This is a genomic window from Halomonas sp. KX33721 (assembly GCF_001596805.1).
Taxonomy (GTDB): Bacteria; Pseudomonadota; Gammaproteobacteria; order Pseudomonadales; family Halomonadaceae; genus Vreelandella; species Vreelandella aquamarina.
The window spans coordinates 115,344-167,267 of the sequence record NZ_LVIA01000016.1; the positions used below are offsets into that span (position 1 = coordinate 115,344).

Annotated in this window: 47 protein-coding genes, 5 tRNA genes and 3 pseudogenes (1 of these 55 cut by a window edge); 20 read left to right on the plus strand and 35 right to left on the minus strand. The window is 56.5% G+C overall.

Annotated elements, in window-relative coordinates; translation table 11 throughout:
* From A3220_RS07165 to puuE, 19 genes and pseudogenes are all read right to left on the minus strand, one after another.
* A protein-coding gene (locus A3220_RS07165; protein ID WP_062374074.1) for a hybrid sensor histidine kinase/response regulator crosses the window boundary here: on the minus strand, positions 1-1,357 show its 5' portion. It extends 20 nt beyond the left edge of the window; 1,357 of the gene's 1,377 nt are visible here — the first part of the coding sequence; the start codon lies at positions 1,355-1,357; its stop codon lies beyond the left edge, outside the window.
* Positions 1,335-2,492 carry a nitric oxide-sensing protein NosP gene (nosP, locus tag A3220_RS07170; protein WP_084812754.1) on the minus strand — a complete coding sequence of 386 codons (1,158 nt, stop codon included), beginning with the start codon at positions 2,490-2,492 and terminating at the stop codon, positions 1,335-1,337. The genes A3220_RS07165 and nosP overlap by 23 nt, the downstream gene beginning before the upstream one ends.
* Complete coding sequence (locus A3220_RS07175) at positions 2,473-4,707, minus strand: ATP-binding protein (protein ID WP_044628673.1); 2,235 nt, start codon at positions 4,705-4,707, stop codon at positions 2,473-2,475. Before A3220_RS07175 ends, nosP begins: the two co-directional genes overlap by 20 nt.
* Positions 4,694-5,182: a molybdopterin-dependent oxidoreductase gene (locus A3220_RS07180; RefSeq protein WP_044628752.1), complete on the minus strand. Its 489-nt coding sequence runs from the start codon at positions 5,180-5,182 to the stop codon at positions 4,694-4,696. The genes A3220_RS07175 and A3220_RS07180 overlap by 14 nt, the downstream gene beginning before the upstream one ends.
* 196 nt (positions 5,183-5,378) lie before the next feature.
* The gene (locus A3220_RS07185; RefSeq protein WP_062374077.1) at positions 5,379-6,200 is read right to left on the minus strand and encodes a DUF2189 domain-containing protein; all 822 of its coding nucleotides are present in this window, start codon (positions 6,198-6,200) and stop codon (positions 5,379-5,381) included.
* Positions 6,201-6,487: 287 nt separating this feature from the next.
* Positions 6,488-6,916: a universal stress protein gene (locus tag A3220_RS07190; protein ID WP_044628675.1), complete on the minus strand. Its 429-nt coding sequence runs from the start codon at positions 6,914-6,916 to the stop codon at positions 6,488-6,490.
* Between the two features lie 10 nt (positions 6,917-6,926).
* The gene (locus A3220_RS07195; RefSeq protein WP_062374080.1) at positions 6,927-9,527 is read right to left on the minus strand and encodes a TRAP transporter permease; all 2,601 of its coding nucleotides are present in this window, start codon (positions 9,525-9,527) and stop codon (positions 6,927-6,929) included.
* A 134-nt stretch (positions 9,528-9,661) separates the two neighbouring features.
* Positions 9,662-10,642 (minus strand): TAXI family TRAP transporter solute-binding subunit, encoded by a 981-nt coding sequence (locus A3220_RS07200; protein ID WP_044628677.1) that lies wholly within the window; start codon positions 10,640-10,642, stop codon positions 9,662-9,664.
* A 430-nt stretch (positions 10,643-11,072) separates the two neighbouring features.
* Complete coding sequence (locus A3220_RS07205; RefSeq protein WP_062374083.1) at positions 11,073-12,374, minus strand: TRAP transporter large permease; 1,302 nt, start codon at positions 12,372-12,374, stop codon at positions 11,073-11,075.
* On the minus strand, positions 12,364-12,843 hold the full coding sequence (locus tag A3220_RS07210) for a TRAP transporter small permease (protein WP_044628679.1): 480 nt from the start codon (positions 12,841-12,843) through the stop codon (positions 12,364-12,366). Before A3220_RS07210 ends, A3220_RS07205 begins: the two co-directional genes overlap by 11 nt.
* Positions 12,844-12,903: 60 nt before the next feature.
* A complete protein-coding gene (locus A3220_RS07215; RefSeq protein ID WP_062374085.1) occupies positions 12,904-13,914 on the minus strand; it encodes a DctP family TRAP transporter solute-binding subunit in 1,011 nt (336 codons plus the stop codon).
* A gap of 258 nt (positions 13,915-14,172) precedes the next feature.
* Complete coding sequence (locus tag A3220_RS07220) at positions 14,173-14,694, minus strand: DUF192 domain-containing protein (RefSeq protein ID WP_062374088.1); 522 nt, start codon at positions 14,692-14,694, stop codon at positions 14,173-14,175.
* Positions 14,691-15,824 (minus strand): ABC transporter ATP-binding protein, encoded by a 1,134-nt coding sequence (locus A3220_RS07225; RefSeq protein ID WP_252860429.1) that lies wholly within the window; start codon positions 15,822-15,824, stop codon positions 14,691-14,693. The genes A3220_RS07220 and A3220_RS07225 overlap by 4 nt, the downstream gene beginning before the upstream one ends.
* Positions 15,817-16,485, minus strand: a complete 669-nt coding sequence (gene modB, locus A3220_RS07230) for a molybdate ABC transporter permease subunit (protein ID WP_054640951.1) — start codon at positions 16,483-16,485, stop codon at positions 15,817-15,819. The genes A3220_RS07225 and modB overlap by 8 nt, the downstream gene beginning before the upstream one ends.
* Positions 16,485-17,252 (minus strand): molybdate ABC transporter substrate-binding protein, encoded by a 768-nt coding sequence (gene modA / locus A3220_RS07235; protein WP_062374095.1) that lies wholly within the window; start codon positions 17,250-17,252, stop codon positions 16,485-16,487. The genes modB and modA overlap by 1 nt, the downstream gene beginning before the upstream one ends.
* Before the next feature lie 3 nt (positions 17,253-17,255).
* The gene (gene pyk, locus A3220_RS07240) at positions 17,256-18,740 is read right to left on the minus strand and encodes a pyruvate kinase (protein ID WP_062374098.1); all 1,485 of its coding nucleotides are present in this window, start codon (positions 18,738-18,740) and stop codon (positions 17,256-17,258) included.
* Between the two features lie 84 nt (positions 18,741-18,824).
* Complete coding sequence (locus A3220_RS07245; protein WP_062374101.1) at positions 18,825-19,316, minus strand: ureidoglycolate lyase; 492 nt, start codon at positions 19,314-19,316, stop codon at positions 18,825-18,827.
* 42 nt (positions 19,317-19,358) lie between these two features.
* On the minus strand, positions 19,359-20,183 hold the full coding sequence (locus A3220_RS07250) for a bifunctional allantoicase/(S)-ureidoglycine aminohydrolase (RefSeq protein WP_062374104.1): 825 nt from the start codon (positions 20,181-20,183) through the stop codon (positions 19,359-19,361).
* A gap of 14 nt (positions 20,184-20,197) precedes the next feature.
* A pseudogene (puuE, locus tag A3220_RS07255) lies at positions 20,198-21,123 on the minus strand (allantoinase PuuE).
* A 263-nt stretch (positions 21,124-21,386) separates the two neighbouring features.
* Here puuE and A3220_RS07260 point away from each other — a divergent pair.
* From A3220_RS07260 to A3220_RS07270, 3 genes are all read left to right on the plus strand, one after another.
* Positions 21,387-22,142, plus strand: a complete 756-nt coding sequence (locus A3220_RS07260; RefSeq protein ID WP_058577171.1) for an aspartate/glutamate racemase family protein — start codon at positions 21,387-21,389, stop codon at positions 22,140-22,142.
* 128 nt (positions 22,143-22,270) lie between these two features.
* The gene (locus A3220_RS07265; protein ID WP_062374107.1) at positions 22,271-23,641 is read left to right on the plus strand and encodes an NCS1 family transporter; all 1,371 of its coding nucleotides are present in this window, start codon (positions 22,271-22,273) and stop codon (positions 23,639-23,641) included.
* Between the two features lie 65 nt (positions 23,642-23,706).
* Entirely contained in the window at positions 23,707-25,179 is a 1,473-nt protein-coding gene (locus tag A3220_RS07270) for an NCS1 family nucleobase:cation symporter-1 (RefSeq protein WP_062374110.1), read from the plus strand.
* Positions 25,180-25,310: 131 nt separating this feature from the next.
* Here A3220_RS07270 and A3220_RS07275 read toward each other — a convergent pair whose 3' ends face one another.
* From A3220_RS07275 to uraH, 3 genes are read right to left on the minus strand one after another with little or no spacing between them, the layout of a single operon-like run.
* Positions 25,311-26,027, minus strand: a complete 717-nt coding sequence (locus tag A3220_RS07275) for a GntR family transcriptional regulator (protein ID WP_062360622.1) — start codon at positions 26,025-26,027, stop codon at positions 25,311-25,313.
* 24 nt (positions 26,028-26,051) lie between these two features.
* Complete coding sequence (locus A3220_RS07280) at positions 26,052-27,251, minus strand: urate hydroxylase PuuD (protein WP_058577167.1); 1,200 nt, start codon at positions 27,249-27,251, stop codon at positions 26,052-26,054.
* An 11-nt stretch (positions 27,252-27,262) separates the two neighbouring features.
* Positions 27,263-27,616 carry a hydroxyisourate hydrolase gene (uraH, locus tag A3220_RS07285; protein WP_044628693.1) on the minus strand — a complete coding sequence of 118 codons (354 nt, stop codon included), beginning with the start codon at positions 27,614-27,616 and terminating at the stop codon, positions 27,263-27,265.
* Positions 27,617-27,754: 138 nt separating this feature from the next.
* Here uraH and uraD point away from each other — a divergent pair, with 138 nt between their 5' ends.
* Entirely contained in the window at positions 27,755-28,300 is a 546-nt protein-coding gene (gene uraD / locus A3220_RS07290; RefSeq protein ID WP_044628694.1) for a 2-oxo-4-hydroxy-4-carboxy-5-ureidoimidazoline decarboxylase, read from the plus strand.
* A gap of 77 nt (positions 28,301-28,377) precedes the next feature.
* On the opposite strand, the pseudogene A3220_RS07295 reads toward uraD, so the two are convergent.
* The 3 genes and pseudogenes from A3220_RS07295 to A3220_RS07305 form a co-directional block, all read right to left on the minus strand.
* Positions 28,378-28,735: pseudogene (locus A3220_RS07295) on the minus strand (phasin family protein).
* A 177-nt stretch (positions 28,736-28,912) separates the two neighbouring features.
* Positions 28,913-29,602 (minus strand): glutathione binding-like protein, encoded by a 690-nt coding sequence (locus A3220_RS07300; RefSeq protein ID WP_062374113.1) that lies wholly within the window; start codon positions 29,600-29,602, stop codon positions 28,913-28,915.
* Positions 29,603-29,680: 78 nt separating this feature from the next.
* Entirely contained in the window at positions 29,681-30,373 is a 693-nt protein-coding gene (locus A3220_RS07305; protein ID WP_044628697.1) for a glutathione S-transferase family protein, read from the minus strand.
* Positions 30,374-30,735: 362 nt separating this feature from the next.
* Between A3220_RS07305 and A3220_RS07310 the strand changes: the two genes are divergently transcribed.
* The 5 genes from A3220_RS07310 to A3220_RS07330 all read left to right on the plus strand — a co-directional run bounded on the left by A3220_RS07310 (position 30,736) and on the right by A3220_RS07330 (position 36,974).
* Positions 30,736-32,427, plus strand: coding sequence for an L-lactate permease (locus tag A3220_RS07310; protein ID WP_062374117.1), 1,692 nt, complete (start codon positions 30,736-30,738; stop codon positions 32,425-32,427).
* 202 nt (positions 32,428-32,629) lie between these two features.
* Positions 32,630-34,129, plus strand: a complete 1,500-nt coding sequence (gene glcD, locus A3220_RS07315; RefSeq protein ID WP_062374119.1) for a glycolate oxidase subunit GlcD — start codon at positions 32,630-32,632, stop codon at positions 34,127-34,129.
* A 17-nt stretch (positions 34,130-34,146) separates the two neighbouring features.
* The gene (glcE, locus tag A3220_RS07320) at positions 34,147-35,244 is read left to right on the plus strand and encodes a glycolate oxidase subunit GlcE (RefSeq protein ID WP_062374123.1); all 1,098 of its coding nucleotides are present in this window, start codon (positions 34,147-34,149) and stop codon (positions 35,242-35,244) included.
* 14 nt (positions 35,245-35,258) lie between these two features.
* Entirely contained in the window at positions 35,259-36,491 is a 1,233-nt protein-coding gene (glcF, locus tag A3220_RS07325; protein ID WP_054640959.1) for a glycolate oxidase subunit GlcF, read from the plus strand.
* Between the two features lie 81 nt (positions 36,492-36,572).
* Positions 36,573-36,974 carry a heme-binding protein gene (locus A3220_RS07330; RefSeq protein ID WP_044628702.1) on the plus strand — a complete coding sequence of 134 codons (402 nt, stop codon included), beginning with the start codon at positions 36,573-36,575 and terminating at the stop codon, positions 36,972-36,974.
* A gap of 167 nt (positions 36,975-37,141) precedes the next feature.
* Here the strand turns inward: A3220_RS07330 and A3220_RS07335 are convergent.
* The 6 genes from A3220_RS07335 to A3220_RS07360 all read right to left on the minus strand — a co-directional run bounded on the left by A3220_RS07335 (position 37,142) and on the right by A3220_RS07360 (position 38,550).
* A tRNA-Asp gene (locus A3220_RS07335) sits at positions 37,142-37,218 on the minus strand.
* Between the two features lie 68 nt (positions 37,219-37,286).
* A tRNA-Val gene (locus tag A3220_RS07340) sits at positions 37,287-37,362 on the minus strand.
* Positions 37,363-37,413: 51 nt separating this feature from the next.
* A tRNA-Asp gene (locus A3220_RS07345) sits at positions 37,414-37,490 on the minus strand.
* A 35-nt stretch (positions 37,491-37,525) separates the two neighbouring features.
* Positions 37,526-37,602: transfer RNA gene (locus A3220_RS07350), tRNA-Asp, on the minus strand.
* 46 nt (positions 37,603-37,648) lie between these two features.
* Positions 37,649-37,724, minus strand: a tRNA-Val gene (locus A3220_RS07355).
* 106 nt (positions 37,725-37,830) lie between these two features.
* A complete protein-coding gene (locus tag A3220_RS07360) occupies positions 37,831-38,550 on the minus strand; it encodes an alpha/beta fold hydrolase (protein WP_062374126.1) in 720 nt (239 codons plus the stop codon).
* Between the two features lie 164 nt (positions 38,551-38,714).
* Between A3220_RS07360 and ccoN the strand changes: the two genes are divergently transcribed.
* From ccoN to fnr, 11 genes are all read left to right on the plus strand, one after another.
* A complete protein-coding gene (ccoN, locus tag A3220_RS07365) occupies positions 38,715-40,139 on the plus strand; it encodes a cytochrome-c oxidase, cbb3-type subunit I (protein WP_062374129.1) in 1,425 nt (474 codons plus the stop codon).
* Positions 40,140-40,158: 19 nt separating this feature from the next.
* Positions 40,159-40,767 carry a cytochrome-c oxidase, cbb3-type subunit II gene (ccoO, locus tag A3220_RS07370; RefSeq protein ID WP_062374132.1) on the plus strand — a complete coding sequence of 203 codons (609 nt, stop codon included), beginning with the start codon at positions 40,159-40,161 and terminating at the stop codon, positions 40,765-40,767.
* Between the two features lie 3 nt (positions 40,768-40,770).
* A complete protein-coding gene (locus A3220_RS07375) occupies positions 40,771-40,989 on the plus strand; it encodes a CcoQ/FixQ family Cbb3-type cytochrome c oxidase assembly chaperone (RefSeq protein WP_062374135.1) in 219 nt (72 codons plus the stop codon).
* Positions 40,986-41,915, plus strand: coding sequence for a cytochrome-c oxidase, cbb3-type subunit III (ccoP, locus tag A3220_RS07380; protein ID WP_062360594.1), 930 nt, complete (start codon positions 40,986-40,988; stop codon positions 41,913-41,915). Before A3220_RS07375 ends, ccoP begins: the two co-directional genes overlap by 4 nt.
* Positions 41,916-42,139: 224 nt before the next feature.
* Positions 42,140-43,576, plus strand: a complete 1,437-nt coding sequence (ccoG, locus tag A3220_RS07385; protein WP_062374138.1) for a cytochrome c oxidase accessory protein CcoG — start codon at positions 42,140-42,142, stop codon at positions 43,574-43,576.
* 7 nt (positions 43,577-43,583) lie between these two features.
* Entirely contained in the window at positions 43,584-44,108 is a 525-nt protein-coding gene (locus tag A3220_RS07390) for a FixH family protein (RefSeq protein WP_058577155.1), read from the plus strand.
* The gene (locus A3220_RS07395) at positions 44,105-46,555 is read left to right on the plus strand and encodes a heavy metal translocating P-type ATPase (RefSeq protein ID WP_062374141.1); all 2,451 of its coding nucleotides are present in this window, start codon (positions 44,105-44,107) and stop codon (positions 46,553-46,555) included. Before A3220_RS07390 ends, A3220_RS07395 begins: the two co-directional genes overlap by 4 nt.
* Positions 46,552-46,770 (plus strand): cbb3-type cytochrome oxidase assembly protein CcoS, encoded by a 219-nt coding sequence (ccoS, locus tag A3220_RS07400; RefSeq protein WP_044628710.1) that lies wholly within the window; start codon positions 46,552-46,554, stop codon positions 46,768-46,770. The genes A3220_RS07395 and ccoS overlap by 4 nt, the downstream gene beginning before the upstream one ends.
* The gene (locus A3220_RS07405) at positions 46,767-47,462 is read left to right on the plus strand and encodes a sulfite exporter TauE/SafE family protein (protein ID WP_044628711.1); all 696 of its coding nucleotides are present in this window, start codon (positions 46,767-46,769) and stop codon (positions 47,460-47,462) included. Before ccoS ends, A3220_RS07405 begins: the two co-directional genes overlap by 4 nt.
* Before the next feature lie 176 nt (positions 47,463-47,638).
* Entirely contained in the window at positions 47,639-49,066 is a 1,428-nt protein-coding gene (gene hemN / locus A3220_RS07410) for an oxygen-independent coproporphyrinogen III oxidase (RefSeq protein WP_062374143.1), read from the plus strand.
* A 57-nt stretch (positions 49,067-49,123) separates the two neighbouring features.
* Positions 49,124-49,876 carry a fumarate/nitrate reduction transcriptional regulator Fnr gene (fnr, locus tag A3220_RS07415; protein WP_054640963.1) on the plus strand — a complete coding sequence of 251 codons (753 nt, stop codon included), beginning with the start codon at positions 49,124-49,126 and terminating at the stop codon, positions 49,874-49,876.
* On the opposite strand, the pseudogene A3220_RS07420 reads toward fnr, so the two are convergent.
* The 4 genes and pseudogenes from A3220_RS07420 to A3220_RS18285 all read right to left on the minus strand — a co-directional run.
* Positions 49,863-50,231, minus strand: a pseudogene (locus A3220_RS07420) (tRNA 2-thiocytidine(32) synthetase TtcA); the annotation flags it as partial. The gene fnr and the pseudogene A3220_RS07420 overlap by 14 nt on opposite strands.
* 192 nt (positions 50,232-50,423) lie before the next feature.
* Positions 50,424-51,290 carry a tRNA 2-thiocytidine(32) synthetase TtcA gene (ttcA, locus tag A3220_RS07425; RefSeq protein WP_054640964.1) on the minus strand — a complete coding sequence of 289 codons (867 nt, stop codon included), beginning with the start codon at positions 51,288-51,290 and terminating at the stop codon, positions 50,424-50,426.
* A gap of 187 nt (positions 51,291-51,477) precedes the next feature.
* On the minus strand, positions 51,478-51,765 hold the full coding sequence (locus A3220_RS17840) for a zinc ribbon domain-containing protein (RefSeq protein ID WP_058577415.1): 288 nt from the start codon (positions 51,763-51,765) through the stop codon (positions 51,478-51,480).
* Positions 51,765-51,872, minus strand: coding sequence for a hypothetical protein (locus tag A3220_RS18285; protein WP_354702730.1), 108 nt, complete (start codon positions 51,870-51,872; stop codon positions 51,765-51,767). Before A3220_RS18285 ends, A3220_RS17840 begins: the two co-directional genes overlap by 1 nt.
* Positions 51,873-51,924 lie beyond the last annotated feature (52 nt).

Genomic DNA, 51,924 nt, shown 5'->3' on the forward strand with positions numbered 1-51,924 from the left:
TGCCTAGCAACATTTTTAAGCGCAGCGGTTTGAGTGGCTTTAACAGGCAGTGCATGCCCGCCTGCCGCGTGGCACGTTTCACCTCCGCTTCATGGTTAGCGGTAATCACCACTGTGGCTAAACCGGGGTAGCGGCGACGCAACCGGGCGGCTAAATCAATACCGTTTTCTCGATGCCCCCCTAAATGGTAATCCACTAGCAGCACGGCCGGGCGTTCCCCGTCGCTGGCGGCTTCCAGTGCGCTTACCGTTGCCGCTGCCCATACTCGGCACCCCCAACTGCCCAGCAGCGCCTGCATCCCTTCAATAATCGCGGGGTCATCATCCACTACCCATACCACGCAGCCCTGCAGCGGGTCATCGCCCCACTGCGCGGATGGCACCGGGCTGGATGCGCCTTCTAACGCGCCGCAAGAGGCTGCGTAGGGCACCAAAATAGAGAACAGCGAGCCATGACCTAGCCGTGATGCCAGTGTGACGGGGTGATCCAACATGGTACTAATACGATCGACAATGGCTAGACCCAGCCCCAGGCCGCGACTGTGGTTGGCCTGTGGCTGGCTGGCGCGACGAAACTCCAGAAAAATGGCTTTGCGCTGGGGCTCTGGAATACCGGGGCCAGTATCACCCACCATAATCTCCAGGCCATCGGCCCGGCGGCGGCAGCCTAACAGCAGGTGGCCGTGCTCGGTGTAGCGCACCGCATTGCTAAGGAAATTACGCACCACCCGCGCCAGCAGCGCCAAATCGGACTCCACCCACACCCGCGAAGGCACATAGTGAAGGGTAAGACCACGCACCCCCGCCACCTGGCGATACTCCTCCGCCAGCGCATCCAGCAGCGTACTTACGGCAAAGGGCGCTTTATCGGCATGAAGCACTCCGGCATCCAGGCGGGAGATATCCACCAGCGTGCCCAGCAAGCCCTCGACATCTTTCAGCGAGCGCCCGATATGGCCGACAAGCGCCTGGGAGGACTCAGGTAGTGCATGGGTTTCCAGGGCGCTGGCAAACAGCCGTGCCGCATTGAGCGGTTGTAAAAGGTCATGGCTAACGGCGGCCAAAAACTTGGTTTTAGAGACGTTAGCCGCGTGGGCTTCAGCGTTGGCTGCCAGCAAACGAGCATTGACCTGGCTTAGTTCATCCAACGTGCGGTGCAGCGCGTCGGTGCGCTCGCGCACCTGTTCGGCAAGCAGCACCGAGCGCTCAAAGGCTGCATAGGGCGCGCCATTAGGGCTACCGCCGGACTCCACTCGCTCCATTAACGCCGTACACACTTTGCGTAGTCGGTGGTTCTCTTCACGCAGGGCCGCAATATCATCGCCTTGTTGCGAATCAGGGAGTTGGAAGAGCGCCAAAGGCCACCCCCGTAAACGTCTGGTTCACATGCATGCCGTGGTGCTGCTCGCCGTAGGTATTAAATCCCACGACACGGGCTTGGCGCAGCAGCGTCGATGCCTGGTCAAGTTGCCCCAACGACTCCAGCGCCATCCGTCGCAAAAAGCAGTCGCAGCCAATAATCGCAGCGGGCTCGCCTAAGCGGGCTTCCACTCGCTGCAGCATATGGGCTAAATCGGTGAGCAGCGGCGTGGGCTGCATGGCAGTCAGCACAATGCCGTTTTCCACCGCGCAGTAGAAGCTCAGGCTGCCGTCATCATTAACCCGTTGAATCGAGCGAATATAGTGCTGGCCGCCCAGGTGTACCGCCAGCGGGTGCTGGGCAAAAATGGGAGGCGCAAGCGCCTCAACCGAACAGCCCACCAGCGCGGCATACAGTTCGGCCGCGGGGACACCGTTAAGCTCCAGCACGCGGCGGCGCTCACGATCCGCAGCGGTGACCACTAGCTTGTGCTCGAGTGGCTCAAGGTGGTGGGTGGAGAATACTTCAAACGGTAGCCGAGTATTCATCATGACCACCACCGCCGCACGGGTATGAAAGCGCCCGTTGGCGTATACATGGGTATGGGTTAAGTGGTTATCGTCCCCTGCGGAACCACCAAAGCTCGGGATGCGCCCCAAGGCCGCATCCAGCGTTGCCAGCACTTGCTCTTCACGGCTGGATAGCCCATCCAGCAGCGTCAGGGCAAAGCTGTGCTCGTTGACCGGTGCGACAGCTTGGCGGCGGCAACGCTCTAACAGCTTATCCACCAAGGGCTGCGCGGTGGGGAGGTCAAAGTACTCCAAGTCATCAATCAATGCGGTTTCTATCGCAAAAAAGCGCTGGTCAAAGCAGATCGCCACCACCGAGCCGCGGTCATAGCCATCCAGCGTTAGCTCGCCTGCGGTGGTGCAACCACTAATAGGCAGTGCGCCAAAGGCGCTGCTTAGCGCCTGGGCAAGCGCGGCCAGCGGATACTCTGCGCTACAGAAAAACAGCACAAAGCCTGCATGCTCATGGTAGAGCGACGCCGCCAACTCGTTGGCGGCTATATAGGGGTCAGAAGCCCGGCTTGCAGCAGTTATCAGGCCACTGTTAGTTAAGCTGATGCTCACGATGCCATTGCTCCAACGCAGCGTGGGTGCGTGCCGCACAGTGGTGCAGCGCGCTAAAGGCCTCTTCAATCTGAGCGCTTGAGGCCTCTGGCTGCCCTGCTAGTTGCTCTAAGTGCTTTGACTGAGCGGCCAACTGCTCGGCACCTATGCTTAAAGATTCGCCTCGCAACTGATGAGCAAGGCGCTCCATCTGAGGTAGCTGCTCACTCGCTATTTCTGTATTAGAAGCGAAGCAATCAACCAACTGGCCAATATAATCATGCACTTGCTGATGATAAAGCATTACCAGTTGTTTAACGCTGTCAGCCCCTATCGAGCTGGTTAACGTCGCAAGCGTCGCTTCATTGAGCAGCACATCGTTACCTGATTCGGCGGCGATAGGCGTTGACGGCGTCTGCGCAGGCGTCAGTTGAAGCGCCAGTACATTGCTTAGCGCCAACAGCGAGAGCGGCTTGGTAATATAGTCATTCATACCTGCCGCCAGACACCGCTTGCGGTCGTCTTCGGCGCCACCAGCCGTCATCGCCACAATCGGTACATCGCTGCACCAACCACCCTGGGCACGCAGTTGCTGGGTCACCGTTATTCCGTCACTATCGGGCAGTTGAATATCCATAAAAATCAGGTGTACTTGCTGGCGCTTAGCCATCGCGAGCGCATCGTAGCCATTTTCAGCGCACACTACGTCACACCCTAATCGTGAAAGCAGGCCTAGCGCCACTTTACGGTTTACCGCGTTATCCTCCACCAACAGCAGCGAAGTACCGTTAAAGTCTTGAGTAGGCTCTGCAGGTTGCGATGTACTAACGGGGCTAGCCTCCACTAGCGGCAGCTCGCACCAGAACGTGCTGCCCTCGCCGGGTGTGCTAATGACGCCTAATCTTCCCCGCATCGCGTCGCTCAGCCGCTTGCAGATAGCTAACCCTAGGCCGGTGCCGCCATAACGGCGGGCAACGCTCTCATCCGCCTGCTGAAAAGGCTCGAACAGCGTCTCTTGCTGCTCGCTATTCAGCCCGCAGCCAGTGTCGCTAATTTCAAACAGGAGGTGCTCTACCGTTGATGTAACGCGAATGGAGACGCTGCCGTGGTCAGTAAATTTGATGGCATTAGCGATAAGATTGAGAAGAATTTGGCGCAGTCGCCCCGCGTCGATCATGACCCACCCAGGTACTAGCGGGTCAACGTGTAATGAAAGCCGCAACCCTTTCTCCTGGGCCCGTGGCTCAAATAGTGCCATCACCCCCTCTGCCAGAGGGTTTATGGCCGTGGACGATGTTTCAAGGGTTAAGTGGCCTGCCTCAATTTTAGAAAAATCGAGAATTTCATTAATCATCGCCAGTAGTTGGTTGGCACTGTCGTGAATGGTGCGGGCGTAATCCTCTACTTGGGCGGGGCTTGCCGGTTCACGCAAGAGCTCGCTCATGCCGATCACACCGTTTAGCGGCGTGCGGATTTCATGGCTTACCATTGCTAGAAAATCAGATTTAGCATGGTTGGCGGCTTGGGCCTGCTTGGCCGTTACCTGAAGCTGCTTACTAAGCTGCTCTTGTTCCCGGCGTGCCGCAGCACTTTCACGCATTTCACGCACCAAAAAGATAATCACTAGCAGCACCGCTAGGCTCATACCTATCAGTAGTGACATTAAGAGTTTATAGAGCGTGCTGAGCAACGCTCGCTCTTCCGTGGCGGACTCAGCCAAGTAGCCATTGATGGCAATAACAAAGCGCTCAGTAAGCCGTGTAAGCACCTGCAGCTCGCTTTCCAAAGCGGTGACCGGCATTCGTGCCAATTCATCATGCGGCTCAAACATAGGGTCTAAGCTGTCGAGCTGCCGTTGGATTTGGTCAAGCAGCTCCCTTGCCGAACTGATACTCTGCAGCAGCGAGCTGACCTCCCCTTCTCTTAACAGGGTGATCCGGCTATAGAGGAGTTCAAACCGTAGGTTTAGCTCATCCTGGGCGGCGGGAGAGAGGGGACCCCGTGTTTCCGCCAGCAAGTGGTTCAGTAGTTGAACGGCGTCACGGTCGAGCTTATAGACCACCCAGGCCGTATCTTCTCGCAGACTTTGCGTCAGATTATCCTGTCGCCATGCGGATAAAGCGGCCACCACCAGCGCGGCCGCAAATAAAAGTACGGTAATAATCGCCACCAGCTTGAGGCGGCGCGGATAGCGAAGCAGTCGGGGCGCTCGTGTGACGGATTCACTGGCGGACATTAATATGCATTACCTGCCATACGGCTCTAAAGCGCACTCGTTCGCTTAGCAGCGCTTTATCCTGATCAAAGGGATAAAGCACCCATAAAGGCCCGTACTCACGGATAGGAATAGCTTTCTCGTCACGCTCTAAGGCCAAAATCACATCGTAGTCGTAGAAATCCGCGACCGGAATTTCAGCTTCATACCCGTTAAGCGCCACGACGTTAATGATCTTGCCTTCCGCGCCTACCTGCTCAAGCAGGGTACGCATAAGCGGCCCACGGTAGTGGCTGTTCCCTTCCGTCCACGGTGTTCCTGTCGTAAATTCATGCTGCGGAAGTGCGCTAAGCATCGCGCGATCAAAATGGGCTTCTTCGCCCACATTGGTCACCGCAATATCACCATCAAGTTTGAGTATCACTGGCCCACTCGGTGCCGCCAGCGAATCTGCTGTCTCAGCGAGCCCCGTATGGGGAATGCTGAACGCCAGCATAATCCACCCCAATAACAACGCTTTCACTACTGACTCCTCATATCGCAGTGCCCCAGGCGACGAAACCGTGACCGCCAACGCACGCTCAAAGCAATAAAAAAAGAGGTGGCGTTTAGGGTACGCCATCTCAATTCATAGGTCAGGCTAATTACGATGTTTTTGGTAAGCAGTGAGTAACCCTGGCGTTTATTAGCCGCTAGGTTTTCAGCTGTTCGACCGGTTCAAACCGTACTAGATCTTCATAAGCGTGCCAGCTTGCATGGCCAAGCACGGGCAGAATCAGCGCCAAGCCAATATAGAACGTCATAACGCCCACTAACACACAGCCAGTAAGAATGGCCGCCCACAGCAGCATGGGCCGGAAATTGCGAGCTACACAGCGTACGCTGGCTTCAATGCCTTCCATAAACGTCAGGTCTTGGTCCATCAGTGTCGGGATGGCCACCACACTGATCGCGAAAGCACCAAAAGCCAGCACACCACCTGCTACCGTGCCAACGGCCAGCATACTCAGGCCTTCCTGCGTGGTTACCAGCGTAGTGTATAGCGTTGCCGGGCTGGGCACTTCAAATCCAAAGAACAGCGCAAACAGCAGCGTGGCTAGGCGTATCCAGGCGAGAAAGAAGATCATCATCATGACGCCCATCATGGCAAGTTGCCCAGCATGGGGCCGCCAGCTACCAAACGCATCGCCCAAGTTCGGGGTACGTCCGCGCTCAAGGGCAAGGCTAATGCCATAGGAACCAACGGCCACCAGTGGCCCGATAAACATGAAGCCAGCAATCATTGGCAATAGCCAATACCAGTAACCCAGCGTGTAAGCACCAAGGGTAATGGCAATACTCAACCCCACCCAAAACATGCCGTAAGCGAGGCTAATAGCAGACGCACGACGAAAATCTTCCATACCTGCGGCTAGCCAAGCACGTGGTCTTTCCATCCCTACCTTATTGATAATGATTTTGACGTTCGGCGCACCGGATGAGTGGTCGTGTGTTTTTGTTGTTACTGCATTCATGGCGTAACTCCTGTGATTTACCCCAGATGGCTGTCACTGACCCAAGCACCAAGGGAAATAGCTACCATGTGTATTGATGACCATTAATCCAACGTTAATGGCTTAATGTTCTATTAATGTAGCTGAGCCGCTGCTTCGCGAATGCTTTTGAAGGCACTCAGTACAAAAAATCCTTCATCGGCGCTTTTAACGACAATTAATTCGATGCGTTAGCGTTTCGTTATATTCGAGCCCCCCCAAAAAAAAGCTCCAAGCCGGGGCTTGGAGCTTTATGACGCACGTTGCGCTTACCGCACGATCATCACCGACACTTTAGCGTGATGAACGACATGCTCGGCGTTGGGGCCCAGTACGTAATCGACGAATTTACGCTTAGTATGGGATGCCATCACAATTAAATCGGCATCAATCTTCTTGCCGACCTTGATGATGGCCTCCCATGGTGAGCCATCAACAATCACACTTTGGGTTTTGATCCCTTCAGGCACATGTTCCTGAATGAATTTATGCTGCGCTTCTTTCACCGCCGCATGCGCTTTTTCAGAGAAGTTTTTCGGAAAGTAAGCGCCAACCATGGGCATTTTAAATTCCGGTAGTACCGTCACCACGTGCAGCGATGCGCCAAAGGTTTGGCACAGCGTTATCGCCGTGGGCAACGCTTTCTTCCATGAGGCCTCTTCGTTCAAGTCTACGGGGAGTAGCACTTTATGGTACATAGCAACCTCCTTAAACAGCGGCCACTTCGTTGGCTTCTTCACGACGCCGACGGCGACGCTGCATCACGACGACCAACCCAAAGATGCCGAGTGCGGGTAACCACATCCACTCTTTTGTCCAACGATCTACCGGGGCCAGCACTTCGAGGATCTCTTGATCGAAATCGAAGCCTAGCTCAGCCGCCTGGCTGCCGAACTCGACGAAATCGACCAGGGTTTGGTCGCCATCTTCGTAAAGCTCTATGCCCAGGTTGGCCATGCGCTCTTCACCTGTTTCACCGCGCGGCACGGGGACGAGCATATAGGTGGTCATCGGCGCCCCGAAATCGTCTTCACCGGCAATTTGCACGCGCAAGTTGCTACCGTTATCGACCTGGCCCAGTGCCTCGGCAAATTGCGCAGGTGGCACCGATTCATAGGGGTCGTGGATTTTGTCCATCCAGAAGCCGGGGCGGAACAGCGTAAAGGCTACCAGCAGCAGCAGCAGCGATTCGTACCAGCGGTTGCGGGTCAGCATGTAGCCTTGTGTACCTGCTGCAAAGATCAGCATGGCGATGGTGGCGACAATAAACACCACAATGCCCTGCATCACCGTGACATCGATCAACAGCAAATCCGTGTTGAAGATGAACAGGAACGGCAGTGCGGCGGTACGCAGGCTGTAGTAAAACGCCTGGAAGCCGGTACGTAGCGGGTCACCGCCAGAAACTGCCGCCGCAGCAAAAGAGGCCAGCCCCACAGGCGGCGTGACATCCGCCATGATGCCGAAGTAGAACACGAACAGGTGCACAGCAATTAGCGGTACGATCAGGCCATTTTGCTGGCCCAGCAGCACAATCACCGGAGCCATCAGCGCCGATACCACGATGTAGTTCGCCGTTGTTGGCAAGCCCATACCCAGAATCAAACTCAGCAGAGCCGTCAGCAGTAGAATCATCATCAGGTTACCGCCTGAGAGAATTTCCACTACGTCCGCGAGTACTAGACCTACCCCCGTTTGGGAGACCGCACCCACGACGATACCCGCCGTGGCAGTCGCAATACCGATACCAATCATGTTGCGGGCACCGGTCACCAGGCCATCCCACAGATCCTTAAAGCCTTCTTTGATATCGGCCGCCATTTGGCTGCGGCCACGGAAAATCGCGATGATCGGGCGCTGGGTAACCATGATGAAAATCATAAACATGGTGGCCCAGAACGCTGACAACCCAGGCGAAAGGCGCTCCACCATCAAGCACCACACCAACACGACAACCGGCAGAATATAGTGTAGGCCGACCATGACCGTCGGGCGAGTTTGCGGCAGCTTCACGACCTCTGAGTTGGGGTCGTCCATCTCCAGCTCAGGGTAGTTAGCGCCTACTTTCAACAAGCCGACATATACAATCGCCAGCCCTACAGAGACCACCCAGGGGGTCGCTTCACCCAGTACCGGCTTTAACCAGCCCAAGCCGTAGTAGACGGCGATGGAGAGGCCCATCAGCAGCAGCAAACCGGTCATAAAGCCGATCACTTTGTTCAGCAACGGGCGTGCCGGATTGCTGGACGGCAGGCCTTTCATATTGGCCTTGAGCGCTTCCAAGTGAACAATGTAGATCAGCGCGATATAGGAGATCAGCGCCGGTAAGAAAGCGTGCTTGATGACGTCGACATAGGGAATACCCACGTATTCCACCATCAAGAAAGCAGCAGCCCCCATGACGGGCGGCATGATCTGGCCATTCACCGAAGACGATACTTCCACCGCCCCCGCTTTTTCCGCGCTAAAGCCGACTCGCTTCATCATCGGAATCGTAAAGGTGCCAGTGGTAACGGTATTGGCAATCGACGACCCCGAGATCAAACCAGTCATACCAGAGGCTACCACTGCCGCTTTGGCTGGGCCGCCTTTGAAGTGGCCAAGCAGCGAGAACGCCACTTTGATGAAGTAGTTACCGGCGCCCGCTTTATCCAGCAACGCACCAAACAGTACAAACAGGAAAACAAAGCTGGTCGAGACCCCCAGCGCAATACCAAACACCCCTTGGGTACCTAGCCACTGGTGGTTAATCAAACCACCCAGACTAACGCCGCGGTGGGCCAAAATGCCCGGCATGTAAGGGCCAAACAACGAGTAAGCAATAAACACCGCCGCCACGATCATCAGGGGCGGCCCTAATGCGCGACGAGTCGCCTCTAACAGCATCAGAATGCCAACAACGCCCACGATAATATCCTGGGTAATCGGCAACCCAGGCCGCTGGGCCAAATCAGCATAGAAAATAAACAGATAGGCGCCGCAAAACGCCGCTAGCGCTGCCAATGCCCAATCAGCTAAGGGCACACGATCACGAGGAGAGCGCTTAAAGGCGGGGTACGCCATAAAGGCTAAAAAGAGCGCAAACGCTAAATGAATCGAGCGCGCTTCCGTGGCGCTAAATACGCCGAAGCCAACAATATAGGGAAGTGGCGATGCAATCCATAGCTGAAACAGCGACCACACTGCTGCAATACTCACCAGCAGCTTACCGGGTACGCCTAAGGGTTTCCGTGCCCCTGTATCGCTGGAAGCGACCATATCCTCCAGGTCGTTCTCAGCGGCTGCCGAAGGTTGTTTGTCATCACGCATACGCTTGCCCTGCCTAATGGTCAGCGCTGACAATCAGCGCTCTCAACAAGAAGCGCGGACACCCAAGGTGCCCGCGCTTTGCAACTCAAAGCGACGCTACTCACCTTCCGTCAGTAGCATCACTCTTTTACAGCTTATTCGATCCAGCCACGCTCACGGTAGTAACGTGCCGCGCCATCGTGCAGCGGCGCGGTCAAGCCGTCAGAGATCATGTCTTCTTCGTTCAGATTCTCGAACGCCGGGTGCAGACGCTTGAAGCGATCGAAGTTTTCGAATACTGCTTTCACCGTTTCGTAAACAATGTCTTCATCAACAGCGGTGGAAGAAACGAAGGTTGCCGCCACACCGAAAGTTTCGACATCTTCGTCGTTACCACGGTAAAGGCCACCCGGAATCACAGAACGCGTGTAGTAGGGGTACTCTTCGATCAAACCGTCGATTTCGTCACCGGTCACAGAGACCAGACGCGCATCAATGGTGGTGGTCGCTTCTTGGATAGAGCCGTTCGGGTGGCCTACCACGTACACCATGGCATCGATGTTGTTGTCAGACAGGGCAGCTGCCTGCTCAGCCGCGTCGAGCTGAGACGCCAGTGCGAAGGTGTCTTCATCCCAACCGAACGCATCCATGACCACGTCCATGGTATTGCGCTGGCCAGAACCAGGGTTACCGATGTTGACGCGCTTGCCTGGGAAATCGCTGATGTCCTCGATACCGGAATCCGCGCGGGCCACCACGGTCAGCGGCTCACCGTGCATGGTGAAGACGGCACGCATATCTTCCCAAGCGCCCTCTTCTTCAAAGTTGGCTTCACCGTGGTAAGCGCGGTACTGAACGTCAGACTGCACAACGCCCATATCCAGCTCACCGCTCTTCATGCCGTTGACGTTAGCAACGGAACCACCGGTAGACGGGGCGTTACAACGGATGTTGTGCTCATCGCTGCCACGGTTAACCATACGGCATACCGACTGGCCAACCACATAGTAAACACCGGTTTGGCCGCCGGTACCGATGGTGATGTAGCGCTCCTGGGCAACGGCCGGAGAGGCAAAGGTTGCCGCCGCAATGAACGCGCCTGAGAAAGCCGCGGTAGAAAATACATGGCGTTTCATGAACACACCTCTTTATCTTGATGTTGTGAGCGTTATGCGCTTTGAAGCCATCTGCAGAACGGTTCCCTTCAGGTGTTTCGGCTCCAAAACGTTGTCAAGACAGTCTGTTATCGATCTCGGCATTTAGTGCCGACTGTTCCTACTTTAGCGAAAAAACTGCTAATTGGCGAAGTACGAGACAATTTTATGCCTGCACCGCAGGCAGCGCAGCGCAGCGCAGCGCATTGCCTAGCCAGCGTGATGACGCTAGCTACTCTGCTCAGGAGTTTGTCCTAAGCGCTTTTCCTAAATGCTTTCACTTAGGCATTGCCATACTTTCTCGCTTGTTTGCACGTCTGTCGCCAGTCTAATAGCCGGTAACGTTTAGTAAACGTTAAACATCATGTCATATTGGCATAGGCCATCGCTTATTGGTTATCTCGATTGATCATTAGACGCTATAGCCCAACACCGTGGGCAGCCAAAGAGCAATGCTGGGAAATATCGCCACCAGTGCCAAAGCGCCCCCCATGGCAACCACAAACAGCAGCGCCCAGCCAATCGTATGCTCTAGGCGTATCTTGGCAACTTCCGTGGTCACCATCAGGTTCACCGCCACCGGAGGCGTAAATTGACCAATGGCAATATTCATCGCCAGCAAAATACCAAACCATACCGGATTCCACTCAAAATGCTGCATCACCGGAACCAGAATTGGCATCATGATCAGATAAATCGAAATCGCATCCAGCAGCATGCCCGCCACCAGTACCGCCAACATCACCAGTATCAACAGCAAGACGCCGTTATCAGTCAGGCTGATGATCCATTCCGCTAAATGGCGGAAGGTGCCGAGCATCGTGCCTGACCAGGCAAAAATTCCCGCCAGTGCGATAATCAGCATCACTACGCCAGAGATAATCGCCGCTTCCCCCAGTAGCTCCCACACATCCCGAAGTGTCAGCTCTCGGGTAAGAAACAGGCCTACCACCGCCCCATAGGCAACGGCCACCACGGCGGCTTCCGTGGGGGTAAACAGTCCTGAGCGCAGCCCACCTAAAATCAGCACTGGCGCAAACAAAGCAGGCAGCGCCTCGCGGAAGGTTCCGCGTACCGTCAGTTTTTCGGCTCCCTCTACCGGCGTGCCTTCCCAACCGTAACGCTTGGCGACCAGCATCGCCGGTACCAGCAGCGCCAAACCCGCTAGCACACCAGGGAAAAGCCCTGCGGCGAACAGCGCACGCAGATCAACGCCCGGCACCACAATCGAGTAGAGAATCAGCGCCACTGAAGGCGGAATTAAGATCGCCGTGGATGCCGAAGCCGCAATGAGCGTGGCCGAAAACGGCTTGGGGTAGCCTGCTTTCGTCATGCTAGGCAGCATCACCATGGCCACGGCAGCGGCGTCAGCGGGGCCAGAGCCGCTCATGCCGCCCATAATCATGCACACCAATACCGCAACCAGCGCCAGCCCACCGTGACGGGGCCCAATGAGCGCCTGGGCAAAACGCACCAAACGCAGCGCCACGCCTGCTCGCTCAAAAATCAGCCCGGTGAGAATAAACAGTGGAATCGCAATGAGAGGGTATTTAGCGATGCTGTTATAGGTATTGGTACCCAGGGTGGCCAGCATATCCGGCGACAGACCCAGCACGATGCCCACCGCACCAGAAAGCGCCAAGGAAAACGCCACCGGTACGCCAGCAATTAACAGCCCGGCAAATGCCAAAATCATCCAAATATCAGGCGTCACTGGTTAGCTCCCCTTTCAAACGGTCACGGGTTTGCTGCACCAAGCGCCATAGCATGGCAGCAGACAAAATAGGCAGCCACACCAAGTACCACCACTGGGGCAGGCCTAACCCAGGCGACAGTGACTCCCACTGATATTCCTGCCACGCCAACTTGCCGCCATACCAAGTAATTAAACCCAATACGATCAGGCCACACAGGGCTTGAAAAAGAATCAGCGCGCCCCGCCACCGCTCAGGCAGGGCACGCTCTAAAAAACCAATGCGGATATGCCGGTCGCGGCGTAATGCTACCGACGCACCGGCAAAGGTCAGCACGACCAATAGAAAGACGGAAAACTCTTCCGTGAACGAAAATGAGCCACCTGTAAGGTAACGAGTGATCACATTACCCAGGCTAATCAATGAAATCACAATCAGCGCCAGCGCACCTAGCCAGCGCTCTGGGCGTGCATCAGGAAAGCCTTTCATGGCAGCCTCACAGCAAAGAACCGCCGCCCTGGTTAAGCGGCAGTCAAAACCCTCGAAGAATTAACGTGCGTCGATAGCGGCTTGGGCGGCATTTACCACCTCTTCACCAATGCGCGGAGTCCATTTTTCGTACACCGACTGAGTGGCATCCACAAACGCCTGGTACTGCTCATCGGTCAGCTCGGTTACCGTGACACCACGCTCTTGAATCGCGGCTAAACGCTCGCTCTCCTGCTCACGGGTCATGGCAATTTCCCACGCGCCCGCTTCTTCGGCTGTTTCACGCAGCATGGCCTGCTGCTCTTCACTCAGCGACTGCCATACCTGCTGATTAACGGCAAAAACAAGCGGGTCGTTCATGTAGTTCCAGAGCGTTAGATGCTCTTGGCCCACCTGGTCAATACGCGCCACATCAAATACGGAAAGCGGGTTCTCCTGGCCATCGACCGCACCCGTGGTGAGGGCCGGTTGGGCGTCGGTCCAGCTCATCTGCGTAGGGTCAGCGCCTAAAGCGGAGAACGTATCCTGGAACAGCGGCGAGCCCACTACACGGATCTTCAGGCCATCCAGATCCTCCGGCTGGCTGATAGGGCCACGGGAGTTGGATACCTGACGGAAGCCATTTTCCCCCCAGGCCAGCGGAATAACGCCACGGGACTCAATCGCCTCGAACACCATAGTGCCCGCATCCCCGCCGGTCACGGCATCGACAGCGGTTTCATCAGGAATAAAGAACGGCAAAGAGAACAGGTTCAATTCCGGCACTTGGGGCGACCAGTTGATGGTTGAACCCACGGCGGCATCAATCAGCCCAGAGCGCATGGCAGAAAATTCGCGGGTTTGGTCACCCGACACCAGCTGAGAGTTGGGGTAGACCCGCAGAGTGAGTTCACCACCGCTGCGCTCCTCCACCAGCTCTGCCCACTTTTCAGCGGCCTGCCCCCAAGGAAAGGCTTCTGAAAGCACGGTAGAGACCGAGAGTTCGCGGGCTTGCGCGGAAAAAGCCGCCGAGAGCAGCGCAGCGCCAGCTAAGCCAGCGGTTAAACGAGCCATAGAGCGTGTCAGCGTCATTATTGTCGATCCTTTTTATCCGTTCTTTTTTTATCAATACTTTTTGCGGTTCTTATGAGATGCCCGGCCCAGTGAAAGGCAACAGGCACACGCCCATTGTAGGCAGTTAGCAAGCGAAAGGAAGCCATCTAAGGTCGGTCTTGGCAACTCAGTGAGTTATCCTCAGGTGTCTACTTCGCAAAACGCCCCGCGCATCAGCGTCAGGGCGTTTCATAGGCTTGCGCTAAAAGGCTACTCGCCAGAGCATGAAATAGCGCATTACTCAGGGCGGCAAAAACCGGCCAGCGCAGGCACCGAGACACAGTCGCCTACCTGTATGCCACGTTCCGCAAAGTAACCCGCGTTAACTTCCAGCGCCGCATGGTAGGCCGTCCCGGCAGGATAAGAGGGGCACTCCTGGGGGGCATCAGATTCGCAGGGTGGCATCGTGTTTATAGCAACGATGCGCCCTTCGCCGTCGATATACGCGATATCCAGCGGAATCAGCGTGCGGTACATCCAAAAGGCGTTACCAGCGGGCTGCTCACGCTCGAAGCGAAACAGCATGCCTCGTGTTTCTGGCAGATGTTCACGTCCCATCAGGCCGCGCTGGCGCTGGGAAGCGGTTTCGGCGACTTCGACATCGAGACGGTGCGGGCCACCTTCGCTATGGATCGCCAGTTGCAGCGTGTTGGCTGGCGCGGGTTCAGCTGCCCAAGCCGCTAACAGCGACAGGGGTAAACAGGCGGCAAGCGAAACACCGGCAGCGGTTTTCAGCAGTTGGCGGCGTGTCAGGGTCATAACAGGTTCCTTTTGTTGTGTGATGCCGTTTGGGTACGCTGCGCGGGCATAAGATGAATCCCCTCAGCCAGCAGCGAGACGTGCACCCTTTTCCCCAAGCTAAGCTGATTACGTTTAGCCGCGTGGGTGGCGATGTCGAAACGTAGCATATCTCCGTGGGAAACACGCAGCGAGATTGATGTCATGCCGCCCAACACCACCATTTCACTGACCGTCGCCGCCACCGGGTTTTCGCGTTCGCCTTGGGAAGGCCGTCCCCGACGATGCAGTACAATATCCGACGGCGGCAGGTACCAGGCCAATGACTCTCCTACTTCACACTGGGCGATACCTTCGCTGACTTCTAGCAGCCATTCCCCCCACTGCAAGCGTCGCCCATGGACCGTCTCGACAACCTGCCCGGTAAAAACGTTATGGCGATCCAGCAGCCTAGCGACAAGCGGCGAAGCGGGCCGTCGAAACAGCGCTTCAGGCGTGCCCTGCTGCAGGCTTACCCCGTTATGCAACACGCAGATTTGATCAGCGAGCGCGGTGGCTTCTTCCAAGTCGTGGGTGACGAGAATAATGGGGATAGAAATTTGCTGGCGCAGTAGCGCCAGCTCGCGCTGCAAGCGGCGGCGAGTCACCTGATCCACCGCAGAGAACGGCTCATCCAGCAGCAGCGCTTGGGGTTCTCTGGCCAAGGCGCGAGCCAAGGCCACTCGCTGGCGCTGGCCGCCGGAAAGCTCGCTGGGGTAGCGCGCCTCTAAGCCTTCCAAGCGCACTTTAGTGAGCCACTGAACAGCCTGTTCACGCCTTTGAGCGCGGGGCAGGTGTCCTATGGCTAGCTGAACGTTCTGCAGCGCCGTTAGATGAGGGAACAGCGCATAATCCTGAAACACCATACCAATCTGGCGCGCTTGCGGCGGCAGTGAGTGGCGCTGGCCGCTTTGGGCCAGAAACCACTCCCTGCCCGCGCAGCTCACTCTGCCCTGCTGAGGCTGGTAAAGCCCGGCAATGGTGCGCAGCAAGGTAGTTTTACCACTTCCCGATGGCCCGACCAGCGCCAGCAGCTCCCCAGGGGCGCAGCGAAACGAGGCATTGAGCGGAATCGGGCCAGCCTGTTGGGCCGTCACTATCAGATCATCCACGTGACCACCTGCGCTTGCCAGCGAGCCCATAGACAAGGCCTAAGGTTGCCAGAGAAATGGCCAGCAAGAGGGCAGACATGCTCGCCGCGCCCTGCTCGTCAAAGGCCTGTACGCGGTCATAAATGGCAATAGAGAGCGTGCGGGTCTCGCCATCAATCGCACCGCCGACCAGCAAAATCACGCCAAACTCGCCCAGTGTGTGCGCAAAGGTTAGCGCTGCCGCCGACAAAATGCCCGGCCACACCAGCGGCAATTCAATACGCCACAGGGTTTGCCATGGGCTTAGCCCACTGCACCACGCAGCCTCACGCAGGTTCGCAGGCACATGCTCAAAGGCACGCTGAATCGGCTGAATAGCAAAGGGGAGATTGGCAATCAGAGAAGCCAACAAAATACCGCTAAAGGTAAAGTTGAGCCCGCCCCCTGTCAGCGCCGCCCAGGCACCGCCTAACGGCGCATCGCGGCCAAACTGCTGAAGCAGATAAAACCCCAGCACCGTAGGCGGTAGCACCAGCGGCAGCGCAATCAGCGCCTCACACAGCCCCTTGCCACGGAACTGTGCGGTCGCCAGCACGCGCCCCCACCAAATGCCTAGAGGTAATAAGAAGAGACAGGTAAACGCCGCGAGCCGCAGCGAGACAGAGAACGCCGACCAGTCCATTAATCGGTACTAAATCCGTAGGTTTCAAAAATCGCTTTCGCATCCGCCTGTTGCAGCCACTCGTAAAACGCGTGAGCCACTTCTCCAGCCTGCGGCGTTAACACCATGCGCTGGCGCAGCGGCGTATGCCACGTTTCAGGCATCAACACCGCCTCGCTGCGCTCAGCCAACGCAGGTGCCACCGCTAGCGAGTAAGCCACTAAGCCACCTCGCGCCTCGTCGGAAAGGGCAAACTGCATCGCCTGGGAGACATTCTCCCCTTGAACCCGCAGCGGTTCGCTGGCTTCCCACAGGCCCGCCTTTTGCAACACGTCTCGGGCGGCCATGCCGTAAGGGGCGTGTTCTGGGCTGGCAATGGCGATACGCAGCCGCTGCCCCTCTTCCCAGGCGGTAATGGCCTCCTGCACGCCGGCAAGCGGCGCTTGCTCACTGGGTACGGAGTAACGGCCAGCCGGCTGTACCCAGGCTAGCCGTCCTCGGGCGTAAATCACGCCCGCGTTATCCACGTAGCCCTCGTCGTAAAGCGCCTGAACGAACCCTTCATCTGCTGACAAAAACAGCTCGAAGGGCGCGCCTTGGGCGATTTGACGACGAAAGTTGCCGGAGGAGCCGAAGTTCAGCCGCAGCGTGTGCCCGGTCTGCTGGGTAAACTGGGCGGCGGCTTCCTCCAGGGCGAACTGCAGGCTAGACGCCGCCGCTACAATGGGCGCGCCCGCCATCACAGGCGCGCTTAACAGCCAACCGCATAGCAACAGCAGTAAGCGCATATGCTAGGCCTTTGCGCTGTCGGCGTGTTGCTCGGTAATAGCCATCACTTTCATGGTATTGGTACCACCGTGGGCGTTCATGTGATCGCCACGGGTCAAGATGACGTGATCACCCGGCTTGGCGACGCCCTGCTTCACCAACAGCGTAAGGGCTTGATCGTTAAGCTCGGTGGCGGTCATTTTCGAGGTATCGAAGGGAAGTGAGACCACGCCGCGGTACATGGCCATACGGCGCTGGGCAATCGGGTTGTGGGCCAAGCCGACGATGGGCAAGCCCGAGCGAATGCGCGAGGCAATCAGCGGCGTGTAACCAGAGGCAGTCATGCAGGCAATCGCGACCACGCCTTTCATGTGGTTTGCGGCATACATGGCCGAAAGGGCAATGGTTTCATCCGGGCGGGTAAAGCCTTCGTGGATACGGTGGCCCGACTCTTGGGCAACCCGCTCACGCTCGGCACCCAGACAAACACGCGCCATCGCTTCTACGGTTTCCAGCGGGTAGTCGCCCGCAGCGGTTTCCGCAGAGAGCATGACCGCATCGCTGCCATCCAGCACCGCGTTCGCCACGTCGAAAACTTCAGCGCGGGTGGGTAGCGGCGCGGAGATCATGCTCTCCATCATTTGGGTGGCGGTAATCACCGCGCGGTTAAGCGAACGGGCGCGCTTGATCATCCGCTTTTGCACGCCGACCAGCTTGGCATCGCCAATTTCCACGCCGAGGTCGCCACGGGCCACCATCACCGCTTCGGAGGCTTCGATAATGCCATCCAGCGTGGCGTCATCGGCCACGGCCTCGGCACGCTCCACTTTGGCAACGAGGCCAATTTCCTTGCCCTCTTCACCCAGCAGGCGGCGGGCTTCCAGCATATCCTCCGCTGAACGGGGAAAGGAAATAGCTAAATAATCAACGCCAATCTCGACGGCGGTTTTCAGATCGGCTCTATCTTTTTCTGTCAGCGCGGGGGCAGATAGCCCGCCGCCCTGCTTGTTAATGCCTTTATGATTAGAGAGCTTGCCACCCACCACCACCTCGGTGTGAACCTGCTTGCCCTCTACGCGGGTAACATCCAGCACCACGCGACCATCATCCAGCAGCAGGCGGTCGCCCGCGGTTACATCATCCGCCAGGGTTTTGTAATCGCAGCCGACGCCGTGGATATCACCAGCGTCGCTATCCATGGCCATATCCAGTACAAACGGCTGGCCCTCTTCTAAATAAACCGCCCCCTCTTTAAAGCGAGCAACGCGAATTTTGGGGCCTTGCAAATCGCCCAGCGCGGCCACACTGCGGCCTAGCTGAGCGGCGATTTCACGCACACGGGCAAGGCGGCGGCGATGGTCGTCCGCCGTGCCGTGGGAAAAGTTCAAGCGGACCACATCCACCCCCGCCTTCAACATGGCTTCCAGTACGCCTTCACGGTCACTGGCGGGGCCGAGGGTCGCGACAATTTTGGTACGACGAAGGGGGATATGGGTGTTTGCGCTCATAAATGTCCTAACCGTTCATAGAGTAGAGTGTCAGCTTATCAGCATAACCCAACCAAGATGACACTCGCATGCACTTGCGGTGGGCTATTCCGCTAAAGTGACGGTAACAGCCAGGGGATATTCTTCACAGTTATTGCCATCCCCACCGCGATCCACCACTAGAAACTCCCCTTCGCGCTCCAACACCGACTGAATCGCGTGCCAAGTACCGGCGCGGTAGTTCACCCCTTGGCGGCCGTCGGTGACAAACGCCTGCACCTCGTTTGGCGCAATGGTGTCGCCAGGCGGTGCCACCACCACGATAAAGCGCTCCTGATGCAGCGGCATAAACGCCTGACTGCCCTGGGGGTGGCGCTCTAAAAACGTGAGATTGAGCGGCAGCGTCACTGGCTGGCTGACAAAAATATTGATCAGCGTTCGAGCGTTGTCGCCGAGGGTTTCTACCCTGGCGAGGTCGTGATGGCGCTGGGTGCGCCCGGCGTTAATCGGGAACGATGCGGAGGTGCGGGCATCGATGACGTCTCCAAAGGGCGCAAACGCCTCCGCCGTCAGCGGTTTTGCCGTCAGATTTAACATAGCATCATCCTAACGAGTATTAGTTATGGTGGGCTTCCCAACTCAGATTTTGAGCGCCGCATGGCGGTTAACGTCTTTGTACAACAGGTAGCGGAACGGGCCAGGGCCACCGGCGTAGCACGCCTGAGGGCAGAAGGCGCGTAGCCACATAAAGTCGCCCGCTTCCACTTCGACCCATTGCTGGTTCAAGTGATACACCGCTTTGCCTTCAAGTACGTAGAGGCCATGCTCCATCACGTGGGTTTCATCAAACGGAATCACGCCGCCCGGCTGAAAGGTAACGATATTGACGTGCATATCGTGGCGCACGTCGTTAGGGTCGACAAAACGCGTCGTGGCCCAGCGGCCTTCGGTGCCCGGCATTTCGATCGGTGCAATCTCCTGCTCATTGGTCACGAAGGCTTTGGGCACTTCCAGACCTTCTACATACTCGTAGGCTTTGCGCACCCAGTGGAAACGCACCGGCTCGCGGGTTTCATTGCGCACCTGCCAGTGGCTGCCAGGTGGAATAAACGCGTAGCCACCCGGCCCCATCGTATGGCGCTCGCCCGCTAAAGTGAGCGTTAACTCACCCTCCACAATAAACAACACGCCTTCCGCTTGGGGGTCTAGCTCAGGCTTATCGCTACCGCCCTCGGACTGCACTTCCATGATGTACTGGGAGAAGGTTTCCGCAAATCCCGACAGCGGCCGCGCCAGCACCCACAACCGAGTGCCCTCCCAAAACGGCAGGTTGCTGGTCACGATGTCGCGCATCACGCCTTTGGGAATCAGTGCATAGGCTTCGGTAAAGACCGCACGGTCAGCGGTGAGTTGGGTTTGCGGCGGGTGACCACCGGAGGGGGCGTAGTAAGTCGTTTTATTCATTATGATGCTGCCTTTTAACGAGTCGGTGCCGGATGATGCTCCGCCCAGTGGCGGGCGATATCCACCCGGCGTGCTACCCACACTCGGTCGTGGGCTTCAATATGGTCTAAGAAGCGCTGCAGTGCGCGGAAGCGCCCCGGGCGGCCCAACAAACGGCAGTGCATACCAATTGAGAGCATCTTCGGCGCTTCTTCCCCTTCGGCGTACAGTACATCAAAGGCGTCGCGCAGGTAGGTAAAGAAGTGGTCCGCCGTATTGAAACCTTGCGGAGCAGCAAAGCGCATGTCGTTGGTATCTAAGGTGTAAGGCACGATCAGGTGGTTATGCTCAGCCCCCTGGCTATCGCTCACCTTGGTCCAGAACGGTAGGTCGTCGCCGTAGTAATCGCTGTCGTAAAGGAAACCACCTTCGTCCAGAATTAAACGGCGCGTATTGGGGCTGTCGCGCCTGTGTACCAACCTTCAGGCTTTTCACCATACAAACGCTGGAAGATCTCCATGGCCTTTTGCAGATGTTCGCGCTCGACATGCTCAGGAGTTTCTTGGTAGTGAATCCAACGGTAGCCGTGGCACGCCACTTCATGGCCAAGCTCTTTAAACGCCTGGGCCACGTCCGGGTGGCGCTCTAGCGCCATCGCTACCCCAAATACGGTGAGCGGCAACCCACGACGCTCGAACTCGCGCAGAATACGCCACACGCCAGCGCGGGAGCCGTACTCGTAGATGGATTCCATGCTCAGGTGGCGGTCTGGGTAGCTGGCCGCACCGATAATCTCGGACAAAAACTGCTCCGAGCCTGAATCCCCATGCAGCACGCAGTTCTCGCCGCCCTCCTCATAATTAAGCACAAATTGAACGGCGATCTTGGCCTTGCCTGGCCAGTTAGCGTGGGGCGGCGTGCGGCCATAGCCGATTAAATCGCGAGGGTAATGAGAGGTCATGGACAGGCTCCTTAACAAAGGCAGAGCGTTTTAGTTTGTATACAAAATAGCCATTTTGAACGGCCATCGCAATTCAACGCAGGGCTAATTAATTGAGATGACGACGCTTTTCGGCTCAACAGCACACTAACCCTTTGAAACCTGAACACTTGATCAACTCTACGAGCGCTAAACCGTTGCATGAAAGGGCTTGCGCATCGCAGAAAAGCGCCCTATTTTCGTATACAAGATAGAAAATATTGTTCACATGCGAGTATCACCCCGTGCATATACGCTTGATTAACCCTAATACCACGGCTGCCATGACGGCGACAATTCGACAAGCAGCCGAACAGTTAGCGGCCCCATCGACCACGGTGAGCGCCACTCAACCCGACGCTGGCCCGGTCTCTATCGAGAGCCACTTCGATGAAGCAGTGAGCGCGGTGGGCGTGGCCGAAGAGGTGCTGAAAGGCGAGCGCGAGGGCAATATTGATGCCTACGTAGTGGCCTGCTTTGGTGACCCCGGCTTGCTGGCTGCCCGCGAGCTGACCCGCGCCCCAGTGATTGGCATTGCCGAAGCCGCTTTTCACATGGCCACCTTGATTAGCACGCGCTTCTCGATTGTGACCACGCTAGGCCGTACCGGTATTATTGCCGAGCACCTTCTTGAGCAGTACGGCTTTAGCCACCACTGCCGCCGCATTCGCGCCGCTGAAATTCCGGTGCTGGATTTGGAAGACCACCCTGACGCCGCCTTTAGCCGCATTGTGCAAGAGTGCTGCCGTGCCCGCGATGAGGATGGCATCGGCGCGATTGTGCTGGGCTGCGGCGGGATGGCGAACCTCACCCACGCCATTAGCCGCGAAGTTGGCCTGCCCGTGGTGGAAGGGGTAAGCGCGGCGCTGAAGCTTGCCGAATCGCTGGTGGGGCTGGGCTTACATACCAGCAAATACGGCGATTTAGACTACCCTCGCCCAAAACCCTTTACCGGCAAGTTCGCGGATTTATCCAACCTAACCCTGCCACCCACACGCTAAAAAATCACGCACCATAAAACTATAACAACCGTACGAATACCGCCATTAGCACGCCACGCCGCAAGCGTCTCTTGGGCAGAGTCTGCCCAGGTTACCAATAACATCGATAATCTTGCGAGGACGGTAACATGAGCACTTCAACCTCTGCTCTTACCTCAGATGAACTACCGGGAGCGGCTAGCCCCGCCACCGCCAAAGCCGTTGGGGCGGAAAGCTTAGCTCCGCAAAGTACCCGCATTATGGGGCGCACTTCCTACTTTTTAGCCTGGTTTGGGGGGTGTGTCTCTATCGGCACCTTCGCCATGGGCTCAAGCGTGGTGGGCACGCTCAACCTGCTTCAAGCCACCCTGGCCATCGCCATTGGCTGCTTTGTGATTGGCGTGGCGCTCGCCATTAACGGGGCTGCTGGCTACAAATACGGCATCCCGTTTATGGTGCAGGCACGCAGTGCATTCGGTTTTACCGGCACGCGTATTCCCGGTTTGGTGCGCGCCGTTCCTGCCATCGTCTGGTACGGTTTTCAAAGCTGGATTGGCGCAGGTGCCCTCAACATGGTGTCGGCGACACTGTTTGGCTTCGACAACCTGATCTTCTACTTCATTGCTTTCCAGTGTTTGCAGATTGGCCTTTCGGTACTCGGCTTTCAGGGCATTAAGTGGCTGGAAAATATCGGCAGCGCCTTTATTCTCTGCTCGCTGATGTACATGTTCTACGCCACGGTGCAGCGCTACGGTGACGAGCTTTCCACCAGCCTGCTGACCATGGAAGGCTCTTGGGGGATGCCCTTCTGGAGCGCCACCATGCTGTTTTTGGGCATCTACAGCACCATGATGCTGAATGTGAGCGATTACTCCCGTGAGCATAAAAAAGGCACCGGCCAAGGGCTATTAACCACTATTTACGCCATGTCGATTCTGCCCTGCACGCTGTTTATGGGCCTGATTGGCTACATGGTGTCGCAAGCCACTGGCACCGCAGACCCCATCCAGGTGTTCGCCAACGCGGTAGATAACACGCCGCTACTAATGATCACCCTGCTGTTTATCGCCTTCGCCCAGGTAACCACCAACGTGCTGAACAACGTGGTGCCGCCCACCTACGTGCTGATGGACGTGTTCAAACTCAAGTTCCCCGTCGCAACGGTGATTGTGGGTCTGCTGGCCTTCGCCACTTTCCCCTGGAAGCTGGTGCAGCCGGAATCGGCCGCAGGGTTGCAGCTCTTTGTACAAACCTACTCCGCGTTCCTTGGCCCCATCTTCGCCATTCTGGTGGTGGACTACTACGTGATTCGCCGCCGCACGCTGGATATCGGCAAGCTCTACGATGAAAACGGCCCGTACCAAGGCATTAACAACGCCGCACTGATTGCCACGGCGGTGGGGATTATCGCAGCGCTCTCGTTCTCGGCGGTCTCTTGGTACGCCAGCCTAATCCCTGCTGGACTGACCTACTACCTGTTGATGAAACACTGGCCCGCCTGCCAGCGCTTCACCCAGTAATTGTCTTGCCAGCGCCTGTCACCTCCGTGTGGCAGGCGACCATTTTCGGATAACGAGTTTTCGCAATGAACAAACAGCCAAGCCAAAGCGACCTGAATATCCAGCAGATTGATCCAACGCTCTATAACGAAGACCTCGCCCCACTAAAGCCAGAGCACCGCACCTGGGGCGCTTTTGAGATTTTTAACGTCTGGTCCAACGACATTCAAAGCCTGTTTGGCTACACCCTAGCAGCTTCGCTGTTTCTCTCTTATGGCCTTAACGGCTGGGCTGTGATGGCCGCGATTATTCTAGCCGGGATTATCGTCATGTTTCTGGTCAACCTGACCGGCAAGCCCAGCGTGAAATACGGCATTCCCTTCCCGGTCATGGTACGCGCCAGCATGGGCGCACGAGGGGCCAACCTGCCCGCCATGCTGCGCGCCATCGTGGGTATTTTTTGGTACGGCGTGCAGACCTACTTCGCCTCCACCGCCGTGGCCCTGCTGATCACCGCGCTGTTTGGCGTGGGCAACGGGGGTACGTTCCTCGGTCTTTCAGGGGTGGCGTGGCTCTCCTTCGTCATCGTGTGGCTGTTTCAGATCGCGATTTTTTGGCAGGGCATTGAGCGCATCAAACACTTCCTGAACTGGGCAGGCCCACTGGTCTATGTGGTAATGGTGGTGTTGATGATCGTGGTATGGGTACAAGCCGGTAGCGAGCTGCTCCCCGCCATTAGCACCATCTTTAGCGGCAGCGATGAGCAGGGCGGCCTGGGTGCGTTTCTCGCCATTGTGGGTACGATGGTGGCCTACTTCGCCGCAGTGGTGATCAACTTCGGCGACTTTACCCGGTTTGTAAAAACCGAACGCCAGATGAAGCTGGGCAACCTGCTGGGCCTGCCCTTGAACGTGGCGTTCTTCTCGTTTATTGCGCTGATTATCACCGCCGGCACGCTGGTACTGTTTGGCGAAGCGCTAACCAACCCGGCGGATATCGTGGAACGCGTCGATTCGCTGCCGCTGACCATTGTGGCTGCTCTCACCTTCTTTGCCGCTACGGTGGGTATCAACCTCGTTGCTAACTTCATTCCCCCCGCCTACGACTTAGCCAACCTATTCCCCAGCAAAATCAGCTTCAAAATGGGCGGCCTGATTACCGCCGTGATTGCCTTCTTCGTGGGTGCGCTGTGGATCTCGGTGATCAGCCAAATTGGCGTGCCGGGCTTTGTGAATGCGTTGGGCGCTATCGTCGCGCCGTTCTACGGCATCATCGTGGTGGACTACTACCTGATCAAACGCCAGCACCTCAACATGCAGGAGCTATTCTCCTCAGCCCCCAGCAGCGTCTACTACTACGTCAACGGCTGGAACACCCGCGCCCTCATCGCCTTTGGCGTGGCGGCAATGTTCTCGCTCTCTACCATATTGGTACCGGCTTTAGCCAGCTTAGGCGGCTATGGCTGGCTGATCGGCGCTGGCTTGGGTGGGGTGTTCTATTACGGGCTGATGAAGCGGTTTAAGGCAGCGCCCGTGATGGCTGAGCAAAAAGCGCACTAAGCCATGAAGTGATGGCTCATAGCAAAACGTGGTAACCACTAAAAGCGCCACCGGATGAGCTCCGGTGCGCTTTTACGTTAATCCAAAAAAAACTGCCTAACCGCCATTACAGTTGAGCAGATGCGTCGTCGCTAAACACCAAAAATCTGCTGCAGATCCGGTACATTCTCTTCCTCTTCAACCATGGAGAGCGAGGCTTCGATGGCTTTGAGGTGGCGGCTCATAAAGGCTTTGGCGCGTTCGCCGTTGCCGGTTTCCAGGTAGCCAATCAGGTCGTCGTGGTCGTGGGATTCGCAGCCTAGGTGGCCACGATGGCCGTAAACGGCGAGGATCAGTGATGAGCGGGAGCAGAGGCGCTCGACGAATTCTGCCAGGGTGGCATTGCCGGAGAGTTGGGCTAAGCGCACGTGAAAATCCGCCGAGAGACGAATCGCCACGCTCTGCTGACCGCTGCGTAGGGCTTGACGTTCTTGGCGGGCCATCTCGCGAAGCTCCGCCGCCGCTGCGGCGTTCATTCGCCTGGCCACATCGGGCATGAGGCCACACTCGATCAACTGGCGGGCATCGAACACGTCTTTCGCTTCATCGGCGGTGGGGCGCGTCACGCTAGCCCCACGACGCGGGGTCAAGGTAACAAGCTGCTCCAGCGCCAGCCGCTGAAGGATCTTACGAATCCCCGTGCGGCTAATACCGAATACTTCCGCTAGCGCATCTTCACGCAGCCGAGCGCCGGGCTTAAGGCGCTGCTCCACAATCGCATCGCTCACCGCCCGGTAAATCGCTTCGTGGCGCTCATCGCCCTCTTTGTCAGAAGGCCTCCGCTTTAACGCCGCCTGCGCATCACTCATAGTGTCTCCTGTCTGCGACTCTGATTACTCCTCCCAGGCCGCAATGATATCGCGCTCTTCGTCACTCATGTTGGTGATATTACCAAGCGGCATGTAGCGACTGCCAACGACCTGTTGGATTTGCGCTTTGTGACCAAGAATATCGTCCCAGCTATCAAAGGCATAGCCTGCAGGCGGCGCGGAGAAACCGGCATGTTCAGGGTTGCGGGCATGGCACTGGGTACAGTGTTGCTCGATGAGTCCAGATATTTGCGCTTGCGTGGGCGCACCGCCAGCGCCTTCCACAGCGGCACGTGGGCTGGGCGCTGCCACCCAGAACGCGAGCAAAATCAGCCCAACGCCTACTGCAGGGTAGGCAGGCTGAATGTTACCGGCATGCATCAGTACAAAGAACTGACGAATCAGCGCTCCGGCAAAGATAAACAGCACCATTACCACCCAAGAGAGCTCGTGGGCGTAGATAAATGAGTAGTGATTACTCACCATCAGCAGCACCACGGGGAGCGTGAAGTAGGTGTTGTGCACCGAACGCTGCTTGCCGCGCTTGCCGTCTAGTGGGTTGGGAGCCTCGCCCGCCTTCATGGCTTTCACCATGCGGCGCTGGCCAGGAATAATCCAGAAGAAGACGTTGGCCGACATCGCCGTGGCCATTACCGCGCCGGTGAGCAGAAATGCCGCCCGCCCGGTAAACATCTGGGTGCTTAAGTAGGCCACCACCACCATCATCACCGCTACGGCAATACTCAGCAGTCCATCGCGCTCCATGTTGGGGCTGATGCGCTTACATAGCTCGTTATAAACCACCCAGCCGCCTAGCAGGAACCCAAGCGCCAGCAGGTTCGCCTGCCAACCGGTAAGGTTAGCCGCCCAGGCCCAGTTACTGTCCGGATTCACTAAGTAGAAACCGGGGTTCACCATGTAGAGAATGACGAACAGCGCGAAACCCGATAGCCACGTCGTATAGGCTTTCCAGAACGACCAGTGCAGGTCGTTGGGCAGCTTGGCCGGGGCCGTGGCATATTTCTGGTTATGATAGAAACCGCCACCATGTACAGCCCACATCTCGCCAAAAACACCCTTTTCACGATCTTCAGCGGCTTTGGGAGTGCGCAGGCCGTTATCCAGCATCACGAAGTAGATCGACTCGCCGATCCATGCAATCGCTGCGATCACGTGTAACCAGCGCAGCAGTAGATTCACAAACTCGATGATATACGCTTGCATGCCTAGTCCTCTTAGCTACCACGGTAAGTGGAGTAGCCGTAGGGCGAAAGCAGCAACGGTACATGATAGTGCTGGCTTGCATCGGCCACGCCGAAGCGCAGCGGAATAACGTCTAAAAAGCGCGGTTCAGCGGCTTCTACCCCTTGAGCGCGCAGATAGTCTCCAGCGTGGAACACAAGCTCATACTCGCCTGGCGTTAGCGCATCGCCTTTTAAAATGGGGGCATCGCAGCGGCCATCGCTATTAGTGACGGTGGTGCCTAAATGCTCGCGGCTGCCGTCCGCTAGCCGAAAAACCTCAATGGTAATGCCTTGGCCGGGCTGTCCTTTGGCGGTATCCAGCACGTGGGTAGTTAAGCGTCCCATCGTCACTCCTTACATTGGCGGGGTTGTTGGTGTTATGGATGGAGGGTATGTGTAGAGCTTGACCTATTGGTCAAAGAGTACCGTTGATGCTATTTATTGTATACAGCATTTCCCTTTTCGCACGCCTGGAGAGTTTTTGTGCCGACCGCTACCCCACTCACGCTATTCCCTGCCCCCAGCCAGTGCAGCCTGGAAGACTTCGTTTCCCACTATGGCGATGTGTATGAGCACTCGCCCTGGGTGGCAGAGGCTGCTTGGCAGCAGGGCTTGCGTCCAGAACATGACACCCCTGACGCACTGGCCGAACTGATGGGTTTGATGCTGCGACAGGCAACGCCCGAGCAGCAGATTGCCGTTATTCGGGCCCACCCCGATCTAGCGGGTAAGGCCGCACTGGCGGGAGAATTGACGCACGACTCCACCAGCGAGCAGGCAGGCGCAGGGCTCGACCAGTGCTCGCCCGAGGAATTTGCCCACTTTGAGCAGCTCAACGCGGCCTATAAAGAGAAATTTGGCTTTCCATTCGTCATTGCGGTGAAAGGGCTGAACCGCTACGACATCCTCGCGGCATTCGAAGAGCGTTTGGAGAACGGCTTGGCCCAAGAGCGTGAAACCGCGATTCAACAAATTATTCGTATTGCACGCTTCCGGCTTCGGGCCCGTGCTGACGAAGCATCACGGTAATCTTTGCGTCATCTCGACAAAAATGCCGCGCCCAGATTCGGTTCTGGGCGCGGCATTTTTTCACTCAAGCGGGATAATTACTGCTTGGCAGTCTCTACCGCTTTCTTGGTCGTTTCTTCGGCCATTTTCTGGCTGTCTTGCATGAAGCCCTGGCTGATAGAAGTGACTTTTTCAGAGTCGCCTTTCATGCGCTCCATCAGATCGGCAGCAGTTTTTTGCTGGCTCTCCATCGCTTTTTTTGAAGCTGTCCGCGTCTTTTACGTCTAACCACGTGCGCGCTTGGGCAATGGTCATGTCGGAGTAGGCACGGGCTGCATCCATCTGCGCGCCGACCAGCTGCTCGTAGTAGTTCAGTGCCGCCAACGTGTAGGAACGCATGGGGGACACGAATACCGACTCGAACTGCTGACTGGTTTTCTCTGCGGCCTTGTTCATCACGCAATCTCCTTGAGTGAGCTAGCGATTCGACCCGCGCCGAGGCAGGCCGGTAGTGGGCGTTTGCCGTTGCTACCCACAAAGCTAGCAGCGCTTTTTGTGCAGCGCAACATGATTTTTCAACATGCTGCGCTTGCCACACTTTCGCCCACTCAAAGGCCAGAAAAAGCCGTTGGATTAACGGTTGCCAAACAGATGTTTACGAGCTTCATCATCCATCGTGATACCCACTTGGGGATTGATATCTTCCACTAGCGCGTAGGCTTTACGCACCGCCGGGCGTTGCGATACCTCTTCGAACCAGCGTTCAAGATCGGGGAACTCTTCCAAGGTTTGACGCTGCTTCTCCCAGGGCACAATCCAGGGGTAGATCGCCATATCCGCAATGGAGTAGCGGTCGCCGCCAACATAATGCTGCTGAGAGAGTCGTTGATCCAGCACGCTGTAGAGCCGGTTGGTCTCGCGTATATAGCGCTCTATGGCGTACTCAATTTTCTGCGGTGCGTAGTGGCAAAAGTGATGGTTCTGGCCCGCCATAGGGCCAAGCCCACCCACCTGCCAGTGCAGCCACTGCAGTACTACATAGCGTTCTCGCCCTTCTGCTGGCAGAAATTGCCCTGTCTTATCGGCGAGATATTCAAGAATCGCACCTGATTCAAACAGCGCCATCGGCTGGCCGCCGTCTTGGGGGGAGTGGTCAACAATGGCGGGAATGCGGTTATTAGGAGCAATGGTTAGAAACTCAGGGTCAAACTGCTCGCCGCGGCCAATGTTAACGGGCTTAACACGGTAAGCCAGCTTTGCCTCTTCAAGCATGATGGAGATTTTATGGCCATTCGGGGTTGTCCAGTAATACAGGTCAATCATTGCCATCTCCTTTCACACTAACGGACTACGCCGTTAGTGTTGCCTGTGGGTGTTAGGCGGCCATGGCCGCCTTACCTGTTATAGATCACGAATCGTCATGGCTTGGCCAGCGGCTGCATCATGCACCTCTAGCATACGCGCAAACCACGCTGCTACAGGGTCACTTTCTTCCACGAGCGGCTCGGTAGAAACGGTATAGGCCCACATCATGCTGCCAAACAGCAAGTAATCCGCACCGCTGGGCGTTTCACCATCCAAAAATAGGCTCTCTTTCAGTTGAGCGCTTACCGGTACTAGTGCCTGTTTAAGCTGCTGACGCCCCTGCTCCGGATTGCTGACGGCTTCTAAGGTAGCGCCAAAACGCGCCTCCCGGGTTTTACGGAAGTAAGCGCGGTCATCAGGGTGAATCGCCTCTAGGAGATCTAACACCACAATCTTGAACAGCGCAGGCGTAATGCTTCGCTCTACCAGCTGTTTAAAAAACATCACGCGCTGAAGGCTTACACCCTCGCCCAGCACCGGGGCTTCGGGGTAGGCGCGGTCCAGATAGCGCATGATCTCGAAGCTATCGGTCACTACCGTGTCGCCATCGGTCAACACGGGTACTTTGTCGTAGTTGGCAAACGCCAGCGCCTCTTTTTCTTGGAAACGCCAGGCTACTGTTGTGTAGTCCAACCCTTTATGGGCAAGCGCCATACGTACCCGCCAGCAATAAGGCGAAAAGCGTAGGCGCTCATCACGGCCACACAGGTCATAAAGTGTTATTGCCATATTGTTAGTTCTCCTTTTTACAGGGGTCAATCCGCCACCTACAGTGAGTCTAAGTGGTTAGCGACACAAGCGACGTTAGTAACCCACCGCGCGAAGGCCTGCTGCACTGTCTATTAGTCTAATGACTGTTGCTGTATTAACACTCTGATGAAATATTTAAAACACCTTAAAAACAACACGTTAAATTAAAACGACCGCTTAAATCATGCTCAAAACGGTCCACATCAACTGGTAAGACCAATTTTCCAATGTAGTCATTCTGCCCACCTAACCGTATCTTTCACGCTGACCCAGCTATCATTGAAATGACAAGTTGGCTACTGCGGAGCATACCAAATCAATAACAAGGGGCCGTTCCTCCCATGAATGAAACTATACTCGCTCTTCTGGCATTTCTGCCGCTGTTGCTCGCCGGGATTTTGCTCATAGGCTTTAAAATTCCTGCCAAAATAGCGATGCCGATTGTCTTCCTTACGGCAGCCATTATTGGTCTGACCGCATGGGATATGTCGTTTAGCCGCGTAGCGGCATCCACTGTACAGGGCCTCATCCAAACTGCTGGCCTGCTGTGGATTATCTTCGGCGCTATCTTGCTGCTCAACACGCTAAAGCACTCGGGCGGTATTACTGCCATTCGTAACGGCTTTTCGGGCATTAGCCCAGACCGTCGCGTACAGGCGCTGATTGTTGCTTGGCTGTTTGGCTGCTTCATCGAAGGCGCGTCCGGTTTCGGTACGCCTGCTGCCGTGGCAGCGCCACTAATGGTAGCGCTGGGCTTCCCGGCTCTGGCGGCGGTGGTCGTGGGCATGATGATCCAATCCACGCCAGTGTCGTTTGGCGCCGTGGGTACGCCTGTTGTGGTGGGTGTAGGTAGCGGCTTAAACCGTGCCGACATTACCGCGCAGCTAGAAGCGAACGGCTCTACTTGGGACGTGTTTTTCCAGCAGGTGACCAGTTCGGTGGCGATCACCCACGGTATCGTGGGTATTTTGATGCCGCTAATCCTCGTACTGGTAATGGTGCGCTTCTTCGGCGCCAACCGCTCTTGGAAAGAGGGGCTCTCGATTGCACCATTCGCCATCTTCACGGGTGTCTCTTTCGTGGTGCCTTACATGCTGGTGGGCGTGCTGCTTGGGCCGGAATTCCCGTCCATGATTGGCGCGATGGTGGGCTTAGCGATTGTGGTGCCTGCTGCACGTAAAGGCTTCCTGCTGCCCAAAGATACCTGGGACTTCCCAGAATCGACCGCTTGGCCGGATGAGTGGATCGGCAACCTGCAAATCAAGCTTGACGATGTGGCCGGTAAAGCACCGATGTCGACCTTTAAAGGTTGGGTGCCTTACGTACTGCTCGCTCTGTTCCTGGTAGCCTCACGCACCATCGAGCCGCTCAAAGCTGCGTTAACCTCCATCAACCTGAACTGGGCCAATATCTTTGGCGAAGCAGGCGTGAGCGGTGGCATCCAGCCTCTCTACCTGCCCGGCGGTATCATCCTAGCGGTCGTGCTGGTGACTTACTTCCTGCACCGCATGAACCCGCGCCAGCTAAGCGCTGCAGTATCCGAGTCGACCAAAACCATTTTTGGTGCGGGCTTCGTCCTGATCTTCACTGTGCCGATGGTACGTATCCTGATCAACTCCGGCGTCAACGGCGCGGATCTGGTCTCGATGCCCGTCATGATGGCGCAAGCGGTGGCTAACGGTGTGGGCGGCATCTACCCGTTCTTTGCGCCTGCCGTTGGGGCGATGGGTGCCTTTATTGCAGGCTCCAACACGGTGTCTAACCTTATGTTGGCGGAGTTCCAGTTCAGCGTTGCCGAAACGCTGGGGCTGTCCACAGCCATGATGGTGGCACTGCAAGCCGTGGGTGCTGCCGCAGGTAACATGATCGCAATTCACAACGTCGTGGCGGCGTCGGCTACTGTTGGCCTACTCGGCCGCGAGGGCACCACCATTCGTAAAACGATCATCCCGACCATTTATTACCTAGTCTTTGCTGGCATTATCGCGCTGATCGCGTTTTATGTCCTTGGTGTTACTGACCCGTTGATGTAAAGGGCCTCTTTACCTCATTGGTCATCACCCGCTGGGTAGCCCTAGGGCTACCCAGCACTATATTAAAAAGATGTATTTTACCTGACCGACCACTCCTCAAGTACTTTATGAAAAACAATTCCAAAACCACTCATACGTTATGGAAGCATTTTCCATAAAGTGATTAGATAGCCATCTATCCTCCTCATCCATAGGAGTTAACATGAATATCCTTTTCGACGAGCGCCTCGATGGCGAGCTTGTCCACCGTGATAAAGCTGACGTACTCAGCGACCTGCAAGGCGCTGTCCCCTCTTTGACGCTATTGCATCGTGAGGAGGATTTACGTCCTTTCGAGTGCGATGGCCTCGCCGCCTATCGCGTGCTGCCCATGTTGGTGGCCCTGCCGGAAACGTTGGAACAGGTCGAGGGCCTGTTAAAGCGCTGCCATGCACTGGGCGTACCCGTGGTGACCCGGGGCGCAGGCACCGGCCTTTCCGGCGGCGCACTGCCGCTTGAGCAGGGCGTGCTGCTGGTTATGTCGCGGTTCAACCAAATTATTACCGTTGACCCCGACGCGCGCATTGCCCGCGTTCAGCCTGGGGTGCGCAACCTTGCCATTTCCGAGGCGGCCGCCCCTTACGGGCTCTACTACGCCCCCGACCCCTCCTCACAAATCGCCTGCTCGATTGGCGGCAACGTCGCCGAAAATGCGGGCGGTGTGCACTGCCTGAAGTACGGCCTCACCGTGCATAACGTCATGCGCGTGGATGTACTGACCATCGAAGGCGAGCACATGACGCTGGGTTCTGAAGCCCTGGATGCGCCCGGCTTTGATCTCTTGGCCCTGATGAACGGTTCAGAAGGCATGCTCGGAGTGGTCACGGAAATCACCGTGAAGCTGCTGCCCAAGCCGGAAACAGCCAAAGTGCTGATGGCCAGCTTCGATGATATCGAAAAAGCGGGCCGCGCGGTGGGCGACATCATTGCCGCAGGCATTATCCCCGGTGGCCTGGAAATGATGGATAAGCTCGCCATCAAAGCCGCCGAAGATTTCATCAAGGCAGGCTACCCCGTGGAAGCCGAAGCCATTCTGCTCTGTGAGCTGGATGGTGTGGAAGCCGACGTGGACGACGACTGCGAGACCGTGCGCCGCGTACTGGAAAAGGCCGGAGCCACTAACATTCAACAGGCGCGGGACGAAGCCGAGCGCGCCAAGTTCTGGGCCGGACGCAAGAATGCCTTCCCTGCCGTAGGCCGCATGTCACCGGACTACTACTGCATGGATGGCACCATTCCCCGCCGCGAGCTGCCGCGCGTGTTGAAAGGCATTGCCGCACTTTCAGAAGAGAGCGGCCTGCCCGTGGCCAACGTCTTCCACGCGGGTGACGGCAATATGCACCCGCTGATCCTGTTCGATGCCAACAAAGAGGGTCAGCTTGCCCTGGCGGAAGACGTAGGCGGCAAGATCCTGGAGCTGTGCGTGGCCGCCGGTGGCTCGATTACTGGCGAGCATGGCGTAGGTCGCGAAAAAATTAACCAGATGTGCAGCCAGTTCCAGCCCGATGAGCTGACGGTCTTCCACGCGTTGAAAGCGGCCTTCGACCCCAAACGGCTGCTCAACCCAGGGAAAAATATTCCCACCCTGGCGCGCTGTGCCGAATTTGGCGCGATGCATGTGCATAACAACGAGTTACCGCATCCAGAACTGCCACGCTTCTGATGCTATAAGGATCGACCATGACCGAACTAGCGATACACGCTGACCAGGATATCGCCAATGAGCTGTGCGAACAGGTTCGTAGCGCCTACCACGACCGCACCCCGCTACGCATTGTAGCGGGCAACACCCGGGCCTTTTATGGCCGCCCGGTGGAAGGCACGGAACTCAATGTCGCAGCGCATAGCGGCATCGTCTCTTACGACCCTATCGAACTCGTCGTCACGGTACGGGCAGGCACCCGCCTGAGCGCGCTGAACGCGGCACTGGCAGAAAAACATCAAATGCTGCCTTTCGAGCCGCCCATTTTTGGCGACGCCAGCACCATTGGCGGCGCGGTGGCCACCGGCATGTCCGGCCCTCGCCGCCCTTGGGCAGGTGCCGCACGGGATTTCGTGCTGGGCACCCGGGTGATCACCCAGGAAGGCAAACTGCTGCGCTTTGGCGGCGAAGTCATGAAAAACGTGGCCGGCTATGACCTGTCCCGCATGATGGCAGGTGCCCAGGGCACGCTGGGCGTGCTGGCCGATATCTCGTTTAAGGTGCTGCCCATACCCACCGCCAGCCACAGCCTGCGCCTTGAAATGAGCTTGCAAGATGCCTTAGCGAAGCTCTCTGAGCTTGGCCGCCAGCCGCTGCCTATTACCGCTGCGGCATGGCACGCAGGTGAGCTGTTTATTCGGCTGGAAGGCGGTGAAAGCTCCGTCAAGGCCACGAAAGAGCGCCTGGGCGGTGAAGCGCTCTCTGCGGATTTCTGGCAACAGCTGCGTGACCAGCAGCATGGCTTTTTCAGCCTCAACGAAGGGCAAGCACTGTGGCGCCTCTCGCTACCGCCCCATACCCCAGCGCTAGAGCTCGCCGTTGATGAAAGCGATATCTTCTATGATTGGGGCGGCAGCCAGCGCTGGGTGAAAACCGCACTACTCGCAGACACGCTGCGCGATGAATGCCAGAAGGCCGGTGGCCACGCTACCTGCTACACCCCGCATGCCCAAGGGGGCGCGGAGTCACCGTTTACTCCGCTGAATGCTGTGGTCGAGAAGTACCATCGCAACCTGAAGGCCGAGCTGGATGCCCACGGCATTTTCAACCCTGGTCGTCTTTATGCGGCATTTTAATCAGGAGAGCTGACATGCAGACGCACTTTACCGATGCCGACCGCCAAAAACCGCATATTCAGGAAGCCGAGCGCATTCTACGTACCTGTGTGCACTGTGGCTTTTGTAACGCCACCTGCCCCACTTACCAGTTGCTGGGCGATGAGCGAGACGGGCCTCGCGGGCGTATCTACTTGATGAAAGAGCTGCTGGAGAGCCGCGATGACGATGACCAAGTCACCGAAGAGACTCGCCTGCACCTAGACCGCTGTCTAACCTGCCGCAACTGCGAAACCACCTGCCCCTCCGGCGTGGAGTATCACAAGCTGCTGGATATTGGCCGTGCGGAAATCGACCGTCGTGTGCCGCGTTCAGCGGCAGAACGCGCTCAGCGCTATGCGCTGCGCAAAATGCTGGTCGACCCGAAACGCTTCAAAGCGCTGCTGGCCCTGGGGCAAACCTTCAAGCCTCTAGTGCCCGGCAAACTGCGTAGCAAAATGCCGCCCGCACCGGTCGATGCAGGCCAGCGACCCGACAGCCAGCGCCATGCCCGCAAGGTGCTGATCCTGGAAGGCTGCGTGCAGCCAGGCCTGTCGCCCAACACCAATGCAGCCACGGCGCGCCTGCTTGACCGTCTGGGCATTAGCGTCACACCGATTAGTGAAGCTGGCTGCTGTGGTGCTATCGACTTTCACCTCAATGCCCAAGAGGCGGGCCGCGAGCGGATGCGCGCCAATATTGATGCCTGGTGGCCGCAAATCGAGCAGGGCGCGGAAGCCATCGTGCAAACCGCCAGCGGCTGCGGCGCCTTCGTCAAAGAGTATGCCGACATGCTCAAGGACGACCCCGCCTACGCTGAAAAGGCCAAAAAAGTCAGTGCACTGGCAAAGGATATCGTCGAAATACTGCGCGACGAGCCGCTGGAAGCGCTGCAGCTTAAAGAGCACCAGCGTTTAGCGTTCCACTGCCCCTGCACGCTGCAGCACGCCCAGAAGCTCAACGGCGCAGTGGAAGGCGTGCTTAGCAAACTCGGCTTTGCACTCACGCCCGTGAAAGATGCCCACCTGTGCTGCGGCTCGGCGGGCACCTACTCGGTCACACAGCCAGAGCTCGCCACTCAGCTGCGCGATAACAAGCTGAATGCGCTAGAAGCAGGCAACCCTGAGGTGATTGTGACCGCCAACATCGGCTGTCAAACGCATCTGGCCAGTGCCAACCGCACGCCGGTACGCCACTGGGTAGAAGTCGTGGACGCTGCCCTGGTATAACCCTGAACACTCGCTGCGCTTTCACAACGTATTAACGGTTGGGCGCAGCGCTTTCATCCCTATGATAAGAAGGATCCTTTGATGCAAACCAAAGCTGTTTTAGGCCAAGCCGACGTTATCCAAGTACTCGACGCTGCACAGAAAGAAGCTGACAACAACAGCTGGCCGGTCACCATCGCCGTCACCGACGATGGCGGCCACCTGCTGGCACTGCGCCGTTTAGACGGTGCTGCCCCGTTCAGCGCCGATGTCGCTACCCAAAAAGCGCGTAGCGCGGCCCTGGGTCGTAAAGAGACCCAAGTGTTTGAAGAGATGATTAACGGTGGCCGCACGGCGTTTGTCTCTGCGCCGCTACAGGGTCTGCTATCTGGCGGCGTGCCGATCATCGTGGATGGCCAAGTCGTCGGCGCTGTTGGCATCTCTGGCGTTAAGCCAGATCAAGACGTGCAAATTGCCAAAGCAGGCGTCAGCGCGATCGCCTAACGCTTACCTAGTCAGTAACAAAAGCAAGTAACAGCAGCGTGCAGCGCATTGACTGCACGCTGCTTGTTAGCGTGTTATGTACACGCAATAAAAAAGCCCGAATCTATGATTCGGGCTTTTTTGGAATTTTTTCGGCTTTATCTTAATGACTGCCGACAAGTGCTTAATGGCGGACCGGACGAGACTCGAACTCGCGACCTCCGGCGTGACAGGCCGGCATTCTAACCGACTGAACTACCGGTCCACTGTAAGACACATAACCATTCAACAGACAATTTAAGCGGTTCAGAGGCGCATAAATGTGAAACTGAATGGTGGGTGGTACTGGGTTCGAACCAGTGACCCCCAGCTTGTAAGGCTGGTGCTCTCCCAACTGAGCTAACCACCCGGGATATTGAAAGCTTATCGCTTATCAATATAACTACTTATTAAGTTATCGTGGCGGACCGGACGAGACTCGAACTCGCGACCTCCGGCGTGACAGGCCGGCATTCTAACCGACTGAACTACCGGTCCGAATAGCGATAACTAGTTGCAGACTAAGATGATGATGGCGGACCGGACGAGACTCGAACTCGCGACCTCCGGCGTGACAGGCCGGCATTCTAACCAACTGAACTACCGGTCCGCATATACATCAGTTACTGCATCACGTTTCCAGGGCGCCAAATAAATGGTGGGTGGTACTGGGTTCGAACCAGTGACCCCCAGCTTGTAAGGCTGGTGCTCTCCCAACTGAGCTAACCACCCGCTGGTCACGTGGCGCTGCATTCTACAGAAGCCTGTTTGAATGTCAACACGTTGTGTTTAAATTTTTGATTTAAACCAGCGTACTGCACGTTCCCGCGGCAACCGCTTACTGAGCGCGGACGAAGGATGCCGCAACTATAGCTGCTTCGTCAATCAAAACCTGCTGATTTACTCCTGAACTTCGTCGCGGCTTAAAATCATGGTCGCCATCGGTTAGCCAATGAATGTGAAGAGAGTCAGGTAAAGCGTAGTCGGCTACCTCTTCACGAGAGCCAAACGGATCGCGCTCACCTTGCAGAATCAGCATAGGCATAGAGATGTCAGGAAAATGATCGGTGCGAAGGGAGTCGGGCTTTTTGGGTGGGTGAAACGGATAGCCTGCCGCAATGACACCTGCACAGCGATGCTGGCTGGCAAACAGCGATGCCACACGCCCGCCCATGGATTTACCCCCAACCCACAAAGGCGAACCACTGCATGACGACAGCAGGTCATACCAAGCGGCAAAGTGTTCCAGCGTTTTCTTGACGGGAGGCGGAGGCCGGCGCTTTGCTTCCTCGCTCATCTGCTGCATATAGGGGAAATCGATCGCCCACACTTGTAGCCTCTCGCTGGCCAGCATCGCGGCAAATTGCCGCATAAACTCGGATAGGTGGCCTGCCCCGGCGCCATGGGCTAGCAGAATTCGCCCCAGTTCGGGGATGCCCGAGACGCTCACCGGGCCAACCCCCTCCACGAGAAACCGCTGAACAGCGGGGCTGGCGGTGCGTTCACGCAACGCCTCTGGGGTGATGGCCTCAAACCCAAGATCAGCGTAATAGGACACTCAGCCCTCCTAATAATTCAACGTTACATCCATTGGCGTGTTCAGCTTAGGGCGCGGCTGCGATAGAATCTAGGCCGGATCTTGACCTGCATCATCAAGCGGGTGGCCGCATCCGTGCAAAATGCCACGGGTTACCCCCTAACCGCGTTCGATGGGAACATGAAATGAGCACAGCATTGGAACACCCGACCTACAATTACAAGGTGGTTCGGCAGTTCGCGATTATGACCGTTGTGTGGGGCATTGTAGGTATGGCGCTTGGCGTTATCCTTGCCTCCCAACTGGTCTGGCCGCAGCTGAACCTCGGCCTACCTTGGACTAGCTTCGGGCGTCTTCGTCCGTTACACACTAACGCCGTTATCTTCGCCTTCGGTGGCTCAGCGCTCTTTGCGACGTCGTATTACGTCGTTCAGCGTACCTGTCAGACACGCCTGTTCTCTGACAAGCTCGCAGCGTTCACCTTTTGGGGGTGGCAAGCGGTGATCCTGTCGGCGGTGGTCTCCCTGCCGCTGGGCTACACCACGACCAAAGAGTACGCAGAGCTCGAATGGCCGATCAACATCCTACTGGCGGTAGTGTGGATCAGCTATGCGATCGTTTTCTTAATGACGATTAAGAAACGCACCACGTCGCACATTTATGTGGCGAACTGGTTCTTTGCTGCGTTTATTCTGACCGTTGCCGTTCTGCACATTGTTAATAACGCCGCAATTCCCGTCACGCCTATGTACTCCACCTCGATTTACGCAGGTGCTGTCGACGCCATGGTGCAGTGGTGGTATGGCCATAATGCGGTCGGTTTCTTCTTGACCGCAGGTTTCTTGGGCATGATGTACTACTTCGTACCGAAGCAGGCAGAGCGCCCAATCTACTCCTACCGTCTGTCTATCGTACACTTCTGGGCGTTGATCATGATCTACATGTGGGCAGGTCCTCACCACCTGCACTACACCGCGCTGCCCAACTGGGCGCAGTCACTGGGTATGATTATGTCGATCATTCTGCTGGCACCTTCCTGGGGTGGCATGATCAACGGCATGATGACCCTGTCAGGCGCTTGGCATAAGCTGCGCACCGACCCAACGCTGCGCTTCCTGGTAGTAGCTCTGTCGTTCTACGGCATGTCGACCTTTGAAGGCCCGATGATGGCGATCAAGACCGTCAACGCGCTGTCGCACTACACCGACTGGACCATTGGGCACGTACACGCTGGCGCACTTGGCTGGGTAGCCATGATCACCATCGGCTCCATGTACCACCTGATCCCGCGGGTCTTCGGTCGCACCGAAATGTACTCCGTCAGCCTGATCGCCGTGCACTTCTGGCTGGCCACCATCGGCACCGTACTGTACATCGCTGCGATGTGGGTCAACGGCATCATGCAAGGCCTGATGTGGCGTGCAATCAATGCTGACGGCACGCTGATGTACACCTTCGTGGAGTCTGTTGAAGCCAGCGGCCCCGGCTACATTGTCCGCATGATTGGCGGCCTTTTCTGGGTAACCGGCATGCTGATTATGGCGTTCAACGTGTACATGACCGTGAAGCGTCGCGAAGCCATCGGCCTCACTGCGCCGCAAGCCGCTTAAACCGGGGAAGCTAAGACCAATGAAACACGAGATTGTTGAAAAGAACGTTGGCCTACTCGCCGTGTTGATCCTGGTTGTGATCAGCTTCGGTGGTTTGGCCGAAGTGGTACCGCTGTTCTTTCAAAAGCAGACTACCGAGCCAGTTGAGGGGCTACGCCCCTTAACCGCCCTGGAGCTTGAAGGGCGTGATATTTACCGTCGTGAAGGCTGTGTAGGCTGCCACTCCCAGATGGTGCGCCCCTTCCGCGCAGAAACCGAGCGCTACGGCCACTACAACGTAGCGGGCGAGCAGGTGTATGAGTACAACTTCTTGTGGGGCTCCAAGCGTACCGGGCCTGACTTGGCGCGTGTTGGTGGTCGTTACAGCGACGACTGGCACCGTGCACACCTGTACAATCCGCGCGACGTAGTGCCAGAGTCGATCATGCCAGCCTACCCCTGGCTGTTTGAGCGTACCCTCGACGGCGAAGCAACACCGGATAAAATGCGTACCCTGCGTCAGCTAGGCGTGCCCTATACCGATGAAGATATCGCCACTGCTACCGCTGACGTACGTGGCACCCAGGAAATCACTGCCCTGGTCGCCTACTTACAACAGTTAGGAACCGTGCTCGAGGGCACACGTTAAGTTATGGATACGGGAACTTTCCGCGGCCTTATCACGCTGATTTTGATCTTCGCTTTTATAGGCATCTTTTTTTGGGCCTACTCCAAGCGTCGCAAACCAGACTTTGACGAAGCGGCTAACCTGCCCTTTGCCGACGATGATGAGAAGCCGACCCGTGACAAGCATGCTTCGACAGAACACGAAGCGGATTCCCGCCACGACAGGGGAGATAAGAATAGATGAATAATTTATGGGGTGACTCCCTATCCAGCTTCTGGAGCGCCTGGATTATTGTCGTCACGCTGGGCACGATCGCTCTGAGCGTTTGGATTTTGTTAGCCAACCGCCGGACCGACAAAACCCCAGATGCTGATGGCAATATCGAAACCACTGGCCACGCGGCTGACGGCATTGAAGAGTATGACAACCCGCTTCCGCAGTGGTGGTTTAAGCTCTTTATCCTGACCGTCGTATTTGCCCTTGGCTATCTGGTGCTCTACCCAGGCCTGGGCAACTACGCAGGCATACTGGGCTGGTCCCAGGAGAGCCAGTGGGAAGAGGAAGTGGCCGACGCGGAAGACCGCTTCACGCCGATCTTTGCCCAGTACCAGGAAGTGCCGATTCCAGACCTCGCGCAGGATGCCGAAGCCATGCAGGTGGCAGAGCGTATCTTCTTGAACAACTGCGCCGTATGTCATGGCTCGAATGCCCAGGGCGGCTACGGCTTCCCCAACCTGACCGACGACGACTGGCTCTACGGCGGTGAACCGGAAAACATTCTGACCACGCTGAACAATGGCCGTAACGGTCTGATGCCGTCCTGGCAGCAGCTCGGTGAGAACAATATCGAAAACCTGACTCAGTACGTACTGTCGCTCTCCGGTGAAGAGCATGATGCAGAGCGTGCCGCCAGCGGTGAAAGCACCTTCCTGGCAGCGTGTGCGGCGTGTCACACCCCCAGCGGAACAGGCAATATCGCACTTGGTGCGCCTAACCTGACCGACGACGTGTGGCTCTACCTAGCACCCGGCCAGGGCGTTGACGACTCCATTCGCCAAACGCTGCGTAACGGTCGTAATGGCCACATGCCTGCCCAGGCAGCCTACATTGGTGAAGAGCGTGTTCACCTCGTGGCCGCTTACGTGTACAGCCTACGTTTCAACGACTAACCCCGTTGATAGGCGTTTAACGCCAGCGTGTACGAAGGGGTGCGGTTACATACCGCACCCTTTCTACATCCAGCATCCGCTCAGCCACCCGGCTATCCGTTACACTATTGTTTAGCAATGTGTGTATAGCGATTCGACATACAGCGACGCGATCTCCTTCACCAATGAAGGTTGCGTGAGCCAGGCTATCGTCCACTCCTGCCTATTGAGCTGCGATCACCGCCATGGAAAAAATACCTAGCCACGATATTACGCCGCCAACCGTTGGGCACCACACGCCGGGAGACACCACCACGCAAGAGATGTACGCCAAGCGGCGGCATATCTACGTGCGGGAGATCAAAGGGCTGTTTCAAAAGGTACGACGCAGCGCGAACTGGGCGCTAATGATGGGCTTCTTTTTGCTCCCCTGGCTGAACTGGGGCGACCGCCCTGCCGTGTGGTTTGATCTACCGGGCCGTGAATTCCACATTTTTTCGGCCACGTTCTACCCGCAGGAGTTCATCCTTCTCTCGTGGCTGCTGATCATTTGCGCCTTTGGGCTGTTTTTCATCACCGTGTTTGCGGGGCGTGTCTGGTGTGGCTACACCTGCCCGCAGAGCGTTTGGACATTTTTATTCATTTGGCTTGAGCACCGCATCGAAGGCTCGCGCAATCAGCGCATAAAGCTGGATAATCAGCCGATGACTGCCAACAAAGCCTGGCGCAAGGGGGCAAAACACGCTGCTTGGCTGCTGATTGCCCTGGCCACCGGCGTGACGTTCGTCGGCTACTTTACGCCGATTCGTGACCTGGTCCAGGAGCTTCCCACGCTAGAAGCCCATGGCTGGTCCTATTTTTGGGTAGGTTTCTTTTTAGTTTTTACCTACCTCAACGCCGGCTGGCTGCGTGAGCAGGTGTGCATTTACATGTGCCCCTATGCTCGCTTCCAGTCGGTGATGTTCGATCGCGATACGCTGATCGTTTCTTACGACGACGCCCGCGGCGAACCCCGCGGCCACCGCAAGAAATCGCTCAGCCATGCCGAGGTCCGAGAAGCGGGCCTGGGTGACTGTATCGACTGCGAGCTGTGTGTCCAGGTCTGCCCGACCGGCATCGATATCCGCGACGGGCTGCAGTACGAATGCATTACCTGCGCCGCCTGTATCGATGCCTGCGATAGCGTAATGGATAAAATGGGCTACCCCAGAGGACTTATTCGCTACACCACCGAGAACGCGCTGGAAGGCAAGAAAAGTCATATTCTTCGCCCGCGCTTGATTGGCTATTTCGTTGCTTTGGTGGTGATGATAGCGACTTTTGCCTGGGCAGTTAATGACCGTACGCCGATGAGCTTTGACGCTGAGCGCGAGCGTACTCAGCTCTACCAAATGACCCGTGACGGGCAGATCAGCAACGTCTACAGCCTGACTGTGCGCAACCTGGACTCCCAAGATCACACCTATGATATTAGCGCGGCAGGCTTACCTAATTTGCAGTTGGATAACACCTCGCTGCGTGTACCTGCGGGTGAATCACGCACTCAGGTGATTACCGTACTGGCCGACCCAGCGTCGTTAAGCGAGCCCAGCCACGCGATTACGTTTACGCTGCAGGCGCAGCAAGATGAGCAAATTCGCCAGACCCGCGAAACGCGGTTCTTGAGCGACATTAGGAGATAAATGCGTCATGTCAGACACCTCGATTCCGCCCTGGTACAAACAGTTTTGGCCGTGGTTTTTACTAGGGCTGCTGTTTTCGTCCATCCTATTTAGTACTGGCTTCGCCATCATGTCGATCAAGAGCTACGACGGCATGGTGGTCCAGGAGGATTACTACGAGCACGGTAAAGCTATTAACATGGTGCTGGCGAAGCAGGAGCGCGCGCGCGAACTCAATTTGAGCGCCGACCTGCGCATCGACCCACTGACTAGCGATATTGTGATCGACCTTGCTGGCGATGCTCGTCCGGATAAACTCTATTTGGACCTCATCTTCCCCACCGAAGATGACCGTGATCAATCCTTCGTACTAGAACACGTGCGCGAAGGCCGCTATATCACTCAGGGGCCGGATAATTTGCGCTACCGCTGGTACCTACAGATTCAGCCCGTGCAAGGCGATGACGCCGAGTGGCGCCTGATCGGCGAAGCCCGCTTCCCCAATGAAACGAGCGTTGCCCTTCTGCCCGGAGGGCGGTCAGAGAGCGAATGAGCACTAAAGCGCTAAGCTGCTACCACTGCGGCAGCCCGGTGCCCGACGGCGCACCGTGGCAAATCGTGGTGGACGACACGCCCCAGTCATTGTGTTGCCCCGGCTGTGAAGCCGTAGCACACGCCATCGTCGACGGCGGCTTAGAGAGCTACTACCGCTACCGTACCGAACTGCCCGAGCGCCCCGATGAGCGTCAAGCTGCAAAAGCGGATACTTGGTCGGTGTTTGACGATCCAGGGCTGCAGGCGCAGTTCGTTCACCCAGACGGCGATGAGGGCCACGTCAGGGCAACGCTGGCTGTAGAAGGGATTACCTGTGCCGCCTGCGCGTGGCTCATCGAGCACCGCTTGAACGCGCTTGAAGGCGTTGTCTCTAGCGCAGTCAACCTGACCCATCACCGCCTGCGGGTTTCCTGGGCCCCAAACGTAGTAAAGCTATCGCAGCTATTCGCTGAACTTGCCGCGATTGGTTACGATGCTCAGCCCTATGAACCCGACCAAGCCCAGACGCGGCTGCAGCATGAAGAGCGCATGAATGTGCGCCGCTTAATAGTGGCGGCGGTCGGGATGATGCAGGTCATGATGTTCTCCATCCCCATTTATGTGTCGGGGCCTGGGGAACTCAGTGAAGACTTCTTTGCGCTGTTTCACTGGCTCTCGTTCGCTCTGGCAACGCCGGTGGTGTTCTTTTCAGCGCAGCCATTCTTCCGTAACGCCCTGCGCGACCTAAAAACGGGCGTGCTAGGCATGGATGTGCCTGTTTCACTCGCCATTGGTGGGGCTTATTTCGCCAGTAGCTACGCGGTGCTGTTTAACGTGGGAGAGGTCTATTTTGACTCGGTCGCCATGTTCACCTTCTTCCTACTGTTTGGCCGCTACGTGGAAGGGCGCGCTAGGCGACGCAGCGGCCATAGCGGCAATGCGCTTAGTGGCGTACTACCGGTCTCTGCTACACGGCTGGAAGCTGACGGCAGCGAACGCATTCTGCCCGCTAGCGAGCTTGCCCCCGGCGACCGCGTACTTATCAAGCCCGGCCACGGCGTCCCCGCCGACGGTATTATCGAAGATGGCGAGTCTAGCCTGGACGAGTCGATGCTGACCGGCGAGTACCTGCCCGTCACCCGCCGTGTGGGCGAACAGGTGGTAGGTGGCAGCCAAAACATGGAGAATCCGCTCACGGTGCGGGTGACTCATGCAGGCCACCATGCACGCGTGGCGGGCATCGTCGATTTGACCGACCGCGCCTTTGCCAGCCGCCCGCGCTTGGCGCAAATGGCGGCGCGCATGGCGCACCTGTTCGTACTGCGCCTGCTGGTGGTCACTGCTTGCGTGACCGTGGCGTGGTGGTTTATCGACCCTTCCCGCATGCTTTGGGTGCTGCTCTCCGTTCTAGTGGTGACCTGCCCCTGTGCGCTGGCACTCGCCACCCCAACGGCTCTCACGGCAGGGCATGGGCAACTGCGCCAGCGTGGCGTGCTGATCACCCGCGCCGATGCCATCGAATCACTTTCTAACGCCACGCGGGTGATTTTTGACAAAACCGGCACGCTCACCCGTGGCGAGATGCAGCTCACCCAAACCTGCCCGTTAAACGAGCAAAGTAGCGAACAGCTACGGGCCATTGCCGCCGCGCTGGAAGCCCACTCCGAGCATCCCATTGCCCGCGCGTTTCGCCCGTTCCGCGATGCCACACTGCAGGCGCGTCAGGTGAAAAGCGTCACCGGCAGCGGGCTAGAAGGCGTGCTTAACGGCGCAACGTGGCGCTTGGGCAAGCCCGATTTTGCAACGACGGAACCACTCACGCCGCCCAGCGCCGGGCAGTGGCTGCTGCTGAGTGAAGATAGCGCCCCGCGGGCCTGGTTTAAGCTCCACGACGGTATCCGTGAAGATGCTGCGCAAACCGTAGCCGCCCTGCAGGCCAGAGGGCTTAACGTTGAGTTACTGTCAGGCGATACGCAGGAAGCCGTAGAGAGCTTAGCCGAGCAGCTCAACATCACCACCTGGCACGCGGGCAAATCACCAGAGGGCAAGCTGGAGCGGCTGCGTGATCTGCAGGCGCAGGGCGAACGTGTGGTCATGATTGGCGACGGCATTAACGATGTACCCGTGCTCGCCGGTGCCGATGTGGCCATTGCCATGAATGGCGCCACCGACTTGGCACGCACTCGGGCCGATGCAGTCTTGCTCAGCCCACGCTTAATACGTATTGTCGAGGCCATCGAGATTGCCAGCGCCACTCGGCGCATCATGCGCCAAAATATGATTTGGTCGGTTTGCTATAATTTCTCTGCGCTTCCCCTGGCCGCGATGGGGCTGGTACCGCCTTGGTTGGCGGCGATCGGTATGTCGCTAAGCTCTCTCTTCGTGGTAGGTAATGCGCTGCGCCTCACGCGCTGGCGTACCTCACCCGCTCCTCAGATAGCCCCAGCCACACCGGTGACCGTATGACCATTCTCTATCTACTGATTCCGCTGTCGCTGATTCTGTTGGGGCTGGCAGTGTGGGCGTTCTTCTGGGCCGTGAAGAATGACCAGTTCGACGACTTGGAAGGCCCTGCCCATCGCATTCTGTTCGACGACGATGAGAACGATCTCACCCCCGAACAGCGCGCCGAGCGCAAAAAAGGTACCAAGCCACCCCGTGACCGTGAGCCACCGCCGTGAACCCGACCGGACTTGACCTGCCGCCGTTGATGGCGGCGTTTGTGTTTGGCCTGATGGGGGGTGCTCACTGCATTGGCATGTGCGGCGGCATCATGAGTGCGCTCACCTTTGCCGTGCCGCCCAGCATGCGCCACCCAGCTCGCATGGGGGGATTGCTGCTCAGCTATAACACGGGCCGTATCCTGAGCTATATGACGGCAGGGGCCTTGGTGGCCGCGCTCGGCACCTTAGTATCGCTGTCACCTCAGGCGCGTATCGCGCTGCAGGTCGTCGCGGCGGTGATGCTGATCCTAATGGCGCTGTATATCGCCAACTGGTGGAAAGGGCTATTGAAAGTCGAAGCCGTGGGGCGCAGGCTATGGCGCTTCATCGAACCCGTCGGGCGGCGTTTGATGCCCGTGGTTCACCTGCCGCAAGCCTTTGCGCTCGGTGCCCTGTGGGGCTGGCTGCCTTGTGGGCTGGTGTACTCGATGCTCGCCTGGAGCTTGGCCATTGCCGACCCGCTACAAGGGGCGTTATTGATGGGGGCCTTCGGCCTGGGAACGCTGCCTGCCCTGTTAGCCACGGGTCTGGCCGCCCGCCAGCTCAGCCAGTTAATTCGTCACCCGGCGACCCGTAGCCTTGCCGCGCTGACGATTATCGGTTTTGCCCTGTGGCAGCTTTGGGCGCTGATGCCCCATGCCGGACATTAAGAGCTTACCCATCAAACTCCTCTAGACAATACTCAATACAAACATCCTATCGCTTGATATAGCTCAACGCTTTCCCTTCTACGCTGACGTAGCATTCCAACACGTGTTCGAGCTGCGAAGCTCGTCGCTTATGTTGGTCGGTTCTTGCTTTGCCCTGCTACTTAGGAGCGCTCCTTATGCCCGTTCATGCCACTGCTGCTCTCGCTCACCCTATTTCTGCAGCGATTGAGGCCACCGCCTGGGATGACGCCCTGATACGCCGCTACGACACCAGCGGCCCTCGCTACACCTCATACCCTACAGCACTCTCGTTTCACGACCAGTTCACCGCTGACGATATGACCCAGGCGCTTGAACGCAGCAATGCCAGCCAAAAGCCGCTCTCACTTTATGTTCATGTGCCCTTTTGTCGCAAAATCTGTTTTTACTGCGCGTGCAATAAAATCGCCACGAAAAATACAGCCCTCGCCGAGCCCTACTTGTCTCGGCTGGATCGAGAAATGGTGCTGACCTCCCGGCATCTTGATACAAAGCGGCCAGTGCAGCAGCTGCACTGGGGCGGCGGCACGCCGACGTTCTTAACCCTGGCGCAGATGAGCGATTTAATAGACCGCCTGGATGCACGGTTTGGCTTATCGAGCGCACCGGACCGCGACTACGCTATTGAAATTGACCCACGCGAAGCGGATGTCTTTACCCTGCGCCACCTGCAGTCGCTGGGCTTTAATCGCTTAAGCCTGGGCGTTCAGGATCTCAACCCACAGGTGCAGGCAGCGATTAATCGCGTGCAGCCACGGGTGCTCACTGAAACCTTGATGGATGAGGCGCACCGGCTTGGTTTTCGCTCGCTCAACCTCGATTTAATTTATGGCCTGCCCTTTCAAACCGAGCAAAGCTTCGCTGATACCCTAAGCCAAGTGATTGAACTGGGCCCGGCACGGCTGTCGGTCTTTAACTATGCCCATATGCCAACCCGCTTTGCGCCCCAACGACGTATTAATGAAGCCGACCTGCCCAGCGCGGATGAAAAACTGGCTATTTTGCGTACCACTATTGAGATGCTGACCCAAGCGGGTTATGTACATATTGGTATGGATCACTTTGCTCGCCCAGAGGACAGCTTGGCTCAGGCACAGCGCTACGGTACGCTGCAGCGCAACTTCCAGGGCTACTCAAGCCATTCCCAGTGCGACTTGATTGGTTTGGGGGTGTCGGCTATTTCTCGGGTAGACGACGTTTACGCACAAAACCCCACTCAGCTGTCCCACTATGAAGCTGCCTTAGATGAAGGTAGGCTAGCGACTGTAAAAGGGTTACTCTTAAATAAGGATGACCTAATGCGCAGAGAGGTGATTGAGCGCTTAATGTGCGATATGGCCATTGACCTTGAAGCAATAGGCCAGCGTTGGCAGATAAATGCCGCTGACTACTTTTCAACCGCTCTTGAACGGTTGAAAACCGCCGAGCAGGATGGCCTGCTAGTGCGCCAAGGCCTCTATTTACAAGCTACGCCCACCGGACGGCTGTTGATTCGGCACTTAGCCATGGCCTTCGATAATCACCTGCAACATCAGGGCAACCAACGCTACTCGAAGATTTTATAAGCGTATCGAGACACCTACCCCCTGCGCCTATGATGGCTAATAAAAAGGGAGCACCACATGTCATATCCTGCCAGCCAACGACGTTCACTGCTGCAAGAGGCGCGCTGCCAAACCTGTAGCCTAAGCTCGCTGTGCCTACCGCTTGCCCTAGAGCTTGAGGATATGAGCCAGTTCGATGCGATTATCCGCCGCCGCTCGCCGTTGAAAAAAGGCGAGCGGCTGTTTCGCCAAGGAGATCCTTTCACCAGCGTTTACGCGGTGCGCTCTGGCAGCTTGAAGCAGGTGACTAGCGAAGGGAATGGCAACGACCAGCTCACCAATTTCTTTCTACCCAGCGAGCTGGTGGGTCTGGATGGGATTGACGAAGAACACTACCCCGGCACCGTGATTGCCCTGGAAACCACCACGGTATGCGAAATTCCGTTTGACCGTTTGGACTCGCTCTCCGAGGAGCTGCCCGAACTGCGCGGCCAGCTTTACCGCAGCATGAGCAAGGAGCTACGAGACGACCGGCGGATGATGCGTTTACTGTCACGCAAAACTGCCGATCAGCGGCTGGCCAGCTTTTTGATTACACTTTCTGACCGTTTTCGGCGCCGGGGCTACTCCCCCTATAGCTTCCGGCTTTCCATGTCACGGGCAGATATGGGCAACTATCTAGGCCTCGCGGTGGAGACGGTTAGCCGTATTCTTAGCCGCTTTCAGCAGCAAAACGTGGTGGCCGTCTCCGGGCGCGAGGTCAATATTTTGGATATGCAGCGCCTCATCACCCTGGCGGAAGAGGAAGCCCAGGCGGTTAACTCACGTTAAACGCCTGAATGCGCCCTTCCATCAATGCGGCCTGCTTCGCTTCCAGACCGGCAAAATCAAACAGCTCACGGTCGGCAAGCTGCGAAGGGGCAACGTTGGTCACCGCTTTGAACATACTTTCCAACCGGCCGGGGTGTTTTTTATCCCACTCCGCCAGCATCTCTTTGACAACCTGGCGCTGCATATTGGGCTGAGAGCCGCACAGGTTGCAGGGAATGATCGGAAACTCCATCAGCCTCGAAAACTCCGCAATATCCGCCTCTTTGCAGTAGGCCAGCGGGCGAATCACGATGTTTTTACCATCATCCGAGAGCAGCTTCGGTGGCATGGCTTTTAAGGTGCCTTATATGCCAAATTTTTTTAAAAGAGGAAGAGTGAGTGAGTAAAGCATTACAATACAGTCACTTAATTTTCTTTCTTCTAAAGAAAAACAAACACAAGCCATACAAAAAAATTCATTTTTTGTAAAAAAAAAGCTTTAAGCAAATGCAGTTGATCAAAATATAACCAAAGACAGCCCAGATACACCAATGTATTCTTTACAAAATCATAGGTTGATTGCTTCTATAAAATTGGTCGAAGAAACATCTACACTGCCAGTATGGTTCGAGATGACTTTACTAGACCTGTCGATATCGAGATTGTGGAAATCGAAAAGATTTAAGTCAGCTAGTTGGCTTGGACTTACATTCTGGATACCGTTAAATATGTTTTCAATACAACCCGCTTTTTGTTTTTCCCAGCCTGCCAACATGTTTTTTATATTCTGTCTTTGTAAGTTCTCCTGAGAACCACAAAGATTACATGGAATAATTGGAAATTCTACAATTGATGCCAGCTTAGCAATATCTTTCTCACGACAATAAGAAAGCGGTCTTATTACAATATTTCTGCGATCATCACTTAGCAGCTTAGGAGGCATTGCCTTTAACTTACCGTTAAAAAACATATTCAAAAAAAGAGTTTCTACAATGTCATCCATGTGATGGCCAAGAGCTATTTTTGTAGCCCCAATCTCCTCAGCAAACCCATATAGAGAACCCCTTCTAAGTCTCGAACAAAGTGAACAAGTAGTTTTCCCTTCAGGAGTTTTCTCTTTAACAATTGAATATGTATCCTTATCCATAATATAATAATCAATATTATTCTTTTTGAAGAAGCCAGGAAGAACATGCTCCGGAAAACCGGGTTGTTTTTGGTCGAGATTCACAGCGACCACATCAAAATTAATCGGTGCTACTCTCTTCAAATACAACAGAGTATCAAGCATAACAAATGAATCTTTGCCACCACTTATGGCAGCCATTACTTTGTCACCATCTTCAATCATAGAATAATCACAAACAGCTCTCCCAGCGTTAGCCCTTATTTTTTTATAAAGCTTGTTCAAATCCATCTTTTCTTTAGGCTTCATAAACCACCATTAAAATAAAAGTTATAAATAAATAACAAATCAAAATCTTCATAACCAATATTCTAAATCAGATGGCATAAATTTTCGACAGATGAATTGAGATATTCGATGGGAGATAGAGTGTTTCAAATTCGTGACTGCTCCCCGCCCTAAGCGCTGACGCGCCACGGGCGAGGCTTCCCACTTCTCAGGCAGCTGCCGACGATGTGCCGGACTTACGCAAGCCTCCATGGGCAGAGACGGACAGCCCTTCCGCCTTCAGCTCGATAATGCCTTGATGCTTGATGTTCAGCGCCGCGTTGATGTCCCGGTCGTGCTGTGTGTGGCAGGCAGGGCACTCCCACGACCGGACGTTCAACGGCATGGCGTCCATCTTGTGCTGGCAGACATGGCAGGTCTTGGAGCTGGCAAACCACGGGTCAATCTTGACCAGATGCTTGCCCTGCTCCCTGGCCTTGTAGTCCAGCTTGGTCATCAAGCATGCCAGGACGCATCGCCGATGTGCTTGGCGAGGCAGGTGTTTTTCATCATGTTGCGGACCTTCAGCGTCTCGACGATCACCGCTTGATTATCGTCAACGATCTGTCGAGAGAGCTTGTGCTGGAAGTCGTTGCGGGCATTGGCGACCCGCTCA

What these genes read in the sequence shown, in the direction of transcription:
- A3220_RS07195 (WP_062374080.1), bottom strand. Translation starts at nt 9,527, where the DNA reads ATGCGTGATGACAAACAACCTTCGGCAGCCGCTGAGAACGACCTGGAG.
- A3220_RS07190 (WP_044628675.1), bottom strand. Translation starts at nt 6,916, where the DNA reads ATGTACCATAAAGTGCTACTCCCCGTAGACTTGAACGAAGAGGCCTCA.
- A3220_RS07185 (WP_062374077.1), bottom strand. Translation starts at nt 6,200, where the DNA reads ATGAATGCAGTAACAACAAAAACACACGACCACTCATCCGGTGCGCCG.
- A3220_RS07310 (WP_062374117.1), top strand. Translation starts at nt 30,736, where the DNA reads ATGAATGAAACTATACTCGCTCTTCTGGCATTTCTGCCGCTGTTGCTC.
- A3220_RS07215 (WP_062374085.1), bottom strand. Translation starts at nt 13,914, where the DNA reads ATGACGCTGACACGCTCTATGGCTCGTTTAACCGCTGGCTTAGCTGGC.
- A3220_RS07390 (WP_058577155.1), top strand. Translation starts at nt 43,584, where the DNA reads ATGTCAGACACCTCGATTCCGCCCTGGTACAAACAGTTTTGGCCGTGG.
- A3220_RS07275 (WP_062360622.1), bottom strand. Translation starts at nt 26,027, where the DNA reads ATGAGTGATGCGCAGGCGGCGTTAAAGCGGAGGCCTTCTGACAAAGAG.
- ccoN (WP_062374129.1), top strand. Translation starts at nt 38,715, where the DNA reads ATGAGCACAGCATTGGAACACCCGACCTACAATTACAAGGTGGTTCGG.
- ttcA (WP_054640964.1), bottom strand. Translation starts at nt 51,290, where the DNA reads ATGAAGCCTAAAGAAAAGATGGATTTGAACAAGCTTTATAAAAAAATA.
- A3220_RS07395 (WP_062374141.1), top strand. Translation starts at nt 44,105, where the DNA reads ATGAGCACTAAAGCGCTAAGCTGCTACCACTGCGGCAGCCCGGTGCCC.
- uraH (WP_044628693.1), bottom strand. Translation starts at nt 27,616, where the DNA reads ATGGGACGCTTAACTACCCACGTGCTGGATACCGCCAAAGGACAGCCC.
- A3220_RS17840 (WP_058577415.1), bottom strand. Translation starts at nt 51,765, where the DNA reads ATGACCAAGCTGGACTACAAGGCCAGGGAGCAGGGCAAGCATCTGGTC.
- A3220_RS07305 (WP_044628697.1), bottom strand. Translation starts at nt 30,373, where the DNA reads ATGGCAATAACACTTTATGACCTGTGTGGCCGTGATGAGCGCCTACGC.
- fnr (WP_054640963.1), top strand. Translation starts at nt 49,124, where the DNA reads ATGTCATATCCTGCCAGCCAACGACGTTCACTGCTGCAAGAGGCGCGC.
- A3220_RS07210 (WP_044628679.1), bottom strand. Translation starts at nt 12,843, where the DNA reads ATGAAAGGCTTTCCTGATGCACGCCCAGAGCGCTGGCTAGGTGCGCTG.
- A3220_RS07180 (WP_044628752.1), bottom strand. Translation starts at nt 5,182, where the DNA reads ATGCTGGCGTTCAGCATTCCCCATACGGGGCTCGCTGAGACAGCAGAT.
- hemN (WP_062374143.1), top strand. Translation starts at nt 47,639, where the DNA reads ATGCCCGTTCATGCCACTGCTGCTCTCGCTCACCCTATTTCTGCAGCG.
- ccoS (WP_044628710.1), top strand. Translation starts at nt 46,552, where the DNA reads ATGACCATTCTCTATCTACTGATTCCGCTGTCGCTGATTCTGTTGGGG.
- A3220_RS07245 (WP_062374101.1), bottom strand. Translation starts at nt 19,316, where the DNA reads ATGTTAAATCTGACGGCAAAACCGCTGACGGCGGAGGCGTTTGCGCCC.
- pyk (WP_062374098.1), bottom strand. Translation starts at nt 18,740, where the DNA reads ATGAGCGCAAACACCCATATCCCCCTTCGTCGTACCAAAATTGTCGCG.
- A3220_RS07270 (WP_062374110.1), top strand. Translation starts at nt 23,707, where the DNA reads ATGAACAAACAGCCAAGCCAAAGCGACCTGAATATCCAGCAGATTGAT.
- A3220_RS07200 (WP_044628677.1), bottom strand. Translation starts at nt 10,642, where the DNA reads ATGAAACGCCATGTATTTTCTACCGCGGCTTTCTCAGGCGCGTTCATT.
- modB (WP_054640951.1), bottom strand. Translation starts at nt 16,485, where the DNA reads ATGGACTGGTCGGCGTTCTCTGTCTCGCTGCGGCTCGCGGCGTTTACC.
- A3220_RS07250 (WP_062374104.1), bottom strand. Translation starts at nt 20,183, where the DNA reads ATGAATAAAACGACTTACTACGCCCCCTCCGGTGGTCACCCGCCGCAA.
- glcD (WP_062374119.1), top strand. Translation starts at nt 32,630, where the DNA reads ATGAATATCCTTTTCGACGAGCGCCTCGATGGCGAGCTTGTCCACCGT.
- ccoP (WP_062360594.1), top strand. Translation starts at nt 40,986, where the DNA reads ATGAATAATTTATGGGGTGACTCCCTATCCAGCTTCTGGAGCGCCTGG.
- A3220_RS07265 (WP_062374107.1), top strand. Translation starts at nt 22,271, where the DNA reads ATGAGCACTTCAACCTCTGCTCTTACCTCAGATGAACTACCGGGAGCG.
- ccoG (WP_062374138.1), top strand. Translation starts at nt 42,140, where the DNA reads ATGGAAAAAATACCTAGCCACGATATTACGCCGCCAACCGTTGGGCAC.
- ccoO (WP_062374132.1), top strand. Translation starts at nt 40,159, where the DNA reads ATGAAACACGAGATTGTTGAAAAGAACGTTGGCCTACTCGCCGTGTTG.
- modA (WP_062374095.1), bottom strand. Translation starts at nt 17,252, where the DNA reads ATGCGCTTACTGCTGTTGCTATGCGGTTGGCTGTTAAGCGCGCCTGTG.
- A3220_RS07375 (WP_062374135.1), top strand. Translation starts at nt 40,771, where the DNA reads ATGGATACGGGAACTTTCCGCGGCCTTATCACGCTGATTTTGATCTTC.
- glcE (WP_062374123.1), top strand. Translation starts at nt 34,147, where the DNA reads ATGACCGAACTAGCGATACACGCTGACCAGGATATCGCCAATGAGCTG.
- A3220_RS07300 (WP_062374113.1), bottom strand. Translation starts at nt 29,602, where the DNA reads ATGATTGACCTGTATTACTGGACAACCCCGAATGGCCATAAAATCTCC.
- A3220_RS07330 (WP_044628702.1), top strand. Translation starts at nt 36,573, where the DNA reads ATGCAAACCAAAGCTGTTTTAGGCCAAGCCGACGTTATCCAAGTACTC.
- A3220_RS07175 (WP_044628673.1), bottom strand. Translation starts at nt 4,707, where the DNA reads ATGTCCGCCAGTGAATCCGTCACACGAGCGCCCCGACTGCTTCGCTAT.
- A3220_RS07220 (WP_062374088.1), bottom strand. Translation starts at nt 14,694, where the DNA reads ATGACCCTGACACGCCGCCAACTGCTGAAAACCGCTGCCGGTGTTTCG.
- glcF (WP_054640959.1), top strand. Translation starts at nt 35,259, where the DNA reads ATGCAGACGCACTTTACCGATGCCGACCGCCAAAAACCGCATATTCAG.
- A3220_RS07280 (WP_058577167.1), bottom strand. Translation starts at nt 27,251, where the DNA reads ATGCAAGCGTATATCATCGAGTTTGTGAATCTACTGCTGCGCTGGTTA.